Source organism: Bradyrhizobium sp. th-b2 (assembly GCF_000426785.1).
In the GTDB taxonomy this organism is placed as follows: Bacteria; Pseudomonadota; Alphaproteobacteria; order Rhizobiales; family Xanthobacteraceae; genus Bradyrhizobium; species Bradyrhizobium septentrionale.
Window position 1 is genome coordinate 460388 of record NZ_AUGA01000002.1, and the last position, 48822, is coordinate 509209.

Sequence of the window (48822 nt, forward strand, 5' to 3'; positions counted from 1 at the left end):
ATGGTCGCGGTCGCCGGATTGGGACTTGCGGGCTGCGATGATACGGGCGGCGATCCGAAGCAGCAGATCGGCGCCAACCCGGCGTTGCCACCGCTGCATCAGTACCTGGTGCCTCCGATCCGAATCGCAACACCCGTGGGCTGGGGATCCGAGATGCCCAAGGTGCCGCAGGGATTGCAGGTCCACGCCCTCGCCACCGGGCTGCAGCACCCGCGATCGCTCTACGTGTTGCCGAATGGCGACGTGCTGGTGGTCGAAAGCAACGGTCCGAAGGCGCCGGTTTTCCGTCCCAAGGACCTGATCACCGGTGTCGTACAGTTGTTTGCCGGCGCCAAGGCGAAAGATGCCAATCGCATCACGCTGCTCCGCGATACCAATGGCGACGGCATCCCTGACACGCGCACCGTGTTCCTCGATCATCTCAACTCGCCGTTCGGCGTGGCCCTGGTCGGTCACGATCTCTACGTCGCGAACACCGATGCGATCATGCGTTATCCGTATCAGGACGGCCAGACCAGCATCACCGACAAGGGCACCAAGCTGACCGATCTTCCGGGCGGCCCGATCGATCACCACTGGACCAAGAGCCTGCTGGCGAGCCCGGACGGATCCAAGCTCTACGTCGGCGTCGGATCGAACAGCAACGTCGGCGAAAACGGCCTCCAGGCCGAATATGAGCGCGCCGCGATCTGGGAAGTTGATCGCGCCACCGGTGCTCACCGCATTTACGCCAGCGGCGTGCGCAACCCGACCGGGCTGCAATGGGAACCCACGACCGGCAAGCTGTGGGCGATTGCCAACGAACGCGACGAGATCGGACCAGACCTCGTGCCGGACTATCTCACCTCCGTGCAGGACGGAGGCTTTTACGGCTGGCCGTACAGCTACTATGGCCGGCATCTCGATCCGCGCGTTCAACCACAGCGGCCCGATCTGGTCGAGAAGGCGATTGTGCCCGACTACGCGCTCAGTTCGCACGTGGCACCTCTCGGATTGGCGATGTCGTCCGGGCACAATCTGCCTGCGAACTATCAGGCCGGCGCTTTCGTCGGAGAACATGGCAGCTGGGACCGCACGCCGCTCAACGGCTACAAGGTGGTTTTCGTGCCCTTCAAGGATAGCAAGCCCTCCGGCCCGGCGCAGGACGTCGTCACCGGTTTCCTTGACGCGAACAATCACACTCACGGCAGACCGGTTGGCCTGGCAGTGGACCGCTCCGGCGCGTTGCTCGTCGCTGATGACGTCGGCAATGCCGTGTGGCGCGTCTCATCCGCGGAGAAGCCGGCTGCGGCCAAGCCCGCCTCCTGACCGACAGGGCTGGAAGGTCGGCGTCGCCAACGGGGCGACGCCGGCCTCCTGGCGCAGGCGGTTGCGGGGACCAGGGCGTTTTCAAGCGAAGTGGACGCCGGTTCGCGTGAAGAAGCGCGACAAAACAAAGAGCTGGAGCTTCGGTTCTGATTCAATCAGAACCGAAGCTCTAGTTGTCGTCCTTGTCAGGGCAGACGAGCTCAATGCGGCCCCCGGGACCGGGGTGGATCGTCAGCCGAAAACCGTGCAGCTTGACGATTGCAGACACAAGGCTCAGTCCGAGACCAACGCCGGCCGTGTTGCGGATCTTGTCTGACCGGTAGAACCGACGCAGCACGGCTTCCCGCTCATGCTCGCTGATACCCGGTCCCGTGTCGGTCACACAAACAATCGTTCTGTTCTGGTCCCGCAACAGTTCAAGGCTCACCTTGCCACCGGATGGTGTGAACTTGATTGCGTTGTCGACCAGATTTGCGATGGCCTCAAACAACAGATCCCGATCGCCCCAGACGTGCAGATTGCGGTCGATATCGGCACCAAGATTGATACCCTTGTCCTCGGCAATCGGCTCGTAGACGTCGCACACCTCGCGCAAGATTTCATGAAGGGCAACGTTGCCGAAGCCCGCCGAACGGCGGCTGTTTTCGATTTCCGTCAATCGCAACAGCGCAGTGATGATCGCGAGCGACTGATCGATGCCTCCGATCGCCTTGTCCGCGACCTCCTGAAGTTGTTCCAGCGAGGTGGCGTGGGTGCGGCCCCGTTCCAACGTCAGCCGGGCGCGCGTCAGGGGAGTTCGCAGGTCATGGGCAATGTCATTGCCGACGCCGGCGAGCGCGTTGATCATCGCTTCCATTTCATCGAGCATCCCGTTCACGATCGCAGCCAGCCTCGAGAACGGCTCGTTGATGTTACGATGCGGCAGACGCTCTCGCAGGTCGCCGGCAATGATCCGCCGCACCCGCTGATTGACTTCTTCCACCCGTCGTTGAGCGCGCAGGCTCAACCAGGCTCCCGCTATCAGACTGAGGCAGAAGGCCGGCAGAAGGCCGAGCGCAAGCGCCTGCCCGACAACGCTCGATATCTCATGCGTCTCGTCGACGTTCCGCCCGATAACAAGCACATCGCCGCCTTCCAGACGCCTGCCGACCGCCCGAATCAGCGCATCACCACCTGCAGCTTGACCAACTCGCACCGCTCGTAGGGGCTGCACCGATCCATCAGCCTTGAAACCTTGCGGAAGACCTTCGAGATTGCCGGCCAGCCGGTCGCCTGCGGAATCAAACAAGCCGACGAACTGGACGCTCCGGGAGTCTTGCCCAAGGTGATCAGAGATCGCGTCCGCGCGGCGGCCGCTTGGAAGGGTCGCCATGAAATCGAGCTGCATGCTGATCATGCGATCGGATCTGGCAATCAGATAGCCGTCGATCTTCAAAAAGATAAAGCCAAAGAGCACGACCACGAATACCGCAAAGACTGCGGCTACCGCCGAAGCCAAGCGAAACGTGTTCGAACGTATGAACTGCAGCTGCTGCATCGATCTCGCCGGTCGGTGTTCGTACCCATCCGATCGTCAGGCTGGGGCGCGCCGGTGACGTCCTATTGGTGTGCCCGCAGAATGAACCCCGAGCCCCGGACGTTGTGAATCATCTGTGGCTCTCCCGCCCCGTCGACCTTGTGCCGTAGGCGGCCCATATGCACGTCGACGAGGTTGGTCGTCGCCGGGACGAACTTGTAATTCCAGACCTCCTCGAGCAGCATCGCCCGCGTCAGCAATTGACCGCTTCGCCGCATCATGTACTCAAGGAGCCGGAATTCACGCGGCAGGAGTTCAATGTCGCGCTCGCCGCGCCGCGCCGTCCGCTCGATCAGATCGAGCTCGAGAGGACCGACCCGCAACGTCGTCTCGCGGCTATCCGTCGGACGACGAAGCAGGGCTTCTATTCTTGCAATCAGTTCGACAACGGCAAAGGGCTTCGTGAGGTAGTCGTCCCCGCCGCTTCGCAGGCCCCGCACCCGGTCGTCGACCGCCCCGAGCGCACTCAGCACCAGCACCGGCGTGCCGACCTGGTCCTTCCGCAACGCCTCAATGACGGAGAGCCCGTCCATGCCAGGAAGCATTCGATCGACGACCAGGACATCAGGATGGGCTGTGCGGGCCTTGTCCAGACCGTCGATCCCGTTCGCCGCCCATTCGACCTCGAAGCCAAGCTCGCTGAGTTCGGCCACGATCTCCTCGGCCGTTCCGCTGTCGTCCTCGATCAGAAGAACCTTCGTCATCGCCTCGATCTCAGATATTCCAAAGCGCCCGGCCAACCGGCAGGAAATCATATGCTCGCTCGCTGGCAAAGTCATAGGTTGCCGCCAAGATGGTTAGAATGAGCCGGATCGCGCCACCCCGTTCACCTGCGCGAAAGTAGTGCGATCCACTTTCGGGTGTACTCCGCCTTGGCAAAGCACGGCGGGGCACCTTTTAGAGACATAGCCCCCCTTGCCAGGCCCAGCCATTAAATTGCAATTCAGAGAGCAGGCCGATCCGGCGCCAGGCGTCGCCCAGTCGGGACCTTGCGGCGTCCGCTCGGGCATCGGCGACCTTCCCGACACTGAACTCGATTTTAGACGACATCTTTCCGTCGGCCGCCTACCGTTCATCGGCAAGCGATCAAGGGAGAGCCGCCATGTTGGACGATGTTGACGAACGGGACGGCAAACACAATCCGCACGTGGATTGGCTGAGGCCCAGCAAGATCGGATTTGTCGGGCTCGGCCTGATGGGCTCGGCGATGGCCGCCAATCTGGCGGCCGACGGTCAGAACGTCTGTGCGTATGTGCGTCGGCCGGAACGTGTCGGGGATCTGCGGGCACTGGCAGTGGCTGCAACCACGAGCCTGTCGGACTTGTTCGACAGCGACATCATCATCACCATGTTGCCGGATGACGCCGCGGTGCGAGACGTCTTCTTTGGATCATCCGGGATTGCGAACTGCCTGCAGCCTGGCGCGATCCATCTGTCGATGAGCACCATCAGCACCTCAGCGTCCACTGAGTTTCTGCATGCGCATGAACGTCGCGGCCAAGGCTATGTTGCCGCACCCGTGTTCGGCAACCCGGATGCCGCCAAAGCCCGGCAGTTGTCGGTCATTGTCGCGGGTAGTCAAGCTTCCTGCGACCGTTGCCGGTCGGTGACGGACGCGCTGGGCCGGACCATCGTCATCGGAACCGACCCTGCGCAGGCCAATCTGATCAAGCTGCTCGGCAACATGATGACGGCAACGGCTCTCGAAGTGCTCGGGGAGATCGTGACCGTGCTGCGCAAGCGTGAACAGGACCCTCAGCAATTCGTGGACATCATGACGGGTACGATGTTCGACAGCCGCGTCCACAAGAATTACGGCAACAGGCTCATCGCCGGCAGCTACAAGGCCGGGTTGGCTCTGCCCCTCGCACTTAAGGACGTGCGCCTTGCGTTGGCCGAAGCCGAGCTTGCCGGCGCTCCGATGCCGTCTGTTGGGGTGGTACGTGACCGCCTGATTACTGGAATCGCGCGCGGTCACGGTACGCTTGACTGGACTGCACTCGGCCTCGTCGCTTCGGAGGAAGCCGGGCTCTGATCCGCTGAAGCTTCCAAGACGCTCTCGAGCGTCGCCTCCCCTGGGTTCAGTTCTGTAGCGCACTGCTACGCCGAAGGCACTTCATCCCAAGATCATGTCGGCAAACGGATCGTAATTTGGATCCCGCGCCGGCGATGCCTTCTGCACGGCAGCAGTCCTGTTTCGATGAATGCGGACATGAGACCGCATGACATGATCAAGCCGCGTGACATGATCCGGCCTCGGCACGCAGCTGACGTACGAGGCAAGTGGCACACTGGTCGTCAGCAGCGCCAGCGCGACGAGAATTCTTCCATATCTCCTGACAGACATAAGACACTCCTTTGAGTACGCGCGCTGCGACTTCGAAGGACTCTGCGCGGCGCGCCTGACATCCCTCAAGTGCGGACGTATGGATGCCGATGTTGCGAATTCGCACGCCTGGCAGTCGGTGCACCGCGAAGTGATCGATGACCTCCGGCGTAATGCGCGCCACGCGAATGCGCCCAACAATCACGAGCAGGATGACTCTCGTCACGATCCGCTTCGTCTGTTCGCGGCTCACGCCGCGTTGAACTCGTGTGAGCACATCGTGTGTTTGGCTGGTCCGTCGCGATCCCACTTGCAGGTGCGGGCTGTCCATCGACCTGGCCCGCTGTTTCAACGGAGAAGCTCAATGACCAATCTCAAGATTCTGTCGGCCGGACTGATTGCGGTCGCAATGCTCGCTACGCCTGCAATGGCTCGCGAGCACGGCGCCGCCACCCGGCGGGTCGCGGTAGAGACCAATGCCGCTGCCTCGAACGCGCCGATCTATCAGGGCGAACGCGCCTGCGTTCCGGCGCCGCGTGTCGGTTCTTTTGCGACGGCGCCGTGGACCGGCGACAACGTTCCCTGCGAACCTGGCACGGGTGCGTTCTAGTCTGCCCCAACACGCGTCGCCCTGCTCTCGCACGTTGCGCGAGCGAAGCAACGCTGTTCTGAACCACGAAGCGGGCTGGACTCCGTTCCAGCCCGCTTCGTTGATCGTTTGGCCTCAGCGCTGAAGATCAACGCCTCCTCAGCATCGCGCATTCTCAACTTGCCGCGATGACGCAGCCTTCCAGCCATTGTTGAAGGCAAATTTAATGGCAGGGCCGGCGATCGTTCCTAGTTGTCTGGTCATCGAAGGGTCTGGTCGGTGACGCGGTGACGCTCCTGTCCAACGTTGACCGGCAAGACTCCAGGCACAGAGGAGTATTCTGATGAAACGAACAATGATCATCCTCGCAACGGCCGCGCTTGTCTCCGCGCTGGCTGTCGGCGCGGCCGACGCCCGGGGAGGCGGAGGCGGCGGTGGAGGTTTCGGCGGCGGCGGCGGCGGCCATATGGGCGGATTTGGCGGCGGCGGCCACATGGGCGGGTTTGGCGGCGGCGCGCACCTGGGCGGCATCGGCGGCGGCGCTCATCTCGGTGGCATGGGTGCCGGTGCGCCGATCGGCGGCATGCACGTCGGCGGTTTCGGCGGAGGCGTTCATACCGGCGGCCTGATCCACGTCGGAGGCGATCACCCTGGCGCCGGCTTCCACGACCACGCCATGCATCACGACGGCAGATATTCGCGCGGGTACGGCGCCTATTACAGCGATCCCTCCTGCAACGACTGGTATGCGCTGCACCCCGATCAGCCGTTGCCGCTGAGCTGCAGCTAGTGCGCAAGTCGCATTCAGCCTTCGGTCCGGATCCATTCGCACAGGTCCGGACCGACGGCGTGGGCGAGCAGACGCCGCCCTCAATCCAAAGTGACCATTCTGAAGTCCAGTTTAATGGCGTCGCAATCCTGGCGGCCAAAGCGCGGGCTTCGCAAGTGACCCATTCCAACACCGTCAACGTGTTGCACGCGTTATCGACGTCCGCGCGGACGTCAGCGCCGCGAGAGCGGGTCCTAGATCAAGCAGGAACAAGCCATGACTATCGTCCAAGCACCCAACACGAATATGGAGTTCATCGACATTCCCGGCACGTCAATCCGTGCATCCCGGATCGCACTCGGAACATGGGCGATCGGTGGCTGGATGTGGGGCGGGACCGATGAAGGCGATGCGATCAGGACGATCCAGGAGGCGCTTGACCGCGGGATCAATCTCATCGACACCGCGCCGGTCTATGGGTTTGGCCGTTCCAAGATTGTTGGAAAGGCCCTTGCCGGCGGGCGCCGCCAGAACGCCATCATAGCCACGAAGGTTGGCCTCGATTGGAAGAACGACAAACCGTTCCGCAACGCCGGCAAGGCGCGCATCATCGAGGAAGTCGAGAATTCGCTGCGCCGACTTCGAACCGACGTCGTCGATCTCTATCAGGTGCACTGGCCTGATCCGCATACACCCATTGCGGAAACCGCCGAAGCAATCAGCGCGTTGCACCGCGATGGCAAGATTCGCGCCGTCGGCGTCAGCAACTTCAGTCCGTCGCAGATGGACGAATTCCGCAAGGTCGCGCCGCTGCATACGGCTCAACCGCCCTACAATCTGTTCGAACGGTCGATCGAGCAGGACGTCCTGCCCTATTGCCGGGAGGAGAAGATCGCCCTCCTCGCCTACGGCTCGCTATGCCGCGGCCTGCTGTCCGGCACGATGTCATCACCGAGCGCTTTCACCGGCGACGACCTTCGCAAGAGCGACCCCAAGTTTCGATCGCCGCGCTATGAGCAGTACCTGGACGCGGTGAGGCGCCTTGACCAGTTCGCGCGAGATCGTTTCAACAGGCGAGTGCTTCATCTGGCTGTGCGCTGGGTGCTCGATCGTGGCGAGTTGAACATTGCGTTGTGGGGCGCTCGACGCGCGGAACAGCTCTCACCGATTGCCGACGCGCTCGGCTGGCGGATCGACGAGGCCGCGATGGTCGAGATCGACCGGATTCTTCAGGTGACAATCAAGGATCCTGTCGGACCCGAATTCATGGCACCTCCCGCTCGCGAGGCTGCATGATGGCCACCCGACCCATGATCCATGTCGTCACCCGGAACCGCTTCGACCTGGCGACGGCCCAAACATCCGGCGCCCAGCGTTATGCTGCGATTGGACCGTCGCTGGGCATCGCTTCGAGCATCTGGGGCGGACTCTTCGAAGTCGAGCCCGGCGCACGAACCGGGATCCATCACCACGGCGAACAGGACACCATCGCGTTCGTGCTGTCAGGATGGTGCGAAGTCCGCTGGGGCGAAAAGGGCGAGTTCTCCGCGCACGCCAAGGCCGGCGACTTCATTCACATTCCAGCCTTCGTTCCGCACATGGAGTTCAATCCATCACGGCTCGAGCCTTTCCGTTGGGTCGTGGTGCGCAGCACGCCGACACCCATCGTCGTCAATCTCCCGGACGCCTTCTGGTCGTGAACCGGCAAGCAGGCCCAGGCGCGTACCGACGCGTTCAACTCCTCGCGCGCCGGCTTGCTTCCCATCATGAAGTGTCCAGATCGCTTACGAGGGGCGAACAACAGGAGCAAACCATGAGAACGATATCGACCGTCATCACATCCACTGCAATGCTTGTTGCACTTGCCGTGCCGGCTCTGGCGGAGAGCGCAACCTATATGCCCCGCGAATCCGATCGAACTGTCGTCTACACACACAACCCGTATGCCGCGCACGAATCGCAAATGCCGGCATCGGCGCCCGCGCTCAATCAGCACGCCTATCACGGCGGTCCAAAACTGAACAACTGATGCTGCCGGGCGATTGCGGCGCCCGCGCGCGATGATGTCGCAGGCAGAGCAGTGGCCTGAAGAATGGACCCGCTTCGGCGGGTCTCATTTTGTCTTCTCATATCCACCGGACGATTTTCGTGCAAACGGGCAAGGACACGCGCGCGGCAATCGATAGATTTCCACTGAGCTCCCTCATTCCAATGGAGATGCACGTGAGAAGCTGGTTGATGGCTGCGTGTCTTGCCTTCTTCGCGTCAGGAACGGCGGTTGCGCAAATGACCGGAATGGCTCTCCCGACTCCTGCGGTCGGTGCCACCTCTCCGCTCGGCAGCGTGACTGGAGCGCCGATTTCACCGGTGGGGATCGGCCTGGGCGCGACCGAACTGCCTTCGTCAGGTGTGAGCCCCGCGCCAACCGTCACCGGCAGCATTTCCGCTCCGGCGACCGGCAGCCCGTGCTCAATCCTCGGAGTCTCGCCAAGCGCAATGTATGGCTCAACGTCGACCTATGACGGCGGCGGAATTGCGATTGGCAACTCAACCGTCGCGACGGCCGCCGGCAACACAGCCATGTCGGGCGACCTCACCTCATCGACTTCGGTCATGTCGGGCCTGACACAAGGTTCGACGATGTCGACCTCGTCGGGCACGCTCGATACCGCCGGCATGTCGGGCATGTGCGGATCCGGCTCAACCAGCGTCACCGCATCGTCGGCTCCCACCGCGACGTCTCCGATAACGCCCGGCGGAAACCCGCGAACCGGGGTACCCCTGGGTTCGACGGAGATCAGCAATCTCGGCGTCAGCTCTGCCGCGGTGCTTGCCACGCCGGCCGTGCCGGTCGCGACCGCCGGCGTCGCGTTGACCGCCCCGATGGTGCCGGCGATGACCGCTCCGGCGACGACTTCGACTGTGCCGTCTCAATGACCGTCCTTCGGCACATCCACGGGATTACCAGGCAGTTGCTGAGTGCACTTTGCCGTTGGGAGCAACATCCATGAAAACGAAGATCGTCATATCCGCCGCGATACTGGTCGCTGCCATCGTGAGCGCCGCTCTGCTGCATTCTGCTGATCTCCATCCGATGCGGAAGGCCGCGGCCGCTCCCGCTCCCCCTCGCGTTCCAGTCGTCGCCGGAACGGTGACGCAGCACGACGTTCCGATCTACCTGACCGGCGTCGGCACGGTGATTGCCTACAACACGGATATTGTGCGGGCGCAGATACAGGGGCAAATCATCAGCATCAACTTTACCGAGGGCCAACAGGTCCATACCGGTGACCTGCTCGCACAAATCGATCCGCGGCCCTACCAGGCCCTGGTCGACCAATATACCGCCAATCTCGAGCGCGATCAGGCGCAGCTTGCGAACGCGCGAACTAATCAAACCCGGTACAAACAGTTGGGCGACAAGGGCTGGGCCACACCTCAACTGATCGAAACCCAGGATGCCCAGGTTGGACAACTTCAGGCTGCGATCAAAGCCGACCAGGCCCTGATCGATGCCGCGAAAGTGCAGTTGAGCTTCACGCGCCTAACGTCACCAATCAACGGCACCGTCGGCATTCGCCAAATCGACGTCGGCAACATCATCAGCCCCTCAAGTACCAATGGCCTGTGCGTCGTGACGCAATTGAACCCGATATCGCTGATCTTCACGCTGCCCGAGACCGTGCTTCCGCAGATCCAGCAACAGCAACGAAAGACGAAAGCGCCTTTCACCGTTCTGGCCTACAATCAGGACAACACGGTCCGGCTCGGCGAGGGACAGCTTGGACTCGTCAACAACGAGATCCTGCAGACGACCGGCTCGATCCAGCTCAAAGCGAATTTCCCGAATGCCGAGCGGAGTCTCTGGCCCGGCGGGCTGGTTAATGCGCGACTGCTGCTCGACACGCGGCACAACGGCCTGACCGTTCCCGCCTCCGTCGTCCAGCAAGGACCGAACGGAGCATATGCCTATGTCGTCAATTCCGACGACACGGTCTCCATCCGTCAGATCAAGGTCGCGCAAATCAGCGACGGTCAGGCGCTGATCGACTCCGGCCTCGAAGCCAACGAGCAGGTCGTGGTCGACGGTCAGTACAAGCTGCAACCGGGAACGCATGTCGTCCTGCTGCATGGCAAGGCCGCACAGGAATCCGCAGCACAGGACGCGATGCAGGCGCCGATACCATGAATATCTCCGCCCCCTTCATCCGGCGCCCGATCGCAACCGCCCTGTTGATGGTCGGATTGCTGGCCGCAGGGCTTGTCGCCTACCCGCTGATGCCGGTGGCCGCATTGCCAAACGTCAACTATCCGACGCTGACCGTCACCGCTCAGATGCCGGGTGCCGACCCGCAGACCATGGCGTCTTCGGTTGCCTCGCCGCTCGAGCTGCAATTCGGCGAGATACCCGGGCTCACGCAGATGACGTCGGCGAGCGCGCTTGGCTACACCCAGGTCACGCTTCAGTTCGATCTGAGCCGCCAGATCGACGGTGCGGTCAGCGATACGCTTTCGGCGATCAACGCGGCGAGCCCGTATTTGCCGACCGGCATGCCCTATCCGCCGACGATCCGGAAGGTCAATCCGGCCGACACACCGATCCTTGTGCTGGGTCTCACCTCGGACAGCCTGCCGCTCACCACGGTCGATGCGTATGCCGAAAACATTCTGCTGCAGAAGATCTCGCAGATCCAGGGCGTGGGCCTCGTCGGCATCGGCGGCCAGCAAAAGGCGGCGGTTCGCATCCAGGTCGATCCGCAGGCGCTTGCCGCACGCGGAATCAATCTGGAGGACGTACGCACCGTCCTCGGCCAGGCGAACGTCGATCTCGCCAAGGGGACGCTAAACAGCCCGCGCCAGACCTACACGCTCAATACCAACGACCAGCTGTTCCAGCCCGATCAGTATGCCGATCTCGTGATCGCCTATCGCAACGGATCGCCGGTGCGCATCCGCGACATCGGGCGCGCGGTCAGCGCCGGCGAAAACGATCTGATTGCGGGCTGGTACAACAACCATCGCGCCATCATGCTTTCGGTCCAGCGTCAGCCGGGAGCCAACGTCGTCGAGACGGTTCAGCGGATCAAGTCGCTGATGCCGACGCTCCAGGCGTCGATCCCCGCCGCGATCAAGATCAACATCGTGTCGGACCGCACCCAGACGATCCGCGCTTCGGTTGCGGACGTGCAGTTCACGCTGCTGCTGACGGTCGCCCTTGTCGTGATGGTCATCTTCATCTTCCTTCGCAGCTTCTGGGCGACCATCATTCCAGCCGTCACCGTTCCGCTCTCGCTGATCGGCACTTTCGCGATCCTCTACGAAATGGGTTACAGCCTCGACAATCTGTCGCTGATGGCGCTGTCGATTGCCGTCGGATTCGTGGTCGACGACGCGGTGGTCGAGATCGAGAACATCACGCGGCACATCGAGGAGGGTTTGTCCCCCTACGACGCCGCAATGAAGGGATCCGGCGAGATCGGGTTCACCGTCATGGCGATCACGTTCTCGCTGATCGCCGTCTTCATTCCGCTCTTCCTGATGGGCGGCTATGTCGGTCTCCTGTTCCGTGAATTTGCAATCACGGTGAGCGTCGCGCTGGTGCTTTCCCTGGTGATCTCCCGAACGCTGACGCCGATGATGTGCGCCTATCTGCTCAAGCCGGAGAGCCATGAGCACGGGCGCCTGTATCGCTGGTCAGAGCGCGGTTTCGATCTACTGCTCAATGCCTATGAGGCGGGCCTGAAGGTCGTGCTGCGGCATCGCTTCATCACCTTGATCGTGATGATCGCAACCATCGCGGTGACCGGATATCTCTACGTCATCATTCCCAAGGGCTTCTTTCCTCAACAGGATACCGGCCTGATCCTGGGTCAATCGGAAGCCGCTCAGGACATTTCGTTCCAGGCGATGGCGGAGCGCCAGCAGGCCATGCTCGATACGGTCGTGCGCGATCCCGCCGTGTCCACGGTTGGCTCGGCGGTCGGCGCCGGCGGAGGCACCACCACGGTCAACGACGGCCGCGTGTTCATTCAGCTCAAGCCAGCCGACCAGCGCGATCCGATCGACAAGGTTATCGCGCGGCTGCGCGCCAGCCTCGCCAAAATCCAGGGCATCACCCTCTATATGCAGCCCGCGCAGGACATCACCATCGGCGCGCGGCTGAACAAGACGCAATTCCAGTACACCATGAACGACGCCGATCCCGGCGAACTCAACCACTGGGCAAACCTGTTCCTCGACAGGATCAAGACATTGCCCACGGTCGCTGACGTGACGACCGATCAGCTCAATTCCGGGCCACTGCTCGACATCACGATCAAGCGCGACGTCGCCTCGTCCTACGGCATTCTGCCCTATACGATCGACAACACCCTCGATGACGCCTTCGGCCAGCGCATCGTCTCGACGATGTACACGACACTGCAGCAATACCATGTCGTTCTCGAGGTCGATCCGAAGTTCCAGTATGGGCCCGAGGCGCTCAACGGCATCTATGTCAAGTCATCAAGCGGTCAGCAGGTGCCGCTCTCGACGCTGGTCGATTCAGCCGTGAAGGTGGCGCCGCTCGTCGTGAACCATCAGGGACAATTCCCGTCTGTGACGATCTCGTTCAATCTGGCGCCCGGGGCGGCGATCGGAGAAGCCGTGAACGGCATTCAAGCCATCGCAAAGCAGCTGCATCCGCCGCTGTCGCTGCAGACGAGTTTCCAGGGCAATGCACAGGCCTTCGGTGCCTCGTTGAAGAGCACGCCCGTCCTGATCGCCGCGTCGCTGTTCGTGATCTACCTCATCCTCGGTGTGCTCTATGAGAGTCTGATCCATCCGATCACCATCATCTCGACGCTCCCGTCGGCCGGTGTCGGCGCGCTGCTGCTGTTGATGGCGGCGCATTTCGATCTGAGCGTGATTGCGGTGGTCGGAATCATCCTGCTGATCGGCATCGTCAAGAAGAACGGCATCATGCTCGTCGACTTTGCGATCCAGGCCGAGCAGCATGATGGGCTCGCACCGGAGGAGGCAATCTACCAGGCTTGCATCAAGCGCTTCCGCCCGATTCTGATGACGACGATGGCGGCGCTTCTGGGCGCCGTGCCGATGATGGTTGGCACCGGCGTCGGATCAGAGATCCGCCAGCCATTGGGTTACGCCATCGTTGGTGGTTTGGCCCTGTCGCAAGTCCTGACGCTCTACACCACGCCGATCGTCTATCTCTACCTCGATCGATTGCAGAACTGGCTGTTCGGTACGCGACGGCACCAGGCGGTGTCGCAGGATGTCTATCCGACGCCTGCGGAATAGACGCACGTGTCTCATCGGCCCGGAAACACGCTCGCCTCCCCGCTCGCTCAGGCTTCCGGTCAAGCCCCGGACCCGTCTCTTCCGGTATCGAAGTCGACCGGTCCGGCGGAGCAAATGCCCGTCTAGGCTCTGCCGCAAGGTATGGCGGATCATGCGTCGGCTGCACCCGGAGCTATTCGACAAGAAACACCCGAGCCCCTGGGACGATTTCACCCTATCACGGCTCTGCGGCGCCCGCCATGGTTCGATTGGCGTATGGATCGAGGACAAGAACTCCGGGACTATCTTGTTACAGCAGGCTATCCGCAGCCAATGGCCAGCAACCGCTATTGATTCGAAACTGACTGCCATGGGCAAGGACGAGCGAGCCCTCTCGGTTTCCGGCTACGTTTACCGGAGAGTGTCAAATACACTGACTATGCCTTCGACAAGACTACAGTCCACAAGCGTAAATCGCGCAATCACTTTGTCGACCAGATCGAAAGCTTTCGGATCGGCGACAAGGACAGCAAGCGAGAAGACGATCTTTTGGATACGTTTTGCTATGGGATAGCAATCGGACTGGGGAACAGCGAAAGCTTCTGAAAGATTGACAAAGGCCGTGGGCAACCGGCGTGCGCGCTGCCAGCCCCATAATCTGGGCGAAGGTACGACCTGCTGGCCAGCGCCGGAGTCAACCGCCAATGTGAAAACGACCAAAGTTAGTCGTTTGGGTCTGTCGGACACCGCTCGTTCTCTTCATGCAGACGCTGACCGACGAGTTTATGCACCAATCGCATCTTGATCGGCCAGCTGTTGATTGCTTTATTCATCTCCGCGATGAGACACCGCTCGAGACTGCTCCGTCACGTTCGGCGTCCAAGGATAGTCGCAAAATGAGAACGGCTCGTCTTTCGACCGCTGCTGACACAAACCGACGATTGAAGGTTGGGCAGAGCATATCCGCTCTGCCCCCGGTACCTCAAACAACGAGTTTCCGCAGCGTCGCCGAGCACTCAAATGTGATGAGCATGGTGTTCATTTGTTCCTACTTCAGGAAATGAGGCTCTTGGCTTGCATTCCGACAAAAAGCGAGAGCCAGGATTCGAAAACAGGTCTGACATTCGAGAAAACGGTACGATCGACGGTTTTGCAGGCGGTGCGGTCACCCGGCGCGACTGCTCCTCTAACAGGATCGATCCAGGAAAGTCGGCTCTCGTCAAATCTGACGCGGCGGACCTTGTCTTGTCGTACCGCAGGTACAGGACAGACGTAGCTGATGCAGGATTATGACGTGCCACCTAAGGGACTGTCGCGACGGCGCGTGCTGGCTGGAATGGGGATCGCCAGCCTGGCACTGATGTCCTCGCGGGCATCGGCGCAAGAGACAGTCGATCTACACGTGCCGGGCGGTCCGAGTACAAGGACGATCACGACGGCTTATCCGCAAAAGGGCCGAATGATACTGCAGCGTTCGAGCCCGCCATGGCTCGAGACACCCTTTGAAGTCTTCGACAAGGGCGTGTTCACCCCAAACGACCAGCATTATGTCAGCTGGCACTGGGCGACTTTTCCCGGCGACATCGATGTGGATAGCTTTCGCCTGACGGTTCGCGGCCAGGTCAATCAGCGGCTTTCGCTGTCGCTCAAGGATGTTTTGCAGGGCTTGCCGAGATTCGAAATCGCCGCGGTCAACCAATGCGCCGGCGCTTCGCGGATTTTCGCCGAACCACGCGTTGCCGGCGCTCAATGGGCAAATGGTTCGATGAGCAACGCGATCTGGAGCGGCGTGCGTCTCAAGGACGTGCTTGACCGTGCTGGTGTGAAGTCTGGCGCCATTCAGGTCCGCTTCGGCGGCCTGGACGAACCGGTGATGCAGGACTCGCCGAAATTCCTGAAGTCGCTCACCATCGATCACGCTCGGGATGGCGAAGTGATGATCGCTTTCGCCATGAACGGCGAGCAGCTTCCATTGCTGAACGGATTTCCGCTGCGGCTCGTCGTGCCCGGCTGGTGCGGGGTCTACTGGATCAAGATGCTGAACGACATCGAAGTGCTGGATCAGCCCGACACCAATTACTGGACGGCGACGGGCTACCGCGTGCCCGATACGCCGCACAATTACGTCAAGCCTGGCGAGACCGGATTCAAGATGGTGCCGGTGACCCGCAATGTTCCGCGGTCGTTCATCACCAACATCCGTGACGGCGATAGCCTGCCGGCGGGAGCGCATGCTTCGGCGCGGGGTATCGCCTTTGGCGGCGATTGCGGCGTCGCCCGCGTCGATCTGTCGATCGATGGCGGCACGAGCTGGCAGCCGACCCAGCTCGGTGCCGAGCAGGGAAAATACGGCTTCAGGCAATGGCAGACTCAAGTTGCGCTGCCTTGGCGCGGCGCGCGCACCCTAATGGTTCGTTGCACCAACACCAAGAACGAGACGCAGCCCGATTTCAAGATCTGGAATCCGGCCGGCTACATGTACAACACTATTGAAACGACTCATGTGGTCGCGGCCTGAGAAGGAATCAGGAATGCTCCGTGCTGTTCTGTCGATGGCCACTGGTCTCGGTCTCGTTCTGCTTGCACATTCCGGCCACACTGCAACGATCGCAACATTGAAGTCGCTGAAGCTGGATGTCCCCACCAGTGACGCGATGTTCCCCGCCGGTCCGGGATCTGATGCGATCAACAACAACTGCCTCGCCTGCCACTCGGCCGACCATGTGTTGAACCAGCCTTCGTTGTCCAGGGAAGCCTGGCAAGAGGTCGTCAACAAGATGATTGCGGCCTACAAGGCTCCTATTAGCCCTGACGACGCCAAGGCGATCGTGGACTATTTGGTTCGCATCAAGGGCGCTTCATAGGCCTGGTGACATAGATCCTCAGCGATAGCATCCTCGCACCCCTAAGCTTTAACGAATCGAAATGGGCTCGCTATGAAGAAACCTGGAATCAGCGTTGGAGTGTTGACGACCGTCTTCTGCTTCTCGGTCGAGGCTCAGACCATTAACGCAATGTCCCTTGACCAAGCGGGAGCCCAGCAGGTCCTGCGAGCAGCAAAGGAGGGCGCGGAGCAGCGGAATGCGCCCTCGGCGGTCGCGGTGGTGGATCCCGCAGGCGATCTGCTTGCTTTCCAGCGTATGGATAATGTCCGCCCGGCAAGCGCAGACCTCGCCATCGAGAAGGCGCGAACGGCTGCGCGGCTGCAGCGGCCAACGGAGGAGATCGAGGACAACATCAATCGAGGCGAACGGCATTCGTCACTGCCGGCATCGCAGCTCTGCGCGGCGGCGTTCCGATGCGCGTAAACGGCCAAGTCGTGGGCGCGGTAGGTGTTGCCGGCTTGAGCAACGAAGCGGACACCGGGATCGCGAACACCGCGGCGGCGGCGCTTCGCGCCGATTGTGTTGAAGAAGTCAGCTAACTTGACCGTGAACCCATAAAGCCGCCGAGCTGACAGCTCGCGAGAGTCCATTGCGCTTCAGTATCAATCAAATTCCGCACGGCAGCGAAATGACCCGATGGGCCAGGAACTGATGTCAGCGGAACCGATCTCCCCGCGCGCTTCCTTTCCGCCGGGAAAGTGTGGCCAAGCCTTCGGCCGCCCTCAATTCGAAGGATTTGGCCATCCGCTCTCGCAACACCGAGCGGCCGCTCTAAATGAGCTTGCGCCTGCTGGACGTCCGGCGGTTTGAACGCCAGCGCCACCGCTCCGGTGACGCGGCAGCCGTTCGCCGCTTTCGCTTTCACTGATCCTCAGCAACGCGTTTTACCTACAGCACTGTGGATCTCCAAGCCGTCCGATCCGAGCGTAGAGACAACTGGGGCGCCCTAGATTGTGTTTGCATGGTTGCCCGGTCTCGTCACGTCACAATGCCTTGTTTCGAAGTTGATCGCGCGCGAAAGTGGCCGCCAACAGAGTGGCCTTACTGTCGGCAGCCTGCGAAGCTACATCACCTTCACGCATCGGCGTTCTTCTGAAAGCTCCGCCATGGATTGTGACCGCTCCAAGCCCAACGGTACTGTGTTCGGCATACATGATTGGCTTAATTACCTGCGTGATCAAACGGCCAAGTGTAAGAAGCTTGTCGAGCAGGCCGACGATCCTCTCGTTAAAGCCGAGCTGCTAGCGCTGGCTTCGGTCTGCAAGGAGATCGCCGATAACATCGAAGGTCATTTGACGCGCGGCGAAGGCCACGCGCCGCGTGGGCCAAGGCTATCATGAAAGAGGCACCAACTGAGGCGGCCCGAGCGCGGAATTGGTGCGGACGTGACGGCATACACAAAAAGATAGGCCGCCTGAGTTGCCACAAGCGGCCCAAGTCTAGGGAGGAAACGCCCAAGGAGGGCAGCGATAGCGGGGCGCTACCGCACACCTTAGCTAAGATGATCGCGATCAGCGGCTCAATTGAACCTAGGTAAACGTCCGGCATCTAAAGGGGCCACGGAAACTATACTAAGGTTTATGGCGCTCGCCCTTAAAGCCGACCACTTCCGCACTAGGCCCTGCTTTTCATCGCGCGTCGGCGACGCGGGCTCGCCGTAACCTTCCATGCGGATCGACCACTCCTGTGCCTCCGCGCGGTCGGCCTTCCGCGGGTAGTCTCGGCTCGCATCTTCGCGCCCATGATCCTGCGCCCCAAATTACCTCCCGCAATTTTGGTGGTCATGGGGCGCGGGCTCTGGCAATGCCAATAGAATTGCCCCGCCCGACAGCCCCCGTAGCTCGGTTATGATCGTCTCTTGACATGGAACCTGGATTCGATCACCACGAACCAAGAACTCTTCTGCGCACTATTCCGCGTCATCAACCGCTACGTCGGCAACCGCTGATGCGCGCGCGTGACATGCAGACAACACCCAAGCAGAAATGCCCTGCCCTGAGTCCGCTAGATCACTCGAGGCGAACATCAGCTTTGAGCAGTTCGGTCAGATCGACGCGAACACGCGACTGCTAGCGAGTGGTCGTGAACGATCGGCTAGTTTGCCGATCGAGCGTTACGGAGTCCTGAACTGATAAGGTTTGCGACCAAACCTCATCAGTTGGCAGATCGACTTCAATTTCATCTTTCGCTCGTCGATCTGTCGGAAGTTCGAGTCGGGGGAACGCTTCCGAACGGCGGCAGTCTGACCGCCGTTCGGAGGAGCGGACGCGGGTTGCGAGGCCACAGGGCCATCGCAGTTTTGCGGCTATGGAGACGATATCGGGGTCGAAAACCGCCGTGCCACCGCCCTTTTCGATTGACAAAAAAAAGATAATTCGACGAACAGCGCATTTTCCCGACATATTAGGGAATCGAAGTCGGCAATTGCATGCGCCATCTCGATGCCCGGTTATCCGGCAGCGTCAACCGCCGGCGCGCGGCCGCCAATCGCCGCTCCACGGCGACCACAGGGGTGAAGTAACTCTCGTGAAAACAACACCAGCTCGACTGGTGATGAAACGTCTTCCGAACCCGGACTGGGCCCGGCCTGGATCGAACCATCATGGCGTATCGAAACCTCCGAAAACGGAGAGGCGGCCGCGCGCTCAAGCAACGCCCGAAGTTTCGGATGCAGACCCTCGTTTCGTGTTGCAGCGAAAACGCTGAATTGATGCAAACCGGTCAATGCCAAGCTCCTGTGAATTCCAGCGCTCCGACCACCGCAAGCAGGTGCCCGCAGCCGCGGCTTTTTTCCGGCGAGCACCGGGCGCTCGTGTCTTGCGAGCTGTGATGCACTGAAGATGGGGGGGCCGATGTGTTGCCACCATTAAATTCAAGTTTATGAATCGAACATCTGCGGAAGGCGAATTGGATTTCCTGTTCCCAAATCCTATGTCCCTTCTGTGGTTTCGCCGCTCATTCTGTGGCCCCTTCTACATTCTGGATGAACCGCAGGGTCCCATTGCAACCATAAGCTCAGCGGAAGTAGCTCCTTGGATATCAAGCCCTTGTTTGGTCTCGGCGGTGTCCTGATCGCTGCCATGACCTCAGAATTCAACGACCAAGTGGCGGCCATCGCACTCCGCGACGTTAGCGGCGCGCTTGGGATCAGCCACGATTCCCAAACATGGATCGAAAGCCTTTATGTGTCGGCCCAGATCGTCGGCATGGCGTTTTCGCCCTGGCTGCTAGTGACCTTCACGTTGAGACGATGGACGATCTTTGCGATCGCTTTGTGCGGGACCTCGAGCATGTTGATTCCGTTCAGCCCCAACATCGAGGCGATCTATGCCTTGCGGCTGTTGCAAGGGCTCGCGGGGGGATTGATCATCCCGCTGCTGATGACAACGGCGCTTCGTGTCCTGACGCCGAACATCCGGCTTTACGGCCTGGCGGTGTACGCCTTGAGCGCGACCTTCACGCCCGCGCTGGCCGCAACGCTGTCCGCGTTCTGGACTGATATGGTCGGCTGGCGCTTCGTGTTCTTTCAGACGATCCCGCTCTGCTCTCTTGCCGGCGTGCTGGTCTGGTACTGCCTGGATCAGGATCAGCCGAAATACGAGCGGTTGCGTATGCTGAACTGGCGCGGTGCGCTGCTTCTCGTGACGGGCACCGGCGCCCTGAGCACCCTGCTGTATCAGGGCGATCGGCTCGACTGGTTCAACTCGAGCCTAATCTGTGTGCTGGCGCTGGTGAGCGCCATCGCCATCCCACTATTCCTGGTCAACGAATGGTTCCACCCTTTGCCGTTCCTGAAGCTGCAGATGCTCGGACGCCGCAACATCGCCTACGGCGCTCTTGGCCTATTCATCTTTCTGATTATCGGCCAATCCGGCTCGTCCGTGCCGTTGCGATACCTGCAGGACGTCCAGGGTTACAGACCGGTGCAATCCAACCTGATCACGCTGGAGATCGCGGCGGTGCAGCTTGCGATGCTGCCGAGCATGGCGCTGCTGCTGGATTACAAATGGGTCGGTCCGCGCGTCGTCAGCCTGATCGGACTGGCCATGATCCTCGCATCTTGCATCGGTTCGTCCTTTCTCACGGTTTATTGGAACCGGGATCAATTCTATCTATGGCAGCTGTTCCAGGCGGTCGGTCAGCCGATGGTCATCATGCCGCTGCTTATGATGACCACGAACAGCGTGACCAACCCGGCAGAAGGTCCTTTCGCGGCCGCACTGGTCAACACATTGCGCGCCGTCGCTGAGGCAACGAGCGTGTGGCTCCTGGCGTTGATCGATCGTTGGCGCGGCGCATTGCATTTCAACCGCATCATCGATCAAGCCGGCCAGGACCGCTGGCGGGTGATTCAGGGCAACCAGGTGCTCCCGCAGTATCCGCCGCCACTGACGCCGGACGGCCACCCCCGCATGCCGAACAGCCTGCGAGCCTTTGGCCATGCGGTGGAGCAGCAGGTCGCGATTTTATCGAGGAGCGACACTTTCCTGATCCTCGGAGCCCTGACTGTTTGCATGATGGTCGTGGTGATGACATTGCCGGTCCGCACGGTCCCGCCGCGGGTCCTCTTTACCAAGCGCTAGGCACCCGCATGGCAGAGGATATCGCCGAACTGGAAACGCGGCCCGCCGATCTGACGCGGAACGAAAGGCCAGCCCTGCCGCGCGAAGACCACGATCAACCTCATCTGAACGTCGTGGAGTCGAAGGACCCGAAGGAGCAGGAAGTTGCCCGCCCCGCACCGCTGCCGCGTTGGCCACTTGTCATTGTCGGGCTCGTGGTGGCGACCTTCGCTATAGTGGTGCTGTACATCATTTTACGGCCACGCCCGGACGTCTGGACCGATGATGCCTATGTGATGGTCCACTACGCCACGATCGCGCCGCGCATCTCCGGCCAGGTCGCCACGGTTCCGGTCGACGACAACGAGGTCGTCAAGGCGGGACAGGTGCTTGCAACTCTCGATCCGCAAGACAATGAGACCGCCCTAGCTTCCGCGGAGGCGACGGTCGCACGCGACCAATCGCTTTTCGACGAGATCTCCGCAAACGTGTCACGTCAGCCGGCGATCATAGAACAGCAACAAGCCGCCGTTGCGTCGGCGCGCGCCGCGCTCGCTTTCGCACACGACGACGCGAGCCGCTACGGTAACCTCGCCACGACGGGCGCCGGCTCGACGCAGGAGTACCAGCGAGCCGACAGTGCCCTTCAACAAAGTCAGGCCACGCTGGATAGCGCCGAGGCTTCGCTCGATGCGGCACGCCGGCAACTGGATGTGCTCAAGGCCCAGAGATCAGCTGCGGAAGCCGCGGTCAGGGCCGACCTGGCCCAACTCGAGCAAGCCAAGCTCAATCTGTCCTATACGCGCGTCAGCGCACCGATCGACGGCATGGTGGGTGAGCGCTCCGCCCAGGTCGGCAACTATGTGGGCCCCGGCACAACCTTGATGACGGTTGTGCCGCTCAACCAGGTCTATATCGAAGCGAACTATCGCGAAGTGGCGTTGCTGCACGTCCGCAGCGGCCAACCGGTAACCATTCATCTGGACGCCTATAACATTGACCTCAAAGGAACGGTGGATGGCGTGCCACCGGCCTCCGGCGCTGTCTTCGCACCGATCGCTCCAAACAACGCCACCGGCAATTTTACCAAGATCGTGCAACGGCTGCCGGTCAAGATCGTGGTGACGCCGGGGCAGCCTTTGGCTAAGCTCCTGCGCGTTGGCTTGTCGGTCGAGACCACAATCCACACAGAACTGGAGGATGTCGTGGACGAACAGCGCAGATCGAGCGAACGCTTGATCGGGCATTGACGGGTGCGTGTCTTACGTATCGTGGCGTACCTTTCCGCGCCGATGCTGGGCGTCGGGCTAACCGGCTGCACCGTTGGGCCGAACTTCCAAAGCCAGGAGATTAGCGCATCACCCACGAGATCGACGGCAGACGACGCAGGCGTGCCGAGCCGGACAGTCGCGGGCGCGGTCGACCTGACCTGGTGGAAAAGTTTTCGGGACGCCCGGCTCACTTCGCTCGTTGAAAGGCTGGTCGACCAAAACCTAGACCTTCAGACGGCGGCAGAACGCGTAGTTCAGAGCGTTACGCAGCGCCAGGTCGCAGCCTCTCAGGGACTGCCGCACATCGAAGGCCAGTCATCATCGACCTATAACCGGGCAAGCCCGAACGGCCCGGTCTCCTTGTTCGTACCTGCCCCCGGCGCCATGCTGGATTATGCGGATTTTCGAGATGGCCTGACATCCTCCTGGCAGCTGGATCTGTTCGGTCGCGTCCGTCGGGCCGTGGAAGCCGCCGACGCCAACACTTTGGCGGCTGTGGAGAACCGGCACGGCGTCGCGCTCGCGGCGGTCGCCGAACTGGCGCAAAATTACATGCTGTTGCGCGGAACGCAGAACCGACTTGCGATTGCGAAGCGCAATCTTCATCTCTCCGAAGAGAATGTGCAGCTCGTGAACACACGTTTCGGCAACGGTGTGGCGACAACACTCGACATCGCTCAAGCCCGGGCTCAACAAGCAACGATCGCCGCGACCCTGCCGCCACTGCGCGTCCAGGAGGCGGAACTCATCAATGCCATCGGACTCCTGCTCGGCGACGCGCCCCGCGCGCTCGAGGCCGAGCTGCGCCGTCCCCAGATAGCGCCGCGCGTTCCGCGCAGGGTGCCAGTGGGTCTGCCTGGAACGCTGGTCCGCCGCCGGCCGGACGTGCGCGAGGCCGAGGCGAGACTTCATGAAGCCACGGCGCAGACTGGCGTCGCGGTGGCGAACTTCTACCCCGACGTCACATTGAACGGCGCAGCCGGCGTCGAGAGCTTGCGCCTGGGCAACCTATTTTCCCCGGCATCGACCACATTCGCCGTGGGGCCAGCGATTTCTATCCCGATCTTCGAGGGCGGACGGCTGCGGAGCACATTGACGCTGCGGGAATCGCAACAGCGCGAGGCAGCTGTCCTGTTTCAGAAAACGGTTCTGCGGGCCTGGAAGGACGTCGACGATGCGCTGACGGCCTATCGCGAAGCGCAACGCCGACGCGCCGACATCGCCCGCGCCGTCACTGAAAATCAGGCCGCCCTGCAAGCCGCGCGGCAGCGTTACTCGGAGGGGGCGATCGACTTTCTGAATGTGCTCTCCTCCCAAACTCAGCTGCTGCAGAGCGAAAATGATCTGGCCGACAGCAACACGCAGATCGCGACGGGCCTCGTCAATCTCTATCGAGCCCTTGGCGGAGGATGGGAGATTGTCGATACCGCATACGGCACGTCCCGACAGGATATCGTAGCACCCTAGAGCGCGACCGTCACCGCCTTCGCCGCGGCACGCCGTCGACGAGCCGAAGCTGCCGTTTCTTGCCATTGCGCGGCCTCGATCAAGCGCTGCAGGTGATTCGATACGAGCGATCGATTCAAGCACCGCATGGTCGCTCCCAAGAGAATGCCGGTTCAACTGGAAGTGAACTCCATAAACTCCAATTTAGTCGGCCTCCGATTTGCGGCTGCCTAACTCTCTGGTGAAGGTCCAATTGATCGAGGAGACCATCAGAGCTTCTGCGATCCACATCGTCATTTCCGGCCAAGTTCGATCCTGGCTTCCTGTTCGAAGCTGAGCCGGGAGCGCGGACCTGCATACGGAGATCAACCCTCGAAATTGAACCGCTTCGATGGGCCGTCGTGCGCGCAGCACGGTGACACCCCATCAACGTTCAAGGACATCTGGTCGTAAGCCCGATGTCCTTTCTCAGACAACAGGACACTGCGGGCCGTAAGCCTGAGTTTCCTGCTGATTAGGCAAGCAAGGAGCCAATATGGACGAACAAGACTCCTACACCGTGCCGGATGAACGGCCCACTTCTGAAGTTACTCGCCGTACGGTGATTGAGACCGGAGCCACTGCCCTGCTTTTGAGCACGCTGCCGCGTGCAGCCCTTGCAACAGATCCGTTCGTTGGCGACGAGCCGCCCCCTCCTGCTGTGAAGGTCCAGCTTCGGATCAACGGCCACCTCCATTCGCTGATGCTGGATACCCGCACGACCTTGCTCGACGCTTTGCGGGAACATCTCGCGCTAACCGGCTCGAAGAAAGGCTGCGACCACGGCCAATGCGGCGCGTGCACCGTGCTGATCGAGGGGCGCCGCATCAATTCCTGCCTGACGCTTGCCGTGATGCATGACGGGCAATCCATCACCACCGTCGAGGGACTGGCGCTGGGCGATGATCTACACCCCGTTCAGGCTGCGTTCGTCGAGCATGACGGGTTTCAGTGCGGTTACTGCACCTCCGGCCAGATCTGCTCCGCCATCGGAATGCTGGCCGAAAGCCAGCTGGGCATGCCGAGCTATGTAACCGAGGATCTGGCGCAGGCGGCCGTTGAGCTCACCGATGCGGAAATTCGCGAGAGGATGAGCGGCAATATCTGCCGCTGCGCCGCATACCCCAACATCGTGGCCGCCATCAAGCAAGCCGGGGGAATGCCGGCATGAAAGCCTTCACCTATCAGCGCGCCGACACGGCGGAGCATGCCGCCGCCGCTGCCGCGAAGCCCGGCACAAAGATCATCGCTGGCGGCACCAATCTGCTCGACCTGATGAAGTTGCAGGTCGAGACGCCCTCAAAGCTGCTCGACATCAACGATCTGTCGCTCGACAAGATCGAAGATACTGCCGATGGCGGCTTGCGCATCGGAACGCTGGTTCGCAATAGCGATCTTGCCGCCGACCGGCGCGTGCGGCATCGTTATGGCGTCCTTAGCCGCGCGCTGCTGGCCGGTGCCAGCGCGCAGTTGCGCAACAAGGCCACGACCGGCGGTAATTTACTGCAGAGAACTCGCTGCTATTATTTCTATGACGTCACGAAACCCTGCAACAAGCGGAACCCGGGCTCCGGCTGTGCGGCGCTTGCGGGTTTCAACCGCATTCACGCCATCCTGGGCACCAGCGAGCACTGCATCGCGACCCATCCGTCGGATATGGCGGTTGCAATGCGGGCGCTCGATGCCAAGGTCGAGACGGTCGACAGCGAGGGTCACGCCAGAATCATTCCGATCGAGGACCTCCACCGCCTGCCCGGCAAGACTCCGGAGATCGAGACGTCACTCAAGCCAGGCGAAATCATTACGTCGGTGACGCTGCCCCCACCGCCTCCCGGTGTGCAGGTCTATCGCAAGGTCCGAGATCGCGCCTCCTACGCCTTCGCACTGGTTTCGGTCGCCGCAATAGTCGACAGCGTGCATGGAACGGTTCGCTCGGCTCGGCTCGCATTCGGCGGACTCGCTCCAAAGCCCTGGCGATCGTCGCGCGCGGAGCAAGCTCTGGTCAATTCCCCGGCGAAAGCAGCCGCCTTCGATGCGGCGGCAAACGCAGTTCTCGAGGACGCACGGGGATTCGGCGGAAACAATTTCAAGATACCACTGACGCGGCGTACGCTGCACAGCGTGCTGGCAGAGATGACGCAGGCCTAGGGAGACCAGCGCATGGAAATGAATTCACCTGTCGGCACCAATGCACTCGATGCACAGGGCGTCGTCGGCAAGCCGCTCGACCGCGTCGACGGCCGGGCAAAAGTTAGCGGCGGGGCCCATTACGCCTACGAGATGCAGCAGGATAACGTGCTCTATGGCTTCGTGGTCGAAGCCTCGATCGGGAAAGGAACAATCCGGTCGATCGACGTCCGCGCGGCGGAGAAGGCGCCGGGTGTCGTGCTGGTGCTTACCTATCAGAACGCGCCGGTACAGGGCACCGGCAATCACCGGGAAGCGCACCCGGTCCTCACCGGGGCGGGCGTGAGGCATTACGGTGAGCCCGTCGCCTTCGTGGTCGCCGAGAGCTTCGAAGAGGCCCGAGCGGCCGCTTATCTCGTCGAGGTGAAATATGATCGAGCCGTCGGCAAATATGCGCTCCGCACCAACCTCGGCGAAGCTCGCGTTCCGCGGCCGAGCGATGGTCAGCCGGCTGACAGCGCCGTAGGCGATTTCGCCGGGGCGTTCGCCAGCGCTCCTGTGCAACTCGATGTGACCTACACCACTCCGTTGCAAAGCCACGCGATGATGGAACCCCATGCCACACTCGCGATGTGGGATGGCGACAAACTCACCCTGCACACCGCCAATCAGATGCTCAACCAGGGTCAGCAGGTCATCGCGAGAACCCTGAAGATTCCCGTCGAGAACATCCGCCTCGTCAGCCCGTTCATCGGCGGCGGCTTCGGCGGCAAACTCTGGGTCAATGCCGACGCCATACTGGCGGCAATCGCCGCGCGGCGGCTCAAGCGGCCGGTGAAAGTCGCACTGACGCGTCAGCAGATCTTTCACGTCACGACGCACCGCTCCGCTACCATCCAGCGGGTACGCCTTGGCACTGATCGCGATGGCCGTATTCTAGCGATCGGCCACGATGTATTTTCCGGCAATCTGCCCAGTGAGCAAACCTATGAGGGCGCCGCCCTCCAAACCCGCACCTTGTATGCCGGGCCCAATCGGCTAACGCGACATCGTTTGGCGCCGCTGGATATGCCGGTCGCGTCCTCGATGCGGGCACCGGGCGAGTCCGTCGGGCTGATGGCGCTGGAATGCGCTATGGACGAACTCGCCGAAAAACTCGACCTCGACCCGATCGAACTTCGCATTCAAAACGAGCCGAGCGAAGACCCGGAAAAGCACATCCCGTTTTCGAGCCGCCATTTGATTGCCTGTATGCAGGAAGGTGCGCGCCGATTTGGATGGGACAAGCGCAATCCAAAGCCGGGCCAAATCCGCGACGGGCGTTGGCTGGTGGGGATGGGGATGGCGGCGGCGACACGCGGAAACCCGCTTCTGCTATCCAAAGCCAATGTTCGGTTGGATCCTGACGGTACGGCCACGGTACGAATGGCGATGACCGACATCGGCACTGGGACATATACCATCCTGGCACAAATCGCCGCCGAGATGCTCGGGCTGCCGACGGGTCAAGTCCGGGTCGAACTCGGCGATACCGACTTTCCGCAGGCTGCGGGTTCGGGTGGGTCGTGGGGCGCTGGCAGCTCAGGCTCGGCTCTGTTCGAGGCGTGCAATTCGCTCCGTCAAAAGCTGGCGCAAGCCGCCGGCATGGATCCGGCAGCAGCACGCTTCGCCGACGGCAGCATCTCATCCGGAGAACAGTCCAGAAAGCTGACCGACCTTGTCGGCTCGGGGATGGACGCCGACGGCGAAATCCGGCCGGGCCGTAACAATAAGGATTTCTCGCAACAATCCTATGGCGCGCATTTCGCCGAAGTCGGCGTCGACATGGATACCGGCGAGGCAAGAGTGCGGCGCATGTTCGGCGTATTCACCGCCGGCCGTGTGCTGAACGCCAAGACGGCGCAGTCCCAGGCGATCGGCGGGATGGTATTCGGCGTCGGAGCCGCGTTGCACGAAGGCATCACGCTGGATCCCCGCTTCGGCTATTTCGTCAATCGGGATCTCGCTGAATACCTGGTGCCAGTGCACGCCGATATTCCGGCCATCGACGCCATTTTTCTTACCAAGCTGGACAACCAGTCTAACCCGCTCAAGAGCAAGGGCATCGGTGAACTCGGCATCTGCGGCGCTGGCGCCGCGATCGGCAACGCGATCTACAACGCGTGCGGCGTCCGAATTCGGGATTATCCGATCACGCTGGACAAGCTGCTTTTCGGGCTCCCGGTGCGCACATGACCGCGACAGTTGGACATCTAGCGACGCTTGAGCGAGTGACGTCGGGCCTCAACCACAGTCTCGTCGAAATCGCTGTACCGGGACGATATCCGGTCCGCGATCGGCGCGTGTGACAAAAGCATCCGCACAACCATAAGTTTCAGTCTGCGACGTCGATTGACTCGACGTTGGCCTCGTCCTCGCTCCTTTGGCCGGGTAGTCCGCGGAAAACAGCGTCGAGCGCGATCTGCTTGTACAAGCGGAAACCATTGCCCTGCGGCGCGGGGCATTCAAACGTCCCCTCCTCATCGGACACCGTCCAAAGTAACGGATCCATCCATTTGAGGACTGAGCAATTTCCTTATCAGTCTGCCAACTGACTCCATTTGCAGCCAATCCTTATCAATTGGCAGATCGACTTCGCTTTCAACGTTCGCCTGCCGGTCCGTCGGGGGTCCCTTACATCGCTAGACCCACTATTTTGGAAGCCCTGTTTTCTTATCGGCGGGCAGCCTAGCACGCGCGGTGGCTTCTTGATCGCTCGTCAAAGGCCGCCGTTCGCACGTAATTCAAGCAACTGCAGAGGGTCGTCATTCAAGCAGATCGTCGCTTACGGCCATTGCGCCGATGATCCGAACGTATTCGGGCGATACTCAAAGGGGACACCTGGAGAAGGACTCGGCTCAACGTCAACTATGTTATTCAGGCACGTATCGGACCGGCATCTCTTCGGCATCAGGGAGGCTAAACAATAATTTACGACGCCTCCGCCATCGCACACGCAATGGCCTACCGATCTCAATTCGATCACGACCGCCACACGTGTCGAACGCTGATCTCATACAGGAGACTTCGTCACCTGCACCGTTCGCGCAAGTGTGATGTTCACTCCACGAAATTCCTTGGATGCACCACCTATATAACGGAGGTCGATAAAGTACTCGAAGGAAACGTTCTCAACAGAGCCGCAGTGATCGCTGGCGCAAGTTCTCCGCACACAACAACACGGAGAACGACTATGACGACGTTCAAACTTCTGATTACTACGACGCTGCTATCGATGACTGCGGTCACCGCCGCGCGCGCGCAGTTGCCCACCTGGGCGACCAGCCATCCGGCCGCCTTTGACGCGCAATATCCGGACCGTAGTGTGCTAAACGATGGCGCGCTGACCCCTGCGGGCAGAATGGGCCTCGAACTGCCCGGCGGCGCGGCTCCCGTCTTCGGAGCGAACAACGCCTATGCTGCAGATCGCGCCATGGCTTCATCCTGCGCACATCTCCATCGCTCCTACGATCCCGCATCCGGCACCTTCCTCGGTTACGACGGCCATCGCCATGCCTGTGAGTGATGCTACTGGAGTTGGTTCGATGCGTAGATATGTTTTGGCCTTGGGCCTTCTGATCGGGTTCTGCGGGTCTGCCGGCGCTGCAACTGTGCATCCCCTTCGACCACGACATCTCATCCTGCATCACAGCCATAGTGTGATTTCGCGTTTCGTCGTTACGATGCCCGGCTATGACGACACGCCACGCTATGACGATCCGTCCAAGTTTGGCGGTCAGTCGCTGGGGATGGATCCATAGAGCGGTGCTCGACACGACCGATCCAGCGCTCGGCGTTGGATCGTCGGTCGGGTGTTGATTTGCATAGGATTATGGCTGTCCCTGCGCGCGCAAGAATGCCTGGTAGCACCAATCGTCTCCTCGAATGCAAATAGGGTTCACATTCCGCCGTCACCATAAGGCGTTGCCGGAAGCCGGTGGATGGTTGTCAGATCACGTCCGCACTGGCGCTGCGCGGGTTCGGTCACGATCGTCGTGGGAAACCTCAGCCGCGTTGAGATTGGCTGAAACTGCAACGGCGAGACGGTATCCCCGCCGTCGGTTTGATTGTTCTCCCAATTTGCTTTTGCGATCGTCATTATTAGTTTGCCGGCCGAAAGGCCTAGACTATCGATGACTCGCCTCAACTTTCTCCAACACTCTGGACAGCGTCCTTGGCGACCTTCAACGGTGAGGCCTTCACCGACTTGCTCGCGGGCTTGGCTGCGAACTGCATCGGTTCCTTCGTGAAGGGATTGACGCCCATCCGGGCTTCGGTAGCGGGCTTGTTCACGACCGACACCTTTGCAAAGCCAGGAATAGCGAATTCGCCGGACTCTCTCAGCTCCCTGTATCCGCAAACTTTTGTGCCGGGAGCAACCGACTATCTGCTCGACTGAAAATGCAACAGGGCTCGGCGGCCTCTCCAAGTTTCCGCTCCTGGCCAACCGCACCAGTTTCGCACCAGTAGTCCATGCGCTGTTAGCCGTGCATCCGGAGCCAGGCCCGGCGCAGCTATCGCGTACCTTCCTGTATGTGCTATGCTTTTCTGCTCAAGGTCGGCTTGGTCCGGCTACGGGATGCAACACCTTCTCAGTACGAGTGCCGTCACGGCCCGATGGCGGAGGTTGTCGATGAATCCTTCGAATCAGTTCGACGCCAACGGCGATCGCAGCTTCCCGATCCTGTGGAAAGACGGTGACCGCATCTTCTGCCGGGGACAGCGCGCGAGTGCCGAAGGCAAGCAGGAGACGGTGCTCGCGGTTCTCCCTGCCTCGGAACACCCGGCCCCCGCCACCCTCGATCGTCTCGCTCACGAATACGGATTGAAGGATGAACTGGACGAGGCGTGGGCAGTGCGGCCACTGGACCTCGTTCGCGAGCGCGGTCGAACTATGCTGGTGCTCCGGGATATCGACAGTGAGCCACTCGAACGGATGCTCAACGAGCCTCTCGAGCCGGGATGCTTCTTGCGCCTCGCCATCGGGATCACCAACGCGCTCGACAAGGCGCACAGACGCCGCCTCGTGCACAAGGACATCAAGCCAGCCAACATCCTCGTCAACCGCACGACCGGCCAAGTCAGGCTCACGGGGTTTGGTATCGCGTCGCGACTGCCTCGCGAGCGGCCGGCGCTCGAACCTCCCGAGACCATTGCCGGGACCCTGGCCTACATGGCTCCCGAACAAACCGGGCGGATGAACCGTTCGATCGATGCGCGCAGCGACCTCTACGCGTTGGGTATCACGCTCTTCCAGATGCTGACGGGCTCGTTGCCATTCACCGCGGTCGAACCCATGGAGTGGGTGCACTGCCATATCGCGAGAAGGCCGACCCCGCCCACCGAGCGGCTGCCGACTGCGCCTGCAACAATCTCGGCCCTCATCATGAAGCTGCTCGCCAAGACGGCCGAGGAACGCTACCAGACCGCGGCCGGTGTCGAGCGCGATCTGCGACGCTGCCTGGTCGAATGGGAAGCCCATGGGGCGATCGGCGACTTCGCGCTCGGCCAACAGGACACGCCCGACCGGCTGCTGGTTCCTGAAAAGCTCTACGGCCGCGAGCGCGAAGTCGAGACCCTGCTCACAGCCTTCGATCGCGTCGTCAAGAGCGGTATGCCGGAGTTGGTGCTGGTTTCGGGTTACTCCGGCATAGGCAAATCCTCGATCGTCAACGAGCTGCACAAAGAGCTGGTGCCGACCCGCGGCTTGTTTTCGGCCGGCAAATTCGACCAGTACAAGCGCAACATCCCTTATGCCACGATAGCCCAGGCCTTCCAGAGCCTGGTTCAACAGATCCTTGGCAAGAGCGACGTGGAGTTGGGCCAATGGCGCGGCGCCTTGCAGGAGGCACTGGGCTCTAATGGCCAGCTCATGGTGAATCTCGTTCCGCAACTGGCTCTCATCATAGGCGATCAGGCGCTAATTCCTGATCTTTCGCCACAGGACCAGCAGGGCCGATTTCAGTTGGTATTCCGCCGCTTCCTCAGCGTGTTTGCCAGGCCAGAGCACCCCCTGACGCTATTCCTCGATGATCTCCAGTGGCTGGACTCGGCAACGCTCGATTTGATCGAGCATCTGCTTGCACACCCGGACGTGCGCCATTTGCTGCTGATCGGGGCTTACCGGGACAACGAGGTCGGCCCCACGCACCCGCTTGCGCGCACGCTGGCCGAAATTCGGAATGCGCACGGGCGTGTGCAAGAGACGATGCTGATGCCGCTGTGGGCCGACGACGTGGCGCGGCTGCTGGCAGACGCCCTGCGGACGGAGAAGAGCAGCGTGCGGCCATTAGCCGACCTGGTGTTCGAGAAGACGGCTGGCAATCCATTCTTCACGATCCAGTTCGTGGCTACATTAGCCGACGAGGCGCTGCTGGCATTCGATCCGCCTACCACGGCTTGGACGTGGGACTTGCCGCGCATCCGGGCCAAGGGATTCACCGGTAACGTTGCGAATCTGATGGCGAAGAAACTGGGCCGCCTGCCTCCCGCAACCCAAGGTGTTCTGAAACAACTGGCATGTCTCGGAAACGCGGCCAAGACAGCTGCCCTGGCCTTGGTCTATCAAGCAACCGAAGCAGAGATCCACGCCACGCTTTGGGACGCCGTCCAGTCCGGTCTTGTGCTGCGCTCGGACGACGCCTACTCCTTCCTCCACGACCGTATTAGAGAGGCGGCATATGCGCTCATCCCTGAAGATGAGCGCGCAATGACCCATCTCCAGATTGGGCGCCTGCTCGCGGCAGGTACCCCGGTCGACGAGATTGAGGAGAATGTCTTCGAGCTTGTGAACCAGTTCGATCGCGGCGCAGGTTTGATCGTCAGCCAGACTGAGCGCGAAGAGATCGCGCGGCTCAACCTCTTGGCAGGCAAGCGCGCCAAGACGGCAACCGCATACGACTCGGCGTTGCGATATTTCAGCGCCGGTCGTGCCTTGCTGGCCGAGATCGGCTGGCACAGTTGTTATCGGCTAACCTTCGACCTCGAGCTCAATTGGGCCGAGTGCGAATACCTGACCGGGGAGTTGCCGTCAGCCGAAGAACGGCTCGCCGCGTTGTCAATTCACACGCGGAACATGATTGATTCCGCTTCCGTCACCTGCGCGCGTATCAATCTTTACACAACCCTGGACCGGAGTGACGACGCTGTTCGGGTGGGCTTGGAGCATCTCCGCCGCATCGACGGCGAGTGGTCGGCTCATCCGACAACGGAAGATGTTCGCCGAGGCTATGACCGATTGTGGCAGCGGCTCGGTGCTCGCTCGATTGAAGCGCTGGTTGACTTGCCGCGGATGTGGGATCCGGATCGGTGTGCCACCATGGACGTGCTGACCGTCCTCACCTCGCCAGCCTTGTTCACTGATTTGAATTTGTTCCGGCTGATCGTCAGTCGGATGGCACGCCTCAGCCTGGAGTTCGGCAACAGCGACGGCTCATGCCTCGCCTATGTGTGGCTCGGCGGCGTCCTTGGCGCGCACTTCGGACAATACCGGGCAGGATCCCGCTTTGGCAGGCTTGGCCTGGATTTAATCGAGAAGCATGGCCTCGACCGCTATAGCGCTCGTGTCTATCTGGTGTTTGCCGTCCATGTCGCTCATTGGACTCAGCCCTTGCAGATCTCTCACGCCTTCCTGGGACGGGCCTTTGATGCGGCGCTCGCTGCCGGTGATCTTTCCTATGCAGCCTATAGCTGCATCGACGTGATTACCAATCTTATCGCTGCAGGAGACTTGCTCAGTGAAGTCGAGCGTGTCTCCGACCACGGCCTCGAGTTCGCGCGGAAGGTACGGTTCGGTCTCGCGAGTGATTGCATCATCGGGCAGCTCAGATTGATCCGGATGCTCCGCGGACTGACGCAGGACTTCAACTCCTTCAATGACGCGGAATTCGAAGAGAGTCATTTCGAGCGACGCCTGAACAGCAATCCTCAACTCGCCATTGCGTCCTGCTACTATTGGATTCGCAAGCTACAGGCCAGGGTCTACGCCAACGACGCCACATCAGCTATGGCGGCCGTATCCAAGGTCGAAGCACTGCTTTGGACGATCCCGACCCAATTTGAGTTGGCCGAATACCACTTTTTCGCAGCGCTCGCTCGGGCGGCACATTACGACACGAGTTCGCCCGAGGAACGGCGTCAGCATTTAGAAGCGTTGATCGCGCATCACAGGCAGCTCGTGCTGTGGGCGGAGCACTGCCCCGCAACGTTCGCAAATCGCGCAGCATTGGTGGGTTCCGAGATTGCGCGCCTTGAAGGCCGGGAGCTGGACGCGATGCGCCTCCATGAGGAGGCGATTAGACTGTCGCGGGAACATGGTTTCATCCAGAACGAGGGCTTGGCCCACGAACGGGCTGCCCGGTTTTGCGCGACCCGCGGCTTTCAAACCATCGCTGAATCATATCAGCGAAGCGCGCGGCGCTGCTACCTGAGTTGGGGAGCCCACGGCAAGGTACGACAGCTCGATGAGTTGTATTCGCATCTGCGAGAGGACGCGCCGGCTCTCGGTCCGACAGGGACGATCGGAGCGCCGATCGAAAACCTAGACCTCGCAACCGTAGTCAAGGTGTCTCAGGCCGTCTCAGGTGAGATCGAGCTCAGCAAGCTCATCGAAACACTGCTTCGGATAGCGGTCGAGCACGCCGGGGCCGAGCGTGGCCTACTTATTCTGCTTGCTGGTGATGAGCCACAGATCGCTGCTGAAGCGACTACCGGCCAAAACCAAGTTGAGGTCACGCTGAGCCAAACGCCGGTGTCGCCGGCCGCCCTTCCGCAATCCGTGCTTCACACCGTGTTGCGGACGCGGGAAAGCGTGATCCTGGATGACGCCCTGGCGAAGAACCTGTTCTCGGCAGACGATTACATCAGCCGCGAACGCGCCCGATCAGTCCTTTGCCTACCTTTGCTGAAACAGGCCAAGCTGATCGGGGCGCTGTATCTTGAGAACAAGCTTGCATCGCGCGTATTCACGCCCTCTCGGATCTCGGTTCTGAAATTGTTGACCTCGCAAGCCGCGAACTCGCTGGAGAATGCTCGCCTCTATGGCGATCTCCAGGAGCGCGAGGCCAGGATCCGGCGCCTGGTCGATTCGAACATCGTCGGGGTCTTGATTTGGGATGCTCAGGGCCGAATCATCGATGCCAATCAGGCCTTTCTGGATATCGTCGGATATGACCGGGAAGATCTCCTCGCGGGTAGGCTGTTATGGACGAAGCTGACGCCGCCCGAATGGAGCGACACCGACGGGCGTGTCCTTGCCGAGCTAAGGGCGGCTGGATCCCTCCCACCGCGGGAGAAAGAGTACTTTCGCAAAGACGGTAGCCGCGTCTCCGTTCTGATCGCCCGCGCGCTTTTCGAGTCGAAACAAGACGAAGGCGTTTCGTTCGTCGTCGACATCACGGAGCGCAAACGTGCCGAGCTTGAGCGCCAACGCCTGGCGTCATTGGTCGAACAGGCGGCTGACCTAATGGCGATCGCCGACCTCTCCGGAGGGATGCCGATCTACCTGAACAAGGCCGGCCTGAGGATGGTTGGGCTCGACAGCTGGGAAGAAGCCAAGACGAGGCGTGGAATCCACTACATTTTCCCGGAGGACCGTCAGTTCGTGAATGACGTGCTCTGGCCGACGGTGCTCGAAAAGGGGTCATGGTCGGGCGAGATGCGTTTTCGCCATTTCAAGACCGGAGATCCAATTCCTATCCTCTATTCGGCCTTTCGGATCGACGATCCCGAGACCGGGCAGCCCGTGAACATCGGCAACGTGTGCCGCGATATCACGGACCGCAAGTTGGCAGAAGAAGAGCTGCGCGCCAGCGAAAGACGCCTGCTCGATGCCCAGATGGAGCTTGCACGCGTTACGCGGGTGACGACGCTGGGCGAACTGACCGCCTCGATCGCACATGAGGTGAACCAACCGCTGGCTGCCCTCGTCAATGCCGCCGGAGCCTGTCTGCGTTGGCTCGACGGCGATACCCCCAACCTGGAGGAAGCACGCCTCGCTGCAGGTTGGATCATAAAGGAAGGCAATCGGGCGGCTGACGTGATTCGACGTGTTCGGGCGCTGGCAAAGAGGTCCGACCTCGAGAGGGCGCCGCTCGATGTCAATGACGTCGTTAGGGAGGCGCTCGCTTTGGTGCAACACGAATTGACCAGCCGACATGTGTCGTTACGATTGGAGCTGGCACCGGCTCTGCCCTCGATCTTGGGCGATCGAGTCCAATTGCAGCAGGTGATTATCAACCTGGTCATGAACGGTCTCGAAGCAATGCAGTCGGTTATGGATCGACCGCGCGCACTGGTGGTCCAATCGCGTCGGGATGGCGCAGAACAAGTGCTCGTAAGCGTGACGGATTGCGGAATCGGCATTTCTCCAAAGGATGCGGATCGGCTGTTCAATGCCTTCTTCACCACTAAAGCCGGCGGCATGGGTATGGGGCTGTCGATCTGCCGTTCGATCATCGAGGCGCACAGTGGTCGACTCTTGGCGATCGCAAATCAACCTCACGGCGCCACGTTTCAGTTCACGATTCCCTGGCAAGCGGTATAGTGCGCCGTCGACCAACTGATCGAAAGCGACGTCTCAACGGCCCGCTCGAATCGTCTATCCCGGCGCCTCATCTGCCCAGCACAAGCAGGTATTGGTAATTCGACGTTCCGGACGCTCAGCGCCGACGTCTGGCGCCTTCTGTCGCGCCTTAGCGTCGACATTGGCGACGCCCGCGGCACCGGCAGCTTGCCAGTATCAAGCGCTCTGTTTGGGCGCATATTTTCCCAGTACACACTTGTAACCTTCTAGCCTCCACCCATGATGCGGACCGTTGGTAAGCCAGTCGGCTATACCAATTTGCGCGTTTACCTGACACGCAGACATCGTGAGGCCCGACTGCTCACTGTTGGTCACAACTTTTTCCAGGCAAAGCTGGGCGTTACAGAGGACGGCGACAAGTGTGACAAGCATGGTAACCTCGGTCTGCTGATGAGCTTGATCAATGGCGGCAGCACGGTGACTGCTTGCGATTGAGAATAGGCGGCGCCACGCAATACTCCATTCTGCCTCCGCTTAGATTGGATCGATCATTGGGAGGCACGCTTCATACCGAGGTATCGCCTTCTCGGCTCCTCGCGCGCAATCGTCCAGTTCACAAGGGCAACAATCAAGCTGGGCCTCATGCCAGACTCGCCAGTCTGCAAGACCACCATCATTCACCGATCAAGAAGCCCAGAAGCCCGCGCTGGCGCCTCAGCTTCCGGCTCCACCGCCATCTGTCTTCAACGCGGTCTCAAGGCATTGGATAAGATTGTCGCCGCCGAACGGCTTCGTCAGATAGCAGATTGCTCCGCCCGCCATGGCCCGCGCGCGGGTCTTCTCGTCCGGGAACCCAGTGAGAAAAATGAACGGAGTTACGTAACCCATGGCATTCAGATGATCCTGCAACTGGACGCCGCTCATGCCGGGCATCTGAACGTCTGCCATGATGCATGCGAACTCGTCGATGCGGTTCGAATGCAGGAACTCTTCCGCAGACGCGAATGTATGCGCGACATATCCAAGCGACCTGACGAGGCTATCGGTCGTGGCACGGACGGACGCATCATCATCAATGATTGCGACGAGCGGTGGCTTTGGCAAAATCGATCATTCCTTGACCCGGCGGCAGGATTCCCGAAGTGTCGTCGTCCCCAGATTGCACTGCGGATCGCACTTGGAAAACGATACCTGAGTATAGAGTCTAGACCTTAGGGTGCCGGATCCCGAGCAAATCGGCCATTCCCACCAGTTCGATCATGGACCGCGCCCTCATTTTCCGCATCATGTTGACCCGGTGGACTTTCACCGTAATCTCGGTGACACCCAGCTTTGCCGCAATCTGCTTGTTGAGCAGACCGTCGACGACGAACGTGATGACCTCCCGCTCGCGCGCAGTCAGGGAATCGAGCCGGCCGCGGAGTTCTGCGACGATCTTCTCCTCGTCACGCCGTTTTTCATCGCGCTCAAGCGCTTTGACGACGGCATCAAGCATATCCTGGTCGCGAAACGGCTTGGTCAGAAAGTCCATGGCGCCGGCCTTCATGGCCTGAACCGACATCGGAATGTCCCCATGACCCGTCATGAAGATTATCGGGATACAAATGTCGGCCTTGAGCAATTCAGCCTGAAACTCGAGCCCGCTCACCCCCGGCAACCTAATGTCGAGCACCAGGCAACTCGCCGCATCGGGCATCTTGATTTGCGCGAATTCACGCGCTGAACCGAACAATTCCACGCGCAAGCCCACGGAACGGAAAAGACTGCCGAGGGTCTCACGCATCGCAAGATCATCGTCGATGATGAAGACGACACGCTCTACCGCGGCTGCAGGATCTCGTTGCGATTTGGAGCTACTGGTCACGCGGCTTCCTCTCAGGTGCTAGCAGCCAAGTTTCGGCCATCCGGAATATGGCCACACATCGTTCGTTGGCCTTCCGGATTTGCGGCGGCCAAGACTAGTGCATTTTGAGAAGGAAGTCTGGCGATCCGATCGCAGTCCAAAGTGCCCGACCATCCGCCCGCAGCGGCTACATCGTGAAAAATCGAGCATTGCGAGGTCGCGCCGGGCTTAGGAATGCATTCCAGCCTCAGGGCCATCAACCGGCATGGCCGCAATCCAATCGAACCTTACGCTAGGTTGGCTAAACCTCGGTTTAATTGATGGGCAGGCTGGTCGAGCCTAGATTTGAATCCAGCAGATCGGCCGCGTCTCCTCCCCGCGCGCACCACATGTCTGCCGGGCGGACCGTTCCCCTTGCCGCGTCCCCCGCACACGGGAGCGGTCCGCCTCCTTGTTTTCGGATGTGCTCCGTCCGTCGTCGCGGCCATGGTAGCCGGCCGAATTCCGCCATTCTGCGAAGTCGTGACTAACCAGCATCCAATAGCCCACGTCGAGAGCCACGATTACCGATCCGCATGTGCGCATCGTCACTCCCGATGACGGCCGCTGATCCGAAGGCAAGCACCATAAACTCCCGTATAGCTTTGCTGATCTTCTTAGGTATCGGACGTCTACCCGCCGACAATGGAGACCGCAGCCTTCCCCTCCTAGTCTCGTTACCAAGCGGACTAACCGATTGCAGGCGGCAACCGCCTACGATCCCAGCATCAAGCATAGGAGGCGCAAATGGGTGACGAGGGCCAGCATGCTCGCGACGTCGCAACCAAGCGGTGTCCAATATGCAACGGAAGATTCGGCCTGATACGGCGCTACTCCTGGCGGACCGCGCTCTGCTCAAAGAGTTGCCTCGATCGCTTCAAGGCGCGCCAGGAAATCGATCGCAAGTGGCTATCGTGGCCGCGCGCGGCCTGGACGACCGGCTTCGTCAACGATGCTCCCTAGGAGGCATGAAGTGCAGTTCATCCTCGTTACCGGCAGGACGCCCTGTTCCAATCCTGTATGCGTGAGCTGCGAGACGCCGATTGGAGCGGCCTATCTGCGCGAACTCGGAACCCATCTGACCTACTGCGATCACGGCTGTTACGCAGATCACCGCGATCGCACCATTGAACTCATCGAATGCCGGGCGACGGCATCATGAAGGCTTGCCTGGCAGCGACGCCGACTGGGGCAACGGCGGCGGCGAGCGACGCCGTCCGAGACTGCAGCAACCGAGAGAAAACACGATGAGGAAGGTATTACTGATAGAGGACGACAGAAGCGTTGCAGAGGAAATTGTCGAGGGGCTCGCCGCTCAGCGGTTCGAGGTGGAGTGGGCATCGAATGGGCTTGAAGGCCTCAAGATGGCGCATGAATGGAGGCCCGATGCCCTAATCGTCGATCGCCGGCCATCTGGCTTGGATGGGCTCGGTATCATCCAGCGCCTGCGACAGGAGCAGATACAAGCCCCCATCCTGATGCTGAGCCGGCTCAATGCCGTCGAGGATCGCGTCATGACGTTGCGCACGGGGGCCGACGACTATCTCATCAAGCCGTTCGCATTGATCGAGCTCGTTGCACGACTCGATGCGTTGCTGCGGCGGCCCATGGTCGTGCGCGAGACCACCTTGAGAATTGGAACGCTCGAACTCGATCTCATCGAACGGAACGCAAGGCGCAGGAACCGGCAGATCGAGCTGCTGCCGCGCGAGTTCCGTCTTCTCGATTACATGATGCGGCGTAGCGGACAGTTGCTTACGCGCTCGATGCTCCTCAAGGACGTATGGAACTACAACTTCGATGCGAAGACCAATCTGATTGATGTCCACATGGGCCGCCTGCGCCACAAGGTCGATGGCCCCGACGAAGTGCCGATGATCTACAATATACGCGGCGCCGGGTTCATTCTGCGCGAGGCCGCGAGCCCTCCGGTTGCCAGCGCACCGATCCCGGCGCGCGCGGCTCGCCACCAGGGTCACGCCCTCCGCGTCGTAGCTCGGAACTGACGATGACGAAAGCGACCAGTACGCCTGTTGCCATCGTCGTACCGCAAAATGCGCAGTCCCTTGACATCTCCGGTCCTTTGGATGCCTTCCTTGAAGCCAACCGCCAAGCTCCCGGCAAATGCAATTACGAGGTTCGACTCCTGTCGACGAGTTGGGATCGCAACGTCACGGCTGGAGGCATGTCGCTGATGGCTCACGGTTCGATCTTTGACGACGACGGGCCGATCGACACGCTGCTGGTCGCCGGCACACCGGACTACGCTCAAGCCTATAAAGAGCCGGCTATGTGCACCTTGCTGCGTCGCCACGCATTACGGAGTCGGCGCTACGGGTCGGACGGCACCGGCGCATTCTTTCTCGGCGCTGCGGGGCTTCTCGACGGGCTCAACGTGACAACACATTGGCAGCACACCTCCGAACTCGCCGAGAAGTTTCCAGCGGCCAAGGTCTCGCCAGACCGGATATTCGTGCAAGACGGAGCGCTCTGCACCTCGGCGGGCGTGGCTGCAGGCATCGACCTCGCGCTGAAGCTGATCGAGGATGATCATGGCTATAGCCTTGCACTTTCGGTCGCGCGCCGGCTGGTCGTGTTCCTGAAGCGGTCGGGCGGCCAGTCGCAAGTCAGCGCACATCTTGCGGCCCAGGGCGCAAAGGAAGGACGAATCCACGCTGTGCAGCACTGGATCCTGGAGCATTTGCAACTCGAACTGACGGTGAAGACGCTTGCCCTGCGAACCGCCATGAGCGTACGCAATTTCACTCGCGTCTTTCAGGAGGAAGCGGGCGTGACGCCGGGCAACTTCGTCGAGATGGCGCGCGTTGACCGGGCGCGACGCTTGCTGGAAGATACCAACAGACCTCTGAAATGCGTCGCAACACTCTGTGGATTCGCAAATCGCGACACCATGCGGCGCGCGTTCATGCGACGAATCGGAACCGGACCCAACGAACATCGTGATCGCTTCCGGCGTCAAGACTCGGTCGGGTTGCCCGGCAAGCTACCGCTAAAACCGCCGCCGGCCAAGGCATTCCACCCGATGAGCAGCCCCGACTCGACTCCGCCAGGACTTCTCGCAGCACATGATGGTGGCCGCGTCCGCGACCACCACGCCTCCTGACGCATCGCGCTGGCGCGAAATGCCGTCGCTCAATAGGCTCGTGTGTGGCCGGAGCGCTGGCCTCTATATGCGTACTGTGGGTTGATACCGCAGTAGGCGTCGGTGCCGGACGCGCTGGCCGTGCATTGGCTATACGTTGAAAACTCGCAATTGCCGGGATAGCCCCACTCCCGTCCCTGCAGACAGTACCGATCGTTCGCAGCGGCTGGCGAGGCGATCGCGAGAAGCCCGATGACAGACAGGCCTGCAAGTTGAACTTGACGCATGGATTAAACTCCGGGTTTCTGTTTTAAAGCGAACGGTCCTCGTCGCAAGGAGCGAGCGATCTTTGCGGGCGCCTTGCGAGGCGCGAGGGGCGTCAGACCGTACTCTCTGGCCGGTCATCTAAGCTTGGGATGACGTAGCCCAAGGTATCGCAGTGTCACAATTGGTCACATCGACGAAATCGCCCTTCGCAATGACGCGAGCGGACATGCGACGTTGACGAAGCTCGAAGCTCCCGGTCGATCGGAGCCAGGCCTCCTGCCTCGTGACGCTCGAACAACGTCGTGAGCTTATGCATTTGGAGCAATAGGCACGAATTGCCCGCAACCTCACCAAAGTCGTGAGGCCGCCAGAACCACACATCAACGTTCTCGTCCCGAACTGTGCGAGCGCCGCCGAGAGGACACATGCGCTCCATACGCGATCGTATGTCCGGGGCTTCTCTGCTCATGCACTGGAAAAGTACCAATGGCAAACTACCCCACACTGACGGCAGATCGCGGCGCGTCCGTCGCTGCTAACAAGAACCTGTGCTTGCAAGGGGCTCCTCGTAGTCATTGGACTGGCGCACTCAACTTGATGATCGGCGAGACTTCAATCTGCCGCGATCAATCCACCGGTCCTGCCGCCTCCCGGCGCACCGTCATTCGCGCCGCGCGATCAATCTCACCTATGGAGTCAACATGTCCAACCAGACGACAGCTAAACTCATGGCCGAGTTCATGAACGTTCGCATTTGTATTCATCGGCGCCGGAACGGCGGCCGTGATGGGCGACGGCGTCGGCCTGGCCGGCATGGGCGCAATTGCTCTTGCCTATGGCCTGGCTATCATGGCTTTCGCCTTCGCATACGGCCCTGTATCGGGCGCCACATGAACCCGGCGGTCACCGTCGGTGTCCTCGCTGCGGGTGCCATTCAACCGCTCGAAGCCATGGGCTATATCGTGTTTCAACTGATCGGCGGTAGTCGCGTATCGCTTGCTGCAAGATGTAATGCGATCTGAGGAGAAGGCTTCCCGCCTGCATGCGGTTTGAGTGCGGGCGGGGTGACTTCAACTATTTAACGCGAACCACTTTCGCGCCGAAACGCCGTTGGCGTAACTCCAACCAATTTTCGAAACACGCGGTTCAGTTGGGATGCATCCCTAAACCCCACCCCAAGCGCCACGTCGGCAATCGATAGTTCGCGTTTCGACAACATCTCTTTTGCAACGCCGATCCGCGCGGACAGGACGTACTGATAGGGCGAAAGCCCAACTGAGCTTTTGAACGCGCGAATAAAGTGGAACTGGCTCAGTTCAACCAAGTTCGCTAGCTCGGATATCCCGATTCCTTTCGAAATGTGAACACCAACAAACTCTTTGATGCGTTTCAATTGAAGCACAGTTAAACCTCCGCGAACCGGTTTCAATTGCGAGTACTTTGGGTCAACGGCGTGCCGTAGCTCCCACAAGAGCAACAGCCCGAGCGTTTCAGCATATGCGCGGTCAACTATGCCCGAGCCATCTAAGACGCCTTGGAGTTTTTGAAGCGTAGATTTAAGATTGCTATTTTCAAAGTACAAAGATGGGGGAATATTTGAGATATCGTTTGCGTACTGATCTGATGAGAGAGGAGCGAGATGAACTGCAAAGACCGACGACACCCTGCCTTTGAAACAATTCCAACCTTCCGCGGAAGAGCCGACCCGCACGAACGTCAATTTATCTCGGACGTCAGTAAGAGTCGAACGGCTCCCCCCGTTTATGGTCGTCTCTCCATCAGAGCGAACAAAGTCATGCAGCGCTAGATAAGCTGCTTCTCCCTTCACTCGCTATTCCAATTCCGTTGGTTGAACACGAACAATCTCGGCGGAGAACCACGACCAAGACATCCGTCTAACCAAAAATGGATAATGTGCATCAGGCTGTCGCTGATGCCACTCGATTTTAGCGTCCGGCCCCAAACTGATTCCCCTCACAGATTTGTCTCATTTATCCAAGTACACACTGATCGCTAGTTCGAAATATCAAAAATTGCTGAAGTTGCGAAAACTTGCTGTCCAACCCCGGCTCAATTGCAGCGCTTTATCACCACAATTTGCGGCGAAATAGCTTTTATTGCGCCAAAATCAATTCGACCGTCGATTTCGTATTGCCGACTAGGCTCACATGATCCTATTTCCGCGCGCGTTCAATTTGAGTGGACATGGCGCAGAGGGATCAAAAATGGCTAAAAAGTCCAAGTTGCTGCTATCAATCGGCGCACGCTTTCGGGGCTGTCGATGAAGGGTGCAGAAGCCAAACCGGCAGTAAGTAATGACAAAGTAACTTCGCCGGTAGACCAAGCTTTGCAGGCGAAGCCGGCACCGAACGCTCACTTTCAAGTTGGTGAGGACCTCCTCGGGTTCGTTATGACGAAGCAACCTGACGGGACGATTGTTGCTGGTCACTCATCTCATGCATCGCATGCATCCCATGCTTCACATGCCTCCAGCCGCTAAGGATCTTTCGGCCTCTCCAGTTATGATTGCTGTAGATCTTGATTCGAGCATTCAGAGCCTGGAGGCCTTGGATGCGGCGGCCTATCGGCTAATTGGAACGGCAACCTGTCAGATCGACCGGGTAGCCGATCGATATGTGTGCCACCTTCTTGCATCCACCAGTCCGCAGCGCCGCGGCGTTCTCTCTCCTGACGACCTGAAGGAACGATTCCTCAACCTCGTTGCGGACGAGAATTTGCGAGCCCGCGTCGCCGGCAAGACTGAAGGCGTGCGAAACGTCATCCTTGCTCTTGCGTTCGGGTCTTTGGCGGCTAACCAGAAAGATGCCGGGTAGATTCCGGCCGGAGCAGTATGGCCCGTTTCTTAGCTCCTGAAGCGTTCAGCGCGGCAACCGAAACTATTTCGTTGTTGCCTTTCAGTTTTGAGCGCACCGGAACATATCAATATCTCGTTGCAAACATGGTAGGCGATTTTATTCGTCTAACTGAAGATGAGATCAATAAGCTGATCGATCTTAGAGTGACGCCCGGCGATGGTCTCTATGAAAGCCTACTCGGCTCACCTAATCACCGGAAGCAATCAGCAGGCACAACGACAGCTGTTGGCATTGCGGCTTAGAAGCCGGATGTCATTCCTTCAACAAGCGACACCGCTTCATATCTTCGTCGTAACGTTACGTTGTGAGCACTCTTGCCCCTACTGCCAAGTCTCGCGTCAAAGTACAGATCGCTCTCGATTCGATATGAGCGAAGAAACGGCGATGCGTGCCCTCGACATCGCGTTTGCCAGCCCGGCGCCGCGAATTAAGATTGAATTTCAGGGAGGCGAGCCACTTCTTAATTTTCCACTTATCAATACCATTGTTTCAACCGCGAAAGTGCGCTCCGCCAGTCTCGGCAAAAAGGTCGACTTTGTGATCGCGTCAAACTTGGCGCTATTGGACGATGTCGTGCTCGACTTTTGTAAGTCCAACGACGTTCTTCTCTCTACGTCGCTCGACGGCCCCGCCGATCTGCACAATAAGAACCGCCCGAGACCGGGCGCAAACAGTCACGAGCTAGCTGTCGCCGGCATCCGGCGGGCCAAAGAGGTTCTGGGTCCCGACAGGATCGGTGCCCTGATGACCACAACGGAAGCGAGCCTGGATCGCGTCGATGACATTATCGACCAATATTTGCAGTTGGGATTGGATGGCATCTTCTTGCGTCCGCTTTCGCCGTTCGGGTTTGCGGTGAAGACCAAGCAGTTTCAGAAATACGATACCGGAAAGTGGCTGGATTTCTATGAGCGTGGTCTGCACCGGGTGCTGGACATCAACCGGCAGGGCAAGCCATTTCGGGAATTCTATGCCGCGCTGATCCTCACGCGCATGCTTTCGGACAGGCCCATTGGCTATGTGGACTTGCGCAGTCCAGCCGGAGCCGGCCTTGGTGCACTGGTTTACAATTACGACGGCGGCATCTTCGCCTCCGATGAGGGCAGGATGCTTGCCGAGGCTGGCGACAACGCGTTCCGGCTGGGGCACGTTGATCACGACAGTTACAAATCACTCGTTCTGTCGGACAAACTGATCGACACGATATCGTCGTCATTAACACAATGTGCCCCGGAATGCTCAACGTGCGTGTATGAGAGCCATTGCGGCGCGGACCCCGTCTATCATCACGCCACTCAAGGCGACGCCCTCGGCATCAAGCCTCTGTCTGCATTCTGCGCCCGGCAAAAGGGTATCATGGGGGTGCTGCTGAACATCCTGGAAAATTCCCCGGAAGACGCGGCAATCCTGCGGCGATGGGCGGCCTCATGACTCTTCCTCTGTACGGCACGGCCTTGTTGAGCAGCGGCTTTCATGGTGAGAAGGCTCGGTCGGTCGTCAGGCTCCGGCCGGTCGAATGCAGCGACGGGCGTCAGGCGTCGGATTTTGCGCTCGTTAAAACACCGGAGGACGTCCAGCGGGCGCTTGAATGCAATTGGCGATCCGTTTTCGCTGTTTCGGATTCGTCCATCGCAAGTCTTGCTCCTAAAGCCTTTGAAGGCCGATTCATCGCCGTGGCGCTGAAGTATGATTACCTCGGAGACGGCGACGTTCTCGGGTTTGATCATTCTTCGCGTAAGTTTCGTACCCTCTTTCGGCGGAACTCCGCGCACAATTCCTTTCTGGTCACGGAACGATGCAACAACTATTGCTTGATGTGCTCGCAACCACCGAAGGATGTCGATGACCACTGGATACTGAATGAAATCAAAGAAAGCCTGCCCCTTATTGATTCCAGCACGCAAGCGCTGACCTTCACCGGCGGCGAGACCCTATCGGACTGGAAGGATTTCATAGGTGTCCTGAAGCAGTGCCGCGATCTGCTGCCTGCTACCGCCGTTCAGGTTCTGACCAACGGTCGTGCGTTCGCAAACTCGCAGATTGTGGACGCCTGGAAGGATATCAGCCACCCGAAGCTGATGGCGGCCATCCCGGTTTATGCCGCGGTCGATCATCTCCACGATTATGTGGTGCAGGCCAAGGGTGCTTTCGACGAGACCGTGCTAGGAATTCTTAAGCTCAAAGATCGCGCCCAACGCGTTGAAATCCGCGTTGTCCTGCATGCCTTGACCGCGCCGGTTATCGCGGAGACGTGTCGGTGGATTGCCCGAATCATTCGTCGATCACGTCGCGTTGATGGGACTCGAAAACACCGGTTTTGCCATTGCGAACGATGCGATGCTCTGGATGGATCCCATGGACTATCGCGAGGGGCTGGCGAAAGCGGTTGATCACCTGGCCGCCGCTGGTGTGAACGTGTCGGTTTACAATCTTCCGAAGTGTGTACTGTCCCGTTCGGTCTGGCCGCATGCGCTGCAGTCGATATCAGATTGGAAGAATGCATTTGTCGAAGAATGCGACCGATGCGACGAAAAGAAGAGCTGTAGCGGCTTCTTACGACCGGACGTCCGCGTTTCAGTCGCGGCATAGCTGCAATCACTTCCTAGCCAAGACTCAGATTTCCACCGCGGTGTATCATGCGTCGCGGGGCCTGCCTGGCAAAAACGAAATCGCCCATCCTGAGCTGTTCGAGATGGCGTAGGATTACGACCGGCCCGCGGGGACATACGTCGTACGAGAATACGGAGGTATGTACTCGCTGAATCAAAGGCGCCGCTGACCGAACGTCCGGTTGAGCCGGCAGCGCAAAGCGGACATTGGACACTGGCGCGGGACGCACACTGTTGTTTCGCGCCAACTAACTCGACGCACCAAAGCCGCCGTCAACATCTATGCATTTGCTCCCCTGCGGCTCCCCTCAGCAATTCGAATGATTGTATCGCGCAAGACCGGAGGAATTATTTCACAGGGTAGAGCCCGGGCCCGAAACAGGAGGGGGTGGGGCGGCAGAACGCTAAAGACCTTACCCCTCCGCTCCCCTGCAGCATTGTTAGAGCCGCAGAGCCAGTTCTTACTGCGCTAACTCAAGTCAGAGCCGCCCCCTGCGCAGGTTGAGCTCCTGGGCACTATAGGACCATCCGCTACTTACGCACTGGCGACCGTCCGGTCCACGAACTCCGGATGCGCTTAAAAGGTAAACCAGCGTTTATGTTTTACGAGCCTATATGATTTCGCATGCCAGTGCTTATCGCGGATACACGTGGCTGCCGGCCGCGCTTGCCGAATTCCATGTCTGCTTTCGAGGGTAGAACGGACGTGCCGCTAAGGCGGAGACACTTCCGATTTTGGCCCTTTTCCGGAAGTGCCGCGCTGGCTATCGAAAGTCCGGTGTCGGGGGTGAAGCGGACGTTACGGTTGCGCGTTCCGACTTCCGAGTTTGGACCCTGAGCGGACATCGTGACATTTTCTCGTTTGATCTACCTCAACAAGCGATTCCCTTATCGCCTATATCACTGCGCGGGGGTAACTTCCATCGACGTGAAGGAAGCGCCAGGCCGTGTTGAAGTTCAGCCCAGGCGCTATGAAATCGGTCTTATGGCGTGGCGGAGAGAACAGCCCGCAGGCCAGCCGGAGCGGAAATGCTGAAGGGACTTTACAAGGTCGAGATGCATACGGTGCACGGTTCCCGCCGTGGCGTCCTCTATTTCTATGACGGCAAGATGATGGGCGGCAGTTCGGCCTTCGCATTCGTCGGCACCTTCAAGGAGTCTACTGGCGGCGAGGTATTGGCTGAAATGTTGACGTTGCGCCACAATAACGATCCGAATTTCCAGCCCTTGTTGAAGACTGACATCGTCACGCTGACGCTCAAGGGTCGGCAGCAGGGCGAGCAATACTATTTTGAAGGTGGCGCGCCGCAATTACCTGGCGTTGCCTTCTACGCGTTGATGACCCCCA

General features: G+C 60.1%; 40 protein-coding genes and 1 pseudogene (1 of these 41 running past the window's edge). 32 read left to right on the plus strand and 9 right to left on the minus strand.

The annotated features are described in order from the left end of the window. Positions 1 to 1308: the 3' portion of a sorbosone dehydrogenase family protein gene (locus K359_RS0104955; protein WP_051345987.1), read on the plus strand. The gene continues 42 nt to the left of window position 1, outside the view; 1308 of the gene's 1350 nt are visible here — the last part of the coding sequence; the start codon falls outside the window, past its left edge; the stop codon is at positions 1306 to 1308. Between the two features lie 169 nt (positions 1309 to 1477). Here K359_RS0104955 and K359_RS51115 read toward each other — a convergent pair whose 3' ends face one another. Next, a complete protein-coding gene (locus K359_RS51115; RefSeq protein ID WP_035976058.1) occupies positions 1478 to 2845 on the minus strand; it encodes an ATP-binding protein in 1368 nt (455 codons plus the stop codon). 62 nt (positions 2846 to 2907) lie between these two features. Then, on the minus strand, positions 2908 to 3588 hold the full coding sequence (locus K359_RS0104965) for a response regulator transcription factor (protein WP_029078363.1): 681 nt from the start codon (positions 3586 to 3588) through the stop codon (positions 2908 to 2910). Between the two features lie 398 nt (positions 3589 to 3986). Between K359_RS0104965 and K359_RS0104975 the strand changes: the two genes are divergently transcribed. The 9 genes from K359_RS0104975 (at position 3987) to K359_RS51125 (ending at position 13867) form a co-directional block, all read left to right on the plus strand. Continuing rightward, positions 3987 to 4919, plus strand: coding sequence for an NAD(P)-dependent oxidoreductase (locus tag K359_RS0104975; protein ID WP_084518264.1), 933 nt, complete (start codon positions 3987 to 3989; stop codon positions 4917 to 4919). 655 nt (positions 4920 to 5574) lie between these two features. Further along, positions 5575 to 5820, plus strand: a complete 246-nt coding sequence (locus K359_RS0104980; protein ID WP_029078365.1) for a hypothetical protein — start codon at positions 5575 to 5577, stop codon at positions 5818 to 5820. A 322-nt stretch (positions 5821 to 6142) separates the two neighbouring features. Next, positions 6143 to 6589: a hypothetical protein gene (locus K359_RS0104985; RefSeq protein WP_029078366.1), complete on the plus strand. Its 447-nt coding sequence runs from the start codon at positions 6143 to 6145 to the stop codon at positions 6587 to 6589. Positions 6590 to 6844: 255 nt separating this feature from the next. Continuing rightward, entirely contained in the window at positions 6845 to 7864 is a 1020-nt protein-coding gene (locus tag K359_RS0104990) for an aldo/keto reductase (RefSeq protein ID WP_305728175.1), read from the plus strand. Continuing rightward, positions 7864 to 8268, plus strand: coding sequence for a cupin domain-containing protein (locus tag K359_RS51120; protein ID WP_051345988.1), 405 nt, complete (start codon positions 7864 to 7866; stop codon positions 8266 to 8268). The genes K359_RS0104990 and K359_RS51120 overlap by 1 nt, the downstream gene beginning before the upstream one ends. A 113-nt stretch (positions 8269 to 8381) precedes the next feature. Further along, positions 8382 to 8597 (plus strand): hypothetical protein, encoded by a 216-nt coding sequence (locus tag K359_RS0105000; protein WP_156928359.1) that lies wholly within the window; start codon positions 8382 to 8384, stop codon positions 8595 to 8597. Positions 8598 to 8716: 119 nt separating this feature from the next. Further along, on the plus strand, positions 8717 to 9505 hold the full coding sequence (locus tag K359_RS61065) for a hypothetical protein (RefSeq protein ID WP_156928360.1): 789 nt from the start codon (positions 8717 to 8719) through the stop codon (positions 9503 to 9505). Positions 9506 to 9575: 70 nt separating this feature from the next. Then, a complete protein-coding gene (locus K359_RS0105015; protein ID WP_029078371.1) occupies positions 9576 to 10757 on the plus strand; it encodes an efflux RND transporter periplasmic adaptor subunit in 1182 nt (393 codons plus the stop codon). Next, a complete protein-coding gene (locus K359_RS51125) occupies positions 10754 to 13867 on the plus strand; it encodes an efflux RND transporter permease subunit (RefSeq protein ID WP_035976060.1) in 3114 nt (1037 codons plus the stop codon). Before K359_RS0105015 ends, K359_RS51125 begins: the two co-directional genes overlap by 4 nt. A 390-nt stretch (positions 13868 to 14257) precedes the next feature. Here the strand turns inward: K359_RS51125 and K359_RS61070 are convergent, their stop codons facing one another. Further along, positions 14258 to 14593, minus strand: a complete 336-nt coding sequence (locus K359_RS61070) for a hypothetical protein (protein ID WP_156928361.1) — start codon at positions 14591 to 14593, stop codon at positions 14258 to 14260. A 532-nt stretch (positions 14594 to 15125) separates the two neighbouring features. Between K359_RS61070 and K359_RS0105025 the strand changes: the two genes are divergently transcribed. The 11 genes and pseudogenes from K359_RS0105025 to K359_RS0105090 all read left to right on the plus strand — a co-directional run bounded on the left by K359_RS0105025 (position 15126) and on the right by K359_RS0105090 (position 29741). Then, positions 15126 to 16364 carry a molybdopterin-dependent oxidoreductase gene (locus K359_RS0105025; RefSeq protein ID WP_029078372.1) on the plus strand — a complete coding sequence of 413 codons (1239 nt, stop codon included), beginning with the start codon at positions 15126 to 15128 and terminating at the stop codon, positions 16362 to 16364. Positions 16365 to 16377: 13 nt separating this feature from the next. Next, positions 16378 to 16710: a cytochrome c gene (locus K359_RS0105030; protein WP_029078373.1), complete on the plus strand. Its 333-nt coding sequence runs from the start codon at positions 16378 to 16380 to the stop codon at positions 16708 to 16710. Between the two features lie 150 nt (positions 16711 to 16860). Further along, positions 16861 to 17270, plus strand: a pseudogene (locus K359_RS63130) (heme-binding protein). A gap of 465 nt (positions 17271 to 17735) precedes the next feature. Further along, entirely contained in the window at positions 17736 to 18071 is a 336-nt protein-coding gene (locus tag K359_RS0105040; RefSeq protein WP_156928362.1) for a hypothetical protein, read from the plus strand. Between the two features lie 1692 nt (positions 18072 to 19763). Further along, positions 19764 to 21314 (plus strand): MFS transporter, encoded by a 1551-nt coding sequence (locus K359_RS0105050; RefSeq protein WP_029078375.1) that lies wholly within the window; start codon positions 19764 to 19766, stop codon positions 21312 to 21314. Between the two features lie 8 nt (positions 21315 to 21322). Further along, positions 21323 to 22543: an HlyD family secretion protein gene (locus tag K359_RS0105055; RefSeq protein WP_084518266.1), complete on the plus strand. Its 1221-nt coding sequence runs from the start codon at positions 21323 to 21325 to the stop codon at positions 22541 to 22543. A gap of 42 nt (positions 22544 to 22585) precedes the next feature. Further along, positions 22586 to 24031: an efflux transporter outer membrane subunit gene (locus K359_RS0105060; protein WP_063618909.1), complete on the plus strand. Its 1446-nt coding sequence runs from the start codon at positions 22586 to 22588 to the stop codon at positions 24029 to 24031. A 514-nt stretch (positions 24032 to 24545) separates the two neighbouring features. Continuing rightward, positions 24546 to 25220, plus strand: a complete 675-nt coding sequence (locus K359_RS0105070) for a 2Fe-2S iron-sulfur cluster-binding protein (RefSeq protein ID WP_035976062.1) — start codon at positions 24546 to 24548, stop codon at positions 25218 to 25220. Further along, entirely contained in the window at positions 25217 to 26197 is a 981-nt protein-coding gene (locus tag K359_RS0105075) for a xanthine dehydrogenase family protein subunit M (RefSeq protein ID WP_029078379.1), read from the plus strand. The genes K359_RS0105070 and K359_RS0105075 overlap by 4 nt, the downstream gene beginning before the upstream one ends. A 12-nt stretch (positions 26198 to 26209) precedes the next feature. Then, on the plus strand, positions 26210 to 28411 hold the full coding sequence (locus K359_RS0105080) for a xanthine dehydrogenase family protein molybdopterin-binding subunit (protein WP_029078380.1): 2202 nt from the start codon (positions 26210 to 26212) through the stop codon (positions 28409 to 28411). Between the two features lie 997 nt (positions 28412 to 29408). Then, positions 29409 to 29741: a BA14K family protein gene (locus tag K359_RS0105090; RefSeq protein ID WP_029078381.1), complete on the plus strand. Its 333-nt coding sequence runs from the start codon at positions 29409 to 29411 to the stop codon at positions 29739 to 29741. 372 nt (positions 29742 to 30113) lie between these two features. Here K359_RS0105090 and K359_RS0105095 read toward each other — a convergent pair whose 3' ends face one another. Together K359_RS0105095 and K359_RS51135 are read right to left on the minus strand one after the other, a co-directional pair. After that, on the minus strand, positions 30114 to 30314 hold the full coding sequence (locus K359_RS0105095) for a hypothetical protein (RefSeq protein WP_029078382.1): 201 nt from the start codon (positions 30312 to 30314) through the stop codon (positions 30114 to 30116). A gap of 44 nt (positions 30315 to 30358) precedes the next feature. Beyond that, positions 30359 to 30517: a hypothetical protein gene (locus K359_RS51135; RefSeq protein WP_371261123.1), complete on the minus strand. Its 159-nt coding sequence runs from the start codon at positions 30515 to 30517 to the stop codon at positions 30359 to 30361. A gap of 331 nt (positions 30518 to 30848) precedes the next feature. Here K359_RS51135 and K359_RS0105105 point away from each other — a divergent pair, with 331 nt between their 5' ends. Beyond that, complete coding sequence (locus K359_RS0105105; protein ID WP_051346006.1) at positions 30849 to 36758, plus strand: AAA family ATPase; 5910 nt, start codon at positions 30849 to 30851, stop codon at positions 36756 to 36758. A 693-nt stretch (positions 36759 to 37451) separates the two neighbouring features. Here the strand turns inward: K359_RS0105105 and K359_RS0105120 are convergent. Both K359_RS0105120 and K359_RS0105125 read right to left on the minus strand, forming a co-directional pair. Beyond that, on the minus strand, positions 37452 to 37841 hold the full coding sequence (locus K359_RS0105120; RefSeq protein WP_029078385.1) for a response regulator transcription factor: 390 nt from the start codon (positions 37839 to 37841) through the stop codon (positions 37452 to 37454). 100 nt (positions 37842 to 37941) lie between these two features. Next, positions 37942 to 38601, minus strand: a complete 660-nt coding sequence (locus K359_RS0105125) for a response regulator transcription factor (RefSeq protein WP_029078386.1) — start codon at positions 38599 to 38601, stop codon at positions 37942 to 37944. Positions 38602 to 39592: 991 nt separating this feature from the next. Between K359_RS0105125 and K359_RS61075 the strand changes: the two genes are divergently transcribed. The 3 genes from K359_RS61075 to K359_RS51150 are packed head-to-tail and all read left to right on the plus strand — an operon-like array spanning position 39593 to position 41743. Next, entirely contained in the window at positions 39593 to 39781 is a 189-nt protein-coding gene (locus K359_RS61075; RefSeq protein WP_156928363.1) for a hypothetical protein, read from the plus strand. After that, positions 39747 to 40625, plus strand: a complete 879-nt coding sequence (locus K359_RS51145; RefSeq protein ID WP_371261124.1) for a response regulator transcription factor — start codon at positions 39747 to 39749, stop codon at positions 40623 to 40625. Before K359_RS61075 ends, K359_RS51145 begins: the two co-directional genes overlap by 35 nt. 2 nt (positions 40626 to 40627) lie before the next feature. Further along, positions 40628 to 41743 (plus strand): GlxA family transcriptional regulator, encoded by a 1116-nt coding sequence (locus tag K359_RS51150; protein ID WP_084518268.1) that lies wholly within the window; start codon positions 40628 to 40630, stop codon positions 41741 to 41743. A 29-nt stretch (positions 41744 to 41772) separates the two neighbouring features. Here the strand turns inward: K359_RS51150 and K359_RS58600 are convergent, their stop codons facing one another. Further along, on the minus strand, positions 41773 to 42009 hold the full coding sequence (locus K359_RS58600; RefSeq protein WP_084518269.1) for a DUF3551 domain-containing protein: 237 nt from the start codon (positions 42007 to 42009) through the stop codon (positions 41773 to 41775). Positions 42010 to 42879: 870 nt separating this feature from the next. Here K359_RS58600 and K359_RS63140 point away from each other — a divergent pair. Further along, positions 42880 to 43011 carry an aquaporin gene (locus tag K359_RS63140; protein ID WP_165128500.1) on the plus strand — a complete coding sequence of 44 codons (132 nt, stop codon included), beginning with the start codon at positions 42880 to 42882 and terminating at the stop codon, positions 43009 to 43011. A 56-nt stretch (positions 43012 to 43067) separates the two neighbouring features. On the opposite strand, the gene K359_RS0105150 is transcribed toward K359_RS63140, so the two are convergent. After that, the gene (locus K359_RS0105150) at positions 43068 to 43817 is read right to left on the minus strand and encodes an AraC family transcriptional regulator (RefSeq protein ID WP_245284512.1); all 750 of its coding nucleotides are present in this window, start codon (positions 43815 to 43817) and stop codon (positions 43068 to 43070) included. 453 nt (positions 43818 to 44270) lie between these two features. Here K359_RS0105150 and hxsA2 point away from each other — a divergent pair, with 453 nt between their 5' ends. From hxsA2 to K359_RS0105170, 6 genes are all read left to right on the plus strand, one after another. Then, positions 44271 to 44489 (plus strand): His-Xaa-Ser repeat protein HxsA2, encoded by a 219-nt coding sequence (gene hxsA2, locus K359_RS66125; RefSeq protein ID WP_205751491.1) that lies wholly within the window; start codon positions 44271 to 44273, stop codon positions 44487 to 44489. Continuing rightward, positions 44428 to 44823: a hypothetical protein gene (locus K359_RS0105155; RefSeq protein ID WP_156928365.1), complete on the plus strand. Its 396-nt coding sequence runs from the start codon at positions 44428 to 44430 to the stop codon at positions 44821 to 44823. Before hxsA2 ends, K359_RS0105155 begins: the two co-directional genes overlap by 62 nt. A gap of 17 nt (positions 44824 to 44840) precedes the next feature. Then, positions 44841 to 45107 carry a hypothetical protein gene (locus K359_RS63145; protein ID WP_198031105.1) on the plus strand — a complete coding sequence of 89 codons (267 nt, stop codon included), beginning with the start codon at positions 44841 to 44843 and terminating at the stop codon, positions 45105 to 45107. Then, positions 45031 to 46296: a His-Xaa-Ser system radical SAM maturase HxsB gene (gene hxsB, locus K359_RS51155; protein ID WP_198031106.1), complete on the plus strand. Its 1266-nt coding sequence runs from the start codon at positions 45031 to 45033 to the stop codon at positions 46294 to 46296. The genes K359_RS63145 and hxsB overlap by 77 nt, the downstream gene beginning before the upstream one ends. Then, positions 46293 to 47255, plus strand: coding sequence for a 4Fe-4S cluster-binding domain-containing protein (locus K359_RS51160; protein ID WP_198031107.1), 963 nt, complete (start codon positions 46293 to 46295; stop codon positions 47253 to 47255). Before hxsB ends, K359_RS51160 begins: the two co-directional genes overlap by 4 nt. Positions 47256 to 48503: 1248 nt before the next feature. Beyond that, a partial coding sequence (locus K359_RS0105170; RefSeq protein WP_029078389.1) for a hypothetical protein occupies positions 48504 to 48822 on the plus strand: 319 nt, incomplete at its 3' end.

Coding starts and splice junctions, on each gene's coding strand:
- K359_RS0104990 (WP_305728175.1), top strand. CDS start 6,845: ATGACTATCGTCCAAGCACCCAACACGAATATGGAGTTCATCGACATT.
- K359_RS0104985 (WP_029078366.1), top strand. CDS start 6,143: ATGAAACGAACAATGATCATCCTCGCAACGGCCGCGCTTGTCTCCGCG.
- K359_RS0104975 (WP_084518264.1), top strand. CDS start 3,987: ATGTTGGACGATGTTGACGAACGGGACGGCAAACACAATCCGCACGTG.
- K359_RS63145 (WP_198031105.1), top strand. CDS start 44,841: ATGGCCCGTTTCTTAGCTCCTGAAGCGTTCAGCGCGGCAACCGAAACT.
- K359_RS0105025 (WP_029078372.1), top strand. CDS start 15,126: ATGCAGGATTATGACGTGCCACCTAAGGGACTGTCGCGACGGCGCGTG.
- K359_RS51115 (WP_035976058.1), bottom strand. CDS start 2,845: ATGCAGCAGCTGCAGTTCATACGTTCGAACACGTTTCGCTTGGCTTCG.
- K359_RS0105055 (WP_084518266.1), top strand. CDS start 21,323: ATGGCAGAGGATATCGCCGAACTGGAAACGCGGCCCGCCGATCTGACG.
- K359_RS51120 (WP_051345988.1), top strand. CDS start 7,864: ATGGCCACCCGACCCATGATCCATGTCGTCACCCGGAACCGCTTCGAC.
- K359_RS58600 (WP_084518269.1), bottom strand. CDS start 42,009: ATGCGTCAAGTTCAACTTGCAGGCCTGTCTGTCATCGGGCTTCTCGCG.
- K359_RS0104965 (WP_029078363.1), bottom strand. CDS start 3,588: ATGACGAAGGTTCTTCTGATCGAGGACGACAGCGGAACGGCCGAGGAG.
- K359_RS63140 (WP_165128500.1), top strand. CDS start 42,880: ATGAACCCGGCGGTCACCGTCGGTGTCCTCGCTGCGGGTGCCATTCAA.
- K359_RS0105060 (WP_063618909.1), top strand. CDS start 22,586: ATGCTGGGCGTCGGGCTAACCGGCTGCACCGTTGGGCCGAACTTCCAA.
- K359_RS0105015 (WP_029078371.1), top strand. CDS start 9,576: ATGAAAACGAAGATCGTCATATCCGCCGCGATACTGGTCGCTGCCATC.
- K359_RS0105075 (WP_029078379.1), top strand. CDS start 25,217: ATGAAAGCCTTCACCTATCAGCGCGCCGACACGGCGGAGCATGCCGCC.
- K359_RS51125 (WP_035976060.1), top strand. CDS start 10,754: ATGAATATCTCCGCCCCCTTCATCCGGCGCCCGATCGCAACCGCCCTG.
- K359_RS0105030 (WP_029078373.1), top strand. CDS start 16,378: ATGCTCCGTGCTGTTCTGTCGATGGCCACTGGTCTCGGTCTCGTTCTG.
- K359_RS0105095 (WP_029078382.1), bottom strand. CDS start 30,314: ATGACGATCGCAAAAGCAAATTGGGAGAACAATCAAACCGACGGCGGG.
- K359_RS0105080 (WP_029078380.1), top strand. CDS start 26,210: ATGGAAATGAATTCACCTGTCGGCACCAATGCACTCGATGCACAGGGC.
- hxsB (WP_198031106.1), top strand. CDS start 45,031: ATGAAAGCCTACTCGGCTCACCTAATCACCGGAAGCAATCAGCAGGCA.
- K359_RS51160 (WP_198031107.1), top strand. CDS start 46,293: ATGACTCTTCCTCTGTACGGCACGGCCTTGTTGAGCAGCGGCTTTCAT.
- K359_RS0105070 (WP_035976062.1), top strand. CDS start 24,546: ATGGACGAACAAGACTCCTACACCGTGCCGGATGAACGGCCCACTTCT.
- K359_RS0104980 (WP_029078365.1), top strand. CDS start 5,575: ATGACCAATCTCAAGATTCTGTCGGCCGGACTGATTGCGGTCGCAATG.
- hxsA2 (WP_205751491.1), top strand. CDS start 44,271: ATGAAGGGTGCAGAAGCCAAACCGGCAGTAAGTAATGACAAAGTAACT.
- K359_RS51150 (WP_084518268.1), top strand. CDS start 40,628: ATGACGAAAGCGACCAGTACGCCTGTTGCCATCGTCGTACCGCAAAAT.
- K359_RS0105000 (WP_156928359.1), top strand. CDS start 8,382: ATGAGAACGATATCGACCGTCATCACATCCACTGCAATGCTTGTTGCA.
- K359_RS0105105 (WP_051346006.1), top strand. CDS start 30,849: ATGAATCCTTCGAATCAGTTCGACGCCAACGGCGATCGCAGCTTCCCG.
- K359_RS0105090 (WP_029078381.1), top strand. CDS start 29,409: ATGACGACGTTCAAACTTCTGATTACTACGACGCTGCTATCGATGACT.